The sequence below is a fragment of the Streptomyces sp. XH2 genome (assembly GCF_049725035.1).
GTDB classification, from domain to species: Bacteria; Actinomycetota; Actinomycetes; order Streptomycetales; family Streptomycetaceae; genus Streptomyces; species Streptomyces roseoverticillatus.
In genome coordinates this window covers 405,784-460,648 of the sequence record NZ_JBMMMZ010000004.1, presented here as the reverse complement: position 1 = coordinate 460,648, position 54,865 = coordinate 405,784, and the positions used below count along the sequence as shown (strand labels likewise).

At 73.9% G+C, this 54,865-nt stretch carries 53 protein-coding genes and 1 pseudogene (2 of these 54 running past the window's edge); 28 read left to right on the top strand and 26 right to left on the bottom strand.

The window, feature by feature from the left end; all coding sequences use genetic code 11:
* From ACOTKD_RS11515 to ACOTKD_RS11505, 3 genes are all read left to right on the top strand, one after another.
* A protein-coding gene (locus ACOTKD_RS11515) for a PadR family transcriptional regulator (RefSeq protein WP_424888788.1) crosses the window boundary here: on the top strand, positions 1–293 show its 3' portion. The gene continues 319 nt to the left of window position 1, outside the view; the window shows 293 of its 612 coding nt (coding positions 320–612); its start codon lies off the left edge, out of view; the stop codon is at positions 291–293.
* A gap of 180 nt (positions 294–473) precedes the next feature.
* Positions 474–1,001 (top strand): Clp protease N-terminal domain-containing protein, encoded by a 528-nt coding sequence (locus ACOTKD_RS11510; protein ID WP_424888787.1) that lies wholly within the window; start codon positions 474–476, stop codon positions 999–1,001.
* An 83-nt stretch (positions 1,002–1,084) separates the two neighbouring features.
* Positions 1,085–2,083 (top strand): EamA family transporter, encoded by a 999-nt coding sequence (locus ACOTKD_RS11505; RefSeq protein ID WP_424888786.1) that lies wholly within the window; start codon positions 1,085–1,087, stop codon positions 2,081–2,083.
* A gap of 18 nt (positions 2,084–2,101) precedes the next feature.
* Here the strand turns inward: ACOTKD_RS11505 and ACOTKD_RS11500 are convergent, their stop codons facing one another.
* Positions 2,102–2,776, bottom strand: coding sequence for a pyridoxamine 5'-phosphate oxidase family protein (locus ACOTKD_RS11500; protein ID WP_424888785.1), 675 nt, complete (start codon positions 2,774–2,776; stop codon positions 2,102–2,104).
* Between the two features lie 35 nt (positions 2,777–2,811).
* Here ACOTKD_RS11500 and ACOTKD_RS11495 point away from each other — a divergent pair, with 35 nt between their 5' ends.
* Positions 2,812–4,143 (top strand): aminotransferase class I/II-fold pyridoxal phosphate-dependent enzyme, encoded by a 1,332-nt coding sequence (locus ACOTKD_RS11495; RefSeq protein WP_424888784.1) that lies wholly within the window; start codon positions 2,812–2,814, stop codon positions 4,141–4,143.
* A 38-nt stretch (positions 4,144–4,181) separates the two neighbouring features.
* On the opposite strand, the gene ACOTKD_RS11490 is transcribed toward ACOTKD_RS11495, so the two are convergent.
* The gene (locus ACOTKD_RS11490; RefSeq protein WP_424888783.1) at positions 4,182–5,174 is read right to left on the bottom strand and encodes a DMT family transporter; all 993 of its coding nucleotides are present in this window, start codon (positions 5,172–5,174) and stop codon (positions 4,182–4,184) included.
* Positions 5,175–5,249: 75 nt separating this feature from the next.
* Here ACOTKD_RS11490 and ACOTKD_RS11485 point away from each other — a divergent pair, with 75 nt between their 5' ends.
* Entirely contained in the window at positions 5,250–6,155 is a 906-nt protein-coding gene (locus tag ACOTKD_RS11485; protein ID WP_424888782.1) for a LysR family transcriptional regulator, read from the top strand.
* Positions 6,156–6,340: 185 nt separating this feature from the next.
* Here ACOTKD_RS11485 and ACOTKD_RS11480 read toward each other — a convergent pair whose 3' ends face one another.
* Complete coding sequence (locus tag ACOTKD_RS11480) at positions 6,341–6,802, bottom strand: pyridoxamine 5'-phosphate oxidase family protein (protein WP_424888781.1); 462 nt, start codon at positions 6,800–6,802, stop codon at positions 6,341–6,343.
* A gap of 167 nt (positions 6,803–6,969) precedes the next feature.
* Here ACOTKD_RS11480 and ACOTKD_RS11475 point away from each other — a divergent pair, with 167 nt between their 5' ends.
* Entirely contained in the window at positions 6,970–7,623 is a 654-nt protein-coding gene (locus ACOTKD_RS11475) for a cysteine hydrolase (RefSeq protein WP_424888780.1), read from the top strand.
* 10 nt (positions 7,624–7,633) lie between these two features.
* Here the strand turns inward: ACOTKD_RS11475 and ACOTKD_RS11470 are convergent, their stop codons facing one another.
* A complete protein-coding gene (locus tag ACOTKD_RS11470) occupies positions 7,634–8,119 on the bottom strand; it encodes a Rieske (2Fe-2S) protein (protein WP_424888779.1) in 486 nt (161 codons plus the stop codon).
* Positions 8,120–8,300: 181 nt separating this feature from the next.
* Between ACOTKD_RS11470 and ACOTKD_RS11465 the strand changes: the two genes are divergently transcribed.
* The 5 genes from ACOTKD_RS11465 to ACOTKD_RS11445 all read left to right on the top strand — a co-directional run bounded on the left by ACOTKD_RS11465 (position 8,301) and on the right by ACOTKD_RS11445 (position 12,073).
* Positions 8,301–9,125, top strand: a complete 825-nt coding sequence (locus ACOTKD_RS11465; RefSeq protein WP_424888778.1) for a HipA family kinase — start codon at positions 8,301–8,303, stop codon at positions 9,123–9,125.
* The gene (locus tag ACOTKD_RS11460) at positions 9,122–9,517 is read left to right on the top strand and encodes a DUF3037 domain-containing protein (RefSeq protein WP_106676505.1); all 396 of its coding nucleotides are present in this window, start codon (positions 9,122–9,124) and stop codon (positions 9,515–9,517) included. Before ACOTKD_RS11465 ends, ACOTKD_RS11460 begins: the two co-directional genes overlap by 4 nt.
* Positions 9,518–9,711: 194 nt before the next feature.
* Complete coding sequence (gene fabG / locus ACOTKD_RS11455; protein ID WP_424888777.1) at positions 9,712–10,473, top strand: 3-oxoacyl-ACP reductase FabG; 762 nt, start codon at positions 9,712–9,714, stop codon at positions 10,471–10,473.
* Between the two features lie 14 nt (positions 10,474–10,487).
* Positions 10,488–11,264 (top strand): SDR family oxidoreductase, encoded by a 777-nt coding sequence (locus ACOTKD_RS11450; protein WP_424888776.1) that lies wholly within the window; start codon positions 10,488–10,490, stop codon positions 11,262–11,264.
* Between the two features lie 110 nt (positions 11,265–11,374).
* Positions 11,375–12,073 (top strand): uracil-DNA glycosylase, encoded by a 699-nt coding sequence (locus ACOTKD_RS11445; RefSeq protein ID WP_424888775.1) that lies wholly within the window; start codon positions 11,375–11,377, stop codon positions 12,071–12,073.
* 90 nt (positions 12,074–12,163) lie between these two features.
* Here the strand turns inward: ACOTKD_RS11445 and ACOTKD_RS11440 are convergent, their stop codons facing one another.
* The 3 genes from ACOTKD_RS11440 to ACOTKD_RS11430 all read right to left on the bottom strand — a co-directional run bounded on the left by ACOTKD_RS11440 (position 12,164) and on the right by ACOTKD_RS11430 (position 14,139).
* Positions 12,164–12,829, bottom strand: a complete 666-nt coding sequence (locus ACOTKD_RS11440) for a hypothetical protein (RefSeq protein WP_424888774.1) — start codon at positions 12,827–12,829, stop codon at positions 12,164–12,166.
* A 105-nt stretch (positions 12,830–12,934) separates the two neighbouring features.
* Positions 12,935–13,444, bottom strand: a complete 510-nt coding sequence (locus tag ACOTKD_RS11435) for a DinB family protein (RefSeq protein WP_424888773.1) — start codon at positions 13,442–13,444, stop codon at positions 12,935–12,937.
* 5 nt (positions 13,445–13,449) lie between these two features.
* Positions 13,450–14,139, bottom strand: a complete 690-nt coding sequence (locus ACOTKD_RS11430) for a TetR/AcrR family transcriptional regulator (RefSeq protein WP_424888772.1) — start codon at positions 14,137–14,139, stop codon at positions 13,450–13,452.
* A 100-nt stretch (positions 14,140–14,239) separates the two neighbouring features.
* Here ACOTKD_RS11430 and ACOTKD_RS11425 point away from each other — a divergent pair, with 100 nt between their 5' ends.
* Positions 14,240–15,451 carry an FAD-dependent monooxygenase gene (locus ACOTKD_RS11425; protein ID WP_424888771.1) on the top strand — a complete coding sequence of 404 codons (1,212 nt, stop codon included), beginning with the start codon at positions 14,240–14,242 and terminating at the stop codon, positions 15,449–15,451.
* Entirely contained in the window at positions 15,448–16,353 is a 906-nt protein-coding gene (locus ACOTKD_RS11420; RefSeq protein WP_424888770.1) for a Gfo/Idh/MocA family protein, read from the top strand. Before ACOTKD_RS11425 ends, ACOTKD_RS11420 begins: the two co-directional genes overlap by 4 nt.
* Here ACOTKD_RS11420 and lnt read toward each other — a convergent pair.
* On the bottom strand, positions 16,325–17,893 hold the full coding sequence (lnt, locus tag ACOTKD_RS11415; RefSeq protein WP_424888769.1) for an apolipoprotein N-acyltransferase: 1,569 nt from the start codon (positions 17,891–17,893) through the stop codon (positions 16,325–16,327). The genes ACOTKD_RS11420 and lnt overlap by 29 nt on opposite strands.
* A gap of 248 nt (positions 17,894–18,141) precedes the next feature.
* On the opposite strand from lnt, the pseudogene ACOTKD_RS11410 reads away from it, so the two are divergent.
* Positions 18,142–19,041: pseudogene (locus ACOTKD_RS11410) on the top strand (terpene synthase family protein); the annotation flags it as partial.
* A gap of 260 nt (positions 19,042–19,301) precedes the next feature.
* Here the strand turns inward: ACOTKD_RS11410 and ACOTKD_RS11405 are convergent.
* From ACOTKD_RS11405 to ACOTKD_RS11385, 5 genes are read right to left on the bottom strand one after another with little or no spacing between them, the layout of a single operon-like run.
* A complete protein-coding gene (locus tag ACOTKD_RS11405; RefSeq protein WP_424888768.1) occupies positions 19,302–20,753 on the bottom strand; it encodes a cytochrome P450 in 1,452 nt (483 codons plus the stop codon).
* The gene (locus ACOTKD_RS11400) at positions 20,750–21,388 is read right to left on the bottom strand and encodes a GTP-binding protein (protein ID WP_424888767.1); all 639 of its coding nucleotides are present in this window, start codon (positions 21,386–21,388) and stop codon (positions 20,750–20,752) included. Before ACOTKD_RS11400 ends, ACOTKD_RS11405 begins: the two co-directional genes overlap by 4 nt.
* On the bottom strand, positions 21,369–21,734 hold the full coding sequence (locus ACOTKD_RS11395) for a DUF742 domain-containing protein (protein ID WP_030364421.1): 366 nt from the start codon (positions 21,732–21,734) through the stop codon (positions 21,369–21,371). Before ACOTKD_RS11395 ends, ACOTKD_RS11400 begins: the two co-directional genes overlap by 20 nt.
* Positions 21,731–22,117, bottom strand: a complete 387-nt coding sequence (locus ACOTKD_RS11390) for a roadblock/LC7 domain-containing protein (protein ID WP_206329087.1) — start codon at positions 22,115–22,117, stop codon at positions 21,731–21,733. Before ACOTKD_RS11390 ends, ACOTKD_RS11395 begins: the two co-directional genes overlap by 4 nt.
* A gap of 25 nt (positions 22,118–22,142) precedes the next feature.
* Positions 22,143–23,654 (bottom strand): ATP-binding protein, encoded by a 1,512-nt coding sequence (locus tag ACOTKD_RS11385; protein WP_424888766.1) that lies wholly within the window; start codon positions 23,652–23,654, stop codon positions 22,143–22,145.
* A 447-nt stretch (positions 23,655–24,101) separates the two neighbouring features.
* Between ACOTKD_RS11385 and ACOTKD_RS11380 the strand changes: the two genes are divergently transcribed.
* A complete protein-coding gene (locus ACOTKD_RS11380; RefSeq protein WP_424888765.1) occupies positions 24,102–26,816 on the top strand; it encodes an ATP-binding protein in 2,715 nt (904 codons plus the stop codon).
* 46 nt (positions 26,817–26,862) lie between these two features.
* Here ACOTKD_RS11380 and ACOTKD_RS11375 read toward each other — a convergent pair whose 3' ends face one another.
* Positions 26,863–27,864, bottom strand: coding sequence for a Ku protein (locus tag ACOTKD_RS11375; protein ID WP_424888764.1), 1,002 nt, complete (start codon positions 27,862–27,864; stop codon positions 26,863–26,865).
* 41 nt (positions 27,865–27,905) lie between these two features.
* On the opposite strand from ACOTKD_RS11375, the gene ligD (ACOTKD_RS11370) reads away from it, so the two are divergent.
* Complete coding sequence (gene ligD / locus ACOTKD_RS11370; RefSeq protein WP_424888763.1) at positions 27,906–28,811, top strand: non-homologous end-joining DNA ligase; 906 nt, start codon at positions 27,906–27,908, stop codon at positions 28,809–28,811.
* A 23-nt stretch (positions 28,812–28,834) separates the two neighbouring features.
* Here the strand turns inward: ligD (ACOTKD_RS11370) and ligD (ACOTKD_RS11365) are convergent, their stop codons facing one another.
* Complete coding sequence (gene ligD / locus ACOTKD_RS11365) at positions 28,835–29,809, bottom strand: non-homologous end-joining DNA ligase (protein ID WP_424888762.1); 975 nt, start codon at positions 29,807–29,809, stop codon at positions 28,835–28,837.
* A 10-nt stretch (positions 29,810–29,819) separates the two neighbouring features.
* Complete coding sequence (locus ACOTKD_RS11360) at positions 29,820–30,836, bottom strand: PHP domain-containing protein (RefSeq protein ID WP_424888810.1); 1,017 nt, start codon at positions 30,834–30,836, stop codon at positions 29,820–29,822.
* Positions 30,837–30,978: 142 nt separating this feature from the next.
* Between ACOTKD_RS11360 and ACOTKD_RS11355 the strand changes: the two genes are divergently transcribed.
* Complete coding sequence (locus tag ACOTKD_RS11355; protein WP_424888761.1) at positions 30,979–32,448, top strand: FAD-dependent oxidoreductase; 1,470 nt, start codon at positions 30,979–30,981, stop codon at positions 32,446–32,448.
* 85 nt (positions 32,449–32,533) lie between these two features.
* Here ACOTKD_RS11355 and ACOTKD_RS11350 read toward each other — a convergent pair whose 3' ends face one another.
* Positions 32,534–33,970, bottom strand: coding sequence for a lipase maturation factor family protein (locus tag ACOTKD_RS11350; protein ID WP_424888760.1), 1,437 nt, complete (start codon positions 33,968–33,970; stop codon positions 32,534–32,536).
* A gap of 70 nt (positions 33,971–34,040) precedes the next feature.
* On the opposite strand from ACOTKD_RS11350, the gene ACOTKD_RS11345 reads away from it, so the two are divergent.
* The 5 genes from ACOTKD_RS11345 (at position 34,041) to ACOTKD_RS11325 (ending at position 42,840) form a co-directional block, all read left to right on the top strand.
* Positions 34,041–36,143 (top strand): SpoIIE family protein phosphatase, encoded by a 2,103-nt coding sequence (locus ACOTKD_RS11345; RefSeq protein ID WP_424888759.1) that lies wholly within the window; start codon positions 34,041–34,043, stop codon positions 36,141–36,143.
* Positions 36,144–36,296: 153 nt separating this feature from the next.
* Positions 36,297–38,186, top strand: coding sequence for a methylmalonyl-CoA mutase small subunit (mutA, locus tag ACOTKD_RS11340; RefSeq protein WP_424888758.1), 1,890 nt, complete (start codon positions 36,297–36,299; stop codon positions 38,184–38,186).
* On the top strand, positions 38,186–40,396 hold the full coding sequence (scpA, locus tag ACOTKD_RS11335) for a methylmalonyl-CoA mutase (protein ID WP_424888757.1): 2,211 nt from the start codon (positions 38,186–38,188) through the stop codon (positions 40,394–40,396). Before mutA ends, scpA begins: the two co-directional genes overlap by 1 nt.
* Positions 40,397–40,412: 16 nt before the next feature.
* The gene (gene meaB / locus ACOTKD_RS11330; protein ID WP_424888756.1) at positions 40,413–41,420 is read left to right on the top strand and encodes a methylmalonyl Co-A mutase-associated GTPase MeaB; all 1,008 of its coding nucleotides are present in this window, start codon (positions 40,413–40,415) and stop codon (positions 41,418–41,420) included.
* Between the two features lie 121 nt (positions 41,421–41,541).
* Positions 41,542–42,840, top strand: coding sequence for a CAP domain-containing protein (locus tag ACOTKD_RS11325; RefSeq protein WP_424888755.1), 1,299 nt, complete (start codon positions 41,542–41,544; stop codon positions 42,838–42,840).
* Positions 42,841–42,872: 32 nt separating this feature from the next.
* Here the strand turns inward: ACOTKD_RS11325 and ACOTKD_RS11320 are convergent, their stop codons facing one another.
* The 7 genes from ACOTKD_RS11320 to ACOTKD_RS11290 form a co-directional block, all read right to left on the bottom strand.
* Positions 42,873–43,916, bottom strand: a complete 1,044-nt coding sequence (locus ACOTKD_RS11320) for an enoyl-CoA hydratase/isomerase family protein (RefSeq protein ID WP_424888754.1) — start codon at positions 43,914–43,916, stop codon at positions 42,873–42,875.
* A 122-nt stretch (positions 43,917–44,038) separates the two neighbouring features.
* Complete coding sequence (locus ACOTKD_RS11315) at positions 44,039–44,461, bottom strand: type II toxin-antitoxin system VapC family toxin (RefSeq protein ID WP_302868528.1); 423 nt, start codon at positions 44,459–44,461, stop codon at positions 44,039–44,041.
* A gap of 296 nt (positions 44,462–44,757) precedes the next feature.
* On the bottom strand, positions 44,758–45,312 hold the full coding sequence (locus tag ACOTKD_RS11310) for a hypothetical protein (RefSeq protein WP_424888753.1): 555 nt from the start codon (positions 45,310–45,312) through the stop codon (positions 44,758–44,760).
* Between the two features lie 49 nt (positions 45,313–45,361).
* Positions 45,362–45,958 (bottom strand): hypothetical protein, encoded by a 597-nt coding sequence (locus tag ACOTKD_RS11305; protein ID WP_424888752.1) that lies wholly within the window; start codon positions 45,956–45,958, stop codon positions 45,362–45,364.
* 195 nt (positions 45,959–46,153) lie between these two features.
* On the bottom strand, positions 46,154–47,035 hold the full coding sequence (locus tag ACOTKD_RS11300; protein ID WP_424888751.1) for an undecaprenyl-diphosphate phosphatase: 882 nt from the start codon (positions 47,033–47,035) through the stop codon (positions 46,154–46,156).
* Between the two features lie 134 nt (positions 47,036–47,169).
* The gene (locus ACOTKD_RS11295) at positions 47,170–47,490 is read right to left on the bottom strand and encodes a nuclear transport factor 2 family protein (RefSeq protein ID WP_424888750.1); all 321 of its coding nucleotides are present in this window, start codon (positions 47,488–47,490) and stop codon (positions 47,170–47,172) included.
* A gap of 94 nt (positions 47,491–47,584) precedes the next feature.
* Positions 47,585–48,295, bottom strand: coding sequence for a TVP38/TMEM64 family protein (locus tag ACOTKD_RS11290; RefSeq protein ID WP_424888749.1), 711 nt, complete (start codon positions 48,293–48,295; stop codon positions 47,585–47,587).
* A gap of 180 nt (positions 48,296–48,475) precedes the next feature.
* Between ACOTKD_RS11290 and ACOTKD_RS11285 the strand changes: the two genes are divergently transcribed.
* Entirely contained in the window at positions 48,476–49,660 is a 1,185-nt protein-coding gene (locus tag ACOTKD_RS11285; protein WP_424888748.1) for a GTP-binding protein, read from the top strand.
* 14 nt (positions 49,661–49,674) lie between these two features.
* On the top strand, positions 49,675–50,529 hold the full coding sequence (locus tag ACOTKD_RS11280; RefSeq protein WP_424888747.1) for a spermidine synthase: 855 nt from the start codon (positions 49,675–49,677) through the stop codon (positions 50,527–50,529).
* A 35-nt stretch (positions 50,530–50,564) separates the two neighbouring features.
* Here the strand turns inward: ACOTKD_RS11280 and ACOTKD_RS11275 are convergent, their stop codons facing one another.
* The gene (locus tag ACOTKD_RS11275; protein WP_424888746.1) at positions 50,565–51,626 is read right to left on the bottom strand and encodes a hypothetical protein; all 1,062 of its coding nucleotides are present in this window, start codon (positions 51,624–51,626) and stop codon (positions 50,565–50,567) included.
* A gap of 82 nt (positions 51,627–51,708) precedes the next feature.
* On the opposite strand from ACOTKD_RS11275, the gene ACOTKD_RS11270 reads away from it, so the two are divergent.
* Both ACOTKD_RS11270 and ACOTKD_RS11265 read left to right on the top strand, forming a co-directional pair.
* Positions 51,709–52,164, top strand: a complete 456-nt coding sequence (locus ACOTKD_RS11270) for a DUF4442 domain-containing protein (protein ID WP_424888745.1) — start codon at positions 51,709–51,711, stop codon at positions 52,162–52,164.
* A gap of 116 nt (positions 52,165–52,280) precedes the next feature.
* A complete protein-coding gene (locus ACOTKD_RS11265) occupies positions 52,281–52,943 on the top strand; it encodes a DedA family protein (RefSeq protein ID WP_424888744.1) in 663 nt (220 codons plus the stop codon).
* A gap of 77 nt (positions 52,944–53,020) precedes the next feature.
* Here ACOTKD_RS11265 and ACOTKD_RS11260 read toward each other — a convergent pair whose 3' ends face one another.
* The gene (locus tag ACOTKD_RS11260) at positions 53,021–53,251 is read right to left on the bottom strand and encodes a response regulator transcription factor (RefSeq protein ID WP_235482637.1); all 231 of its coding nucleotides are present in this window, start codon (positions 53,249–53,251) and stop codon (positions 53,021–53,023) included.
* A 283-nt stretch (positions 53,252–53,534) separates the two neighbouring features.
* Between ACOTKD_RS11260 and ACOTKD_RS11255 the strand changes: the two genes are divergently transcribed.
* Both ACOTKD_RS11255 and ACOTKD_RS11250 read left to right on the top strand, forming a co-directional pair.
* Positions 53,535–54,824, top strand: coding sequence for an MFS transporter (locus ACOTKD_RS11255; protein WP_424888743.1), 1,290 nt, complete (start codon positions 53,535–53,537; stop codon positions 54,822–54,824).
* A protein-coding gene (locus tag ACOTKD_RS11250) for a type I polyketide synthase (RefSeq protein ID WP_424888742.1) crosses the window boundary here: on the top strand, positions 54,821–54,865 show its start. The gene runs 3,273 nt beyond the window's last position; only the first 45 of its 3,318 coding nucleotides appear in the window; the start codon lies at positions 54,821–54,823; its stop codon lies off the right edge, out of view. The genes ACOTKD_RS11255 and ACOTKD_RS11250 overlap by 4 nt, the downstream gene beginning before the upstream one ends.

The following is a 54,865-nucleotide window of genomic DNA, read 5'->3' as shown; positions in this document are numbered from 1 at the left end:
TGCTGGAGGACGAGGGCCTGATCGAGAGCGCGAGCGAGGGCGGCAAGAAGCTGTTCAGCCTCACGGAGGCGGGCCGCTCCGAGGCCGAGGCCGGCCCCGAAGCCCCCTGGGAGGACGCCGGCCGCGGCGTCGACTGGGAAGCGATGCAGGAGATGCGGCAGGCCGGCTTCGGGCTGCTGGAGGCCTTCGGGCAGGTGTGGAAGTCCGGCACCCCCGAGCAGCGGCAGAAGGCCCTCGGCGTCATCAACGAATCGCGCAAGAAGCTCTACCTCATCCTCGCCGACGAGGGCTGAGCCGATTGTGCGGCCGCGCAGGGGTGTTCCGGGGCTCTGCCCGGGAACACCCCTGAGAACGACGACGTGCCCGTCCTCCTCAAGGAGGAGGAATCCGCGGTGCGTACCCAACCGCCGTGGGATGCGCGAATGCTTCCCTGCGGGGATGACCCGGCGGTTCGTGACTGATGGGGTGGGAGGGTGCAAAGCCGCGTAGGAGACAAGGGAGCGACGGACGTCGTCCGGGAAGGCCTGTTCAGCCCCGAGCTGGCGGCCGCGGTCACGGGTGCCCGCAGGCGTGCCGTGCGGGACGGTGACCGGCAGGTCGACACCGCCCACCTGCTCCACACCCTGATGGAGGCGGACCCCGCGGTGTGCCGCGCCGTGGACGGGCGGGGCGAGGGCCGGTCCGTACGGCTCCTCGGCTATCTCGTCCAGCGCGCCATCGGCTACGGGCTGCGCTGGCGCGGCACCGTCGAGGACTCCGGCTCGCTGCCCGTCCTCCTCGACTGCCGGGCGCCCCGCTGGTCGCCCGCCGCGGCCGCCGCCATGGAGGGCGCGTTCGCCCGGGCCCGCGCGCGGGGCCGCGACCACGCGGAAGGGGTGGACCTCCTGGCGGCGCTCGCCCTGGACCCCCGGTGCCGCGCGGCCGAGGTCATGCGCCGGGCGGGCGTGGACACGGCGGTGCTCGCGGCCGGTCTCGACCTGATGGGCCATGAGGTGCCGTGACGTCAGAGTCGCGGCGACCGGCGATCGGTACGTCATGACCATCAAGGGGTGACGGTCATGTCATCGGCTGGCATGATGAGCCGATGCACGCCTCTCAAGGGAAAAGCGTCGGCCTGGGCCTCGCCCTGGTCTCCGCGCTCGCGTTCGGTGGTTCCGGTGTCGCGGCCAAGCCGCTGATCCAGGCGGGTCTCGATCCGCTGCACGTGGTCTGGCTGCGGGCGGCCGGCGCCGCCCTGGTGCTGCTGCCGGTCGCCTGGCGGCACCGCGCCCTCGTCACCCGCCGCCCCGCGCTCCTCGCCGGATTCGGCCTGCTGGCCGTCGCCGGCGTCCAGGCCTGTTACTTCGCCGCGATATCCCGGATCCCGGTCGGTGTGGCGCTGCTCGTCGAATACCTCGGGCCGGCGCTCCTGCTGGGCTGGGTGCGTTTCGTCCAGCGCCGGCCGGTCAGCCGCGCCGCGGCCGTGGGCGTGGTGCTCGCCGTCGCCGGCCTCGCCTGCGTGGTGGAGGTGTGGTCGGGCATGAGCTTCGACGCGGTGGGCCTGCTGCTGGCCCTCGGCGCCGCCTGCTGCCAGGTGGGCTACTTCGTGCTGTCCGACCACGGGAGCGACGGCGAGGAGCCCGCCGACCCCTTCGGCGTGATCGCCTACGGCCTCCTCATCGGCGCCCTCGTCCTCACCGCCGTCGCCCGCCCCTGGGGCATGGACTGGTCCGTGCTCGCGGGGAGCGCCGGGATGAACGGCACGGACGTGCCGGCCGCGCTGCTCCTCGGCTGGGTCGTGCTCGTGGCCACCGTGGCCGCGTACCTCACCGGCGTGCTCGCCGTGCGCAGGCTCTCGCCGCAGGTCGCGGGCGTGGTCGCCTGCCTGGAGGCGGTGATCGCGACCGTGCTGGCCTGGGTGCTGCTCGGCGAGCACCTCTCGGCGCCCCAGACCCTCGGCGGCGCCCTGGTGCTGGCGGGCGCCTTCATCGCCCAGTCCGCCACGCCCAAGAAGGCTGCCGCGGCGCCGGTGGCCCAGGGCGGCGGCGCGGCGGCCGGGGCCCGGGGGGACCTGTCCGCGGAGTCGAGCCCGGCCCGGCCCTGACCGCCCGGCGCCGGCCGCTCAGAGAGCGGTGACGTAGGCCGGCAGCGGAGTGCCCGGAGCGAGGTCCTTGTCGGGTATGGGTGTGCCGTACGCGGGGGCCACGGGCACGACGCCGCTCCAGTGGGGGAGGGCGAGGTCCTCGGGCTCGTCGTTCACACCGCCGGTGCGCACTTTGGCAGACACCTCGGCGAGGTCGAGGCGGAGCACGGCCGTCGCGGCGAGCTCCTTGGGGGAGGCGGGGCGGCAGTCCGCCGCCCGGCCCGGCGTGGCCTGCTCGACCAGGGCGTCGAGGGCCGCGCGCTTCTCGGCCTCCTCGGTCACCTGGAACGCGGAGCCGTGCACCACGACCGAGCGGTAGTTGAGGGAGTGGTGGAAGGCGGAGCGCGCGAGGACGAGGCCGTCGACGTGGGTGACGGTGAGGCAGACGGGCATGCCCGCGTCTCCCGCGCGGCCCGCGGTGCGCAGCGGGCGCGAGCCCGTCGAACCGTGCACGTAGAGCCGGTCGCCGACGCGCCCGTAGAGCGTGGGCAGCACGACCGGGGCGCCGTCGCGCACGAAGCCGAGGTGGCAGACGTAGCCCGCGTCGAGGATCGCGTGCACGACTTCGCGGTCGTACGAGGCGCGCTCGCGGGCGCGCGTCGGCGTGGTCCGCTCGGTCTGCTCGTACGGGGCGGGCGGCGCGGCAGCGGTCATTGCGAACTCCATTGCACTAGTGCATAATCTTCTTTGTGCTAGGAGAGTATCGGATCGAGGGTCGTCGCGCAGCAGAGATCTCCGCGAGCGTGGAGCGCGCCGTGGGTGCCGGCAAGCTGTCCCCGGGCGAGCTGCTGCCGCCCATGCGGGAGCTGGCGGTCGAGCTCGGCGTCAATCCCAATACGGTCGCGGCCGCGTATCGCACGCTGCGCGAGCGCGGGGTGATCGAGACGTCCGGCCGCCGGGGGAGCCGCGTGCGTCACCGCCCGGCCAGCACCGCCCGCGAGCGGATCTACGTCGAGGTCCCCGAGGGCGTCCGGGACGTCTCCGCGGGCAATCCCGACCCCGCCCTGCTGCCCCCGCTCGGCGAGGCACTCGCCGCCGCCGCGGCCCGTGCCGCGCAAGCCCCCACGCTCTACGGAGCGCCCGCTGTCGACACCGAGCTGGAGCGCTTCGCCCGGGCCGCCTTCACCGCGGACGGGGTGCCCGGCGGGCCGCTCGCCGTCACCTCCGGCGCGCTCGACGCCATCGAGCGCGTCCTCGCCGTGCACCTGCGGCCGGGCGACTCCGTCGCCGTCGAGGACCCGGGCTGGGGCAGCGTCCTCGACCTCGTCCCGGCCCTCGGGCTGCGGCCCGTCCCCGTGCCCGTCGACGACGACGGCCCGCTGCCCGAGGCGGCGGACCGTGTGCTGCGGGAGGGCGCCCGGGCCATGATCGTCACCGCGCGGGCGCAGAACCCCACGGGGGCGGTGGTGGGCGCGGCCCGGGCGCGCGAGCTGCGCGCCGTGCTCTCCGGCCACCCGGGGGCGCTGCTCGTCGAGGACGACCACGGCCATGGAATCGTCGACCTCCCCCTGCACACCCTCACGGGCTGCACCGGCCACTGGGCGATCGTCCGCTCCGTGGCCAAGGCGTACGGGCCCGACCTGCGGCTCGCGGTGCTCGCGGGCGACGCCGTCACCGTGGACCGGGTGCGGGGCCGGCAGCGCCTCGGCCCCGGCTGGGTCAGTCACATCCTGCAGGACGCCGTCGTCCGGCTGTGGCGCAGCGGCGCGGTGGACGCGGCGGAGGTGGCCGCCGCGTACGGGCGGCGCCGCGACCCGCTCGTCCGGGCCCTGCGTGCGCGGGGGATCGAGGCGCACGGGCGCAGCGGGATGAACGTCTGGCTGCCCGTGCCCGACGAGACGGCGGCGGTGGCGCGGCTGCTGCACGCGGGCTGGGCGGTCGCGCCGGGAGCCCGGTTCCGGCTCTCGTCGCCTCCCGCGGTGCGGCTGACCGTCTCGGGCCTGGCCGTGGACGAAACGGAAGAGGTCGCGGACGCCCTGGCGGCCGCGACCCGTCCCTCGGCGGCGGGGCGCTACGACTGACGACCCCTCACCGGCATGCCCCCGCGGGGGAGGCGCTGCTACTTCCGTCCGGTCCTGCGCCCCGCCTTGCTCTGGGTCAGGAAGGCTCCGGCCAGCACGATGAGCGCGCCGACGGGGGTGTTCCAGCTGAGCTCCTCCCCCAGGAGGGCCACGCCGGCGACGGTCGCCACGACCGGTATGAGGTAGGTGGTCATGGACGCCATCGTGGGCCCGACCTCGGCGACCAGTCCGTACTGCACGAGGAAGGCCAGGCCCGTGCCCAGCGCCCCGAGGGCGAAGACGGCCAGCAGCGGCACGGCGGGGAGGGAGGCCGGCACCGGCGCGAACAGCGGGGCGACCACCGCCAGCTGGGCCGTGCCCAGCAGCAGCTGCGCGCCGGACTTGGACAGATTGGAGTCGCCCGAGTCGGTCAGCGTCCGCCGGACGTAGATCCAGCCGATCGCGTAGCTGGCGGAGGCGACGAGGGCCATCACCGTGCCCGCCGCGTCCTGGCCGGAGAAGCCCTGCCAGGCCCCGAGCACGGTCAGCACGCCGGCGAAGCCGATCGCCAGACCCGCGAAACGGCGCCGCGTCGGCCGGTCCTCGGAGAGGGCCACGAGCGAGAGGACCATGCCCCACAGCGGGGTCGTGGCATTGCAGATCCCGGCGAGCGTGGAGGGGATGCGCAGCTCGGCGTAGGCGAAGAGGGTGAACGGCAGGGCGTTGAGCAGGAAGGCGGCGACGGCCAGGTGGCCCCAGGTGCGGGCGGCGCGCGGCAGGCGCTCCCGCTTGACGGCCAGCGTCGCGACGAGCACCGCCGCGCCGAAGAACATGCGGCCGAAGGCGACGTACAGCGGCGGGAAGCCGTCCGTGCCGAGCTTGATGAAGAGGAAGCTGCAGCCCCAGATGAGCGCGAGCGCACCGAAGCGGATCCTCCAGTCCACGGTGGGGCGGCCCCGCTGCGGCTGGCGGTGCGAAGCACCGGAGCTGGGGAGCGGGCGGACCGGGAGGCCCGGCGGGACGGAGGAGCTGGAGGTTGCCGTGGTGCGCATGGTCGTAAGAATGACCGCACCGTACGCCTTAGTACAAGTAAATTTAAGTGGGGTTTATCGCGTAGAGTTGCTTATATGTTGAACTTGGAGCGCCTGCGCACCCTCAACGCCGTCGCCCGCCACGGCTCCGTCAGCGCCGCGGCGGACGGGCTGCACGTGACGACGTCCGCCGTCTCCCAGCAGCTCGCCAAGCTGGAACGGGAGACCGGGCAGCAGCTCCTGGCCAAACAGGGGCGCGGAGTGCGGCTCACGGACGCCGGCCGGCTGCTCGCCGACCACGCCGCGCGGATCCTCTCGCAGGTCGAGCTGGCCCAGGCCGACCTGGAGGCACAGCGCGGGGAAGCCGTCGGCGAGCTGCTCCTCGGCGCCTTCCCCACGGCCGCCCGCGGCCTCTTCCCGGCCGCCCTCGCCGGGCTGCGCCGGGCCCACCCCCAGCTGCGGGCCCGGCTGGAGGAGATGGAGCCGGAGGAGGCCGTACCCCGGGTGGTCCGCGGCGACATCGACGTCGCCGTCGTCCTCGACTGGGACAACAAGCCACTGCCCATGCCGGACGGCCTGGCCAAGGCCCCGATCCTCGACGACATCGCCGACGTGGCCATGCCGGTGGACCACCCGCTGGCCGGCCGCGAGGAGATCGACCTGGAGGAGTTCGCCGACGACGACTGGGTCTCCTGGCCCCGGGGCGAGTTCTGCCACGAATGGCTGATGCTCACCCTGCGCGGCAAGGGCATCGAGCCCCGCATCTCCCACATGGCCGAGGAGCACCACACCCAGCTCGCCCTGATCGCCGCCGGGCTCGGCGTCGCCGTCGCGCCGCGGCTGGGCCGCGGGCCCGTGCCGGAAGGGGTGCGCGTCGTGCCCGTACGGCACACCGTGCGCCGCCACGTCTACGCGATCTGGCGCGCCGACGCGGACCGGCGCCCCTCCATCCGCGCCGCGGTCGAGGCGCTGCGCCTCGCCGGCGAGAAAGTGGCCGGCTGACTCGGCCCCGGCTCGCGGCGGGCGGCACACCGCGGCCGTCCCTCACCGGGCCGGCCGCGGCCGGCCCGGCCTGCGGCGCGGTGGGCAGGCGGCCTTGCCCGGCTCGGCAGCTCCGGCCTGCTGCATCAAGGCCGCCTCTCGCCGTCGCGGCGGAGGGGCCGGCGGGGCGCTCCGCCGGAATCGGCCTATCGCTTGCGGAAGTCCCAGGACACGACCTGGTCCGGCGTCAGCCGGAGCCAGGCGTGCCGGCCGTCGTGCGGCATCGAGGGCAGGCCGCCGAAGTACTTGGCGGTGAAGAGCGCCTCCGGCGCGGCGAGCTCCGGGCAGGGCTCGCCCGTGCGCGGGGCCTCGCCGGCGAAGGCGGCCGTGCCGGACAGCTCCGCGCCCCGCAGCTCCCCGTACTCCCGCCCGTCGTCCACCAGCACCGCGACCCGGGCGTCGCGCCGCAGCTCCGCCCACCGGCGGCTGCGCACGAGCGAGTACAGCCACAGCGCCGATCCGTCCCAGACGAACCACAGCGCGCTGAGGTGGGGCCGCCCGTCGCGCCCCACGGTGGCGACCCGGCAGGTGCGCTGCCCGGCGAGGAACGTGTCCAGCTCCGGCCGCGTCATCATGATCCGGCGGCCCCGCCGCTGGCCGGTGACCATGTCCGTGCCCTCCCCGCATCCCGATAACTGACTGTGTGTCAGAAAGTGTGGGCCCCTTCCCCCGCCGACGCAATGCCCGCTACCCTCACGCGGCCCGGACCGCCGAAGCCCGGGGGGCCGCCAAGGCCCGCACCCGCCGGACACCGGCCCCAGGAGGGAGGACCGCCATGGCGCCGCCCGCCCCGGCCGGCCCGCCCGCCGAACGGCTCGACCCCGCGACGACCGTGCTGCTCACCGTCGAGTGCCAGCACGGTGTCGTCGGCCCCGACAGCGCCCTGCCCGAGCTGGCCGCCGCCGCACGCTCCTCCGGCGCGCTCGTCACCGTCGCCCGCCTCGTCGCGGGCGCCCACGACGCCGGCGTCCAGGTCGTCCACGCCATCGCCGAGCGCCGCCCCGACGGCCGCGGCGCCAGCCGCAACGCCCGGCTCTTCCGCGCCGCCGAACGGCTGCCCGTGCAGCAACTGGCGGGCACCCGCGCGGTGCGCGTCGCCGACCCGATCCCGGTCGGCGACGGCGACCTCGTCGTCCGGCGGCTGCACGGACTCTCGCCCCTGGCGGGCACCGGCCTGGACCCCCTGCTGCGCAACCTCGGCTGCCGCACCCTCGTCGTCACCGGCGTCTCGGCCAACGTGGCCGTCCCCAACACCGTCTTCGACGCCGTCAACCTCGGCTACACGGCCGTCGTCCCCGCCGACGCCATCGCGGGCGTGCCCGCGGAGTACACCGCGGCCATGGTCCGCCACACCCTGGCGCTCGTCGCCACCGTCACCACGGCCGAGGCCGTCCTGCGCGGCTGGCGGAGCGCGCCCCGGCGCGGCTGACGCCCCGGGTTCACCCCAGATGCAAGGACCCGCCGTGGACCGAGACCTGCTGCCCGGGGAGCGGTCGCTGCGCGGGGCCGCCCTGCACGCTCCCGTCCGCGATGCCGAACCTGCTGCCGTGGCAGGGACAGTTGATGGTGCCGCCGGAGACGTCCTTGACGAGGCAGCCCTGGTGGGTGCAGACCGCGGAGAAGGCCTTGAACTCGCCCTTCGCCGGCTGGGTCACCACGACCTTCCGGTCGGGGAATACCTTGCCGCCGCCCTCCGGGATGTCCGCGGCCTTCGCGAGCTCCCCGTCCTTGCCCCCGTCCTCGCCTCCGGCCTTGCCGCCGTCCTTCGCCCCGCCGCTCCCGCCGTCGTCCCCTCCGCCGCACGCGGCGAGCAGGGTGACGAGGCCGGCGGCCCCGGCGGCCGCGACGACGCCGCGGCGGGTCGAGCCGCGCGGGGTCCGGGAGGCGGGGGAAGCGGTGGACGCGGCTCGTGACACGTGGTTCATGTGCGCTCCTCTGGTCGTACGGGTTCGGATCCGGTCGTGACGGTCCAGGGAGTCGTACGGGGCGGGGACCGCCCGCGTTCAAAGCAACGGCCGTCCGCGTCCAAGGAAACGGCCACCCGTGTGCAAAGCCACGGCCACCCGCGTTCGAAGGCGCGCGGAAGTCCCGCAGTAGCCTGGGGCAATGCTCCCCGAAGTCACAGCCGTCCGATACGTCACGCCCTTGCGTGAGGGCGGCTCGCTCCCCGGCATCGTCGAAGCCGACGACCTGGGCACGTACGTCATGAAGTTCACCGGTGCCGGCCAGGGCCGCAAGACGCTGGTCGCCGAGGTCATCTGCGGTCAGCTGGGCCGCGCGCTCGGCCTGCGCGTGCCGGACCTGGCCCGCATCCAGCTCGACCCGGTCATCGGCCGCGGCGAGCCGGACCAGGAGGTGCAGGGGCTGCTGAAGGCCAGCGGCGGGCTCAATCTCGCCATGGACTTCCTGCCCGGCGCCCTCGGCTTCGACCCGCTCGCCTTCGAGGTCTCCGCGGCCGAGGCCGGCCGCGTGGTCTGGTTCGACGCGCTCATCAACAACGTCGACCGCTCCTGGCGCAACCCGAACCTGCTCGTGTGGCACGGCGAGCTGTGGCTCATCGACCACGGCGCGACCATGATCTGGCACCACAACTGGCCGGGCGCCGCCGCGGCCGCGGGCAAGCCCTACGACGCGTCCGACCACGTCCTCGCGACCTTCGGCCCCGACCTCGCCGCGGCCGCGGCCGAGCTCGCGCCGCGCGTCACCGAGGACCTGCTCACCGAGGTCGCCGCCGACGTGCCCGACGAGTGGCTCGCGGACGAGCCGGGCTTCGACGGCCCCGACGCGGTGCGCCGCCGCTACGTCGAGGTGCTGCTGGAGCGGGCGGGGAGCATCGGCGGCCGGATCACGGTCGGCGAACGCAGCAAGGACAAGCCCTCGCAGGCGCCGGAGTGGGTGCGTGTCAGGCTCGACGGAAGGGCCGGGAAGTGACCGGGCGCCACAACGGACGCGATGTTTTCGAGTACGCACTGCTGCGGGTCGTCCCCCGCGTCGAGCGCGGTGAGCAGATCAACGCCGGGGTCGTCGTCTACTGCCAGGCGAAGGGGTACGTGGCCGCCCGCGTCCACCTCGACGAGGCGCGGCTGCTGGCCCTCGACCCGACCGCGGACGTGGCGGGCGTGCGGGCCGCGCTGTGCGCCGTCGAAGGCGTGTGCCTCGGCGGGGAGCGGGCCGGTCAGGCCGCCGGCGACGATCCCGGCCGCCGCTTCCGCTGGCTGATCGCCCCCCGCAGCACGGTCGTCCAGCCCGGCCCGGTGCACGCCGGTCTGACGGCCGATCCGGAGGCGGAGCCGGAGCGGCTGCTGGACCTGCTGGTGCGCTGAGCGGCCGCCCCGGCCGGACCGTCCGGCCGGGGGTGCCGGCCTGCGGCGCCGGTGGCGCACGTGGCGCGCGGGAAGGCGTTGACAGCGGGTGGCGGGGCTTCTAGCGTCTGATCCGCTGAAGCTACTAAGCGGTTGCTCACCTGTCCGGCCGGCGGCCGGGCGGGCGGGCCGCCTTCGAGGTGAGGAGATCCCGTATGCCTGAGCCCGAGCAGCGCGTGGCCGTCGTCACGGGCGCGGCCCGCGGCATCGGCGCCGCGACCGCCGTGCGCCTGGCGCAGGAGGGCTGCGCGGTCGCCGTCCTCGACCTCGACGAGGCGGCCTGCGCGGGCACCGTCGAGCGGATCACGGCGGCGGGCGGCAGGGCTCTCGCCGTCGGCTGCGACGTCACCGACGCCGCGCAGGTGGACGCCGCCGTCACCCGGATCGCCGCCGGGCTGGGCGCGCCGCTCATCCTCGTCAACAACGCGGGCGTGACCCGTGACAACCTGCTGTTCAAGATGGACGAGAGCGACTGGGACACCGTCATGAACGTGCACCTGCGGGGCGCGTTCCTGATGTCGCGCGCCTGCCAGAAGCACATGGTGGACGCGGGCTTCGGCCGCATCGTCAACCTCTCCAGCAGCTCCGCCCTCGGCAACCGCGGCCAGGCCAACTACGCCGCGGCCAAGGCCGGCGTGCAGGGCTTCACGAAGTCCCTCGCCAAGGAGCTCGGCAAGTTCGGCATCACGGCCAACTCCGTCGCCCCCGGGTTCATCGCCACCGACATGACGGCCGCCACCGCGGAGCGCCTCGGCATGGGCTTCGAGGACTTCAAGGCGGCCGCGGCGACCCAGATCCCGGTGCAGCGGGTGGGCGAGCCCGAGGACATCGCCAACGCCGTCGCCTTCTTCGCCGGCGAGCAGGCGGGCTTCGTCTCGGGCCAGGTCCTGTACGTGGCCGGCGGACCGCTCAACTGACAGGAAGCACGGAGATGACCGCAGCACAGCAACAGCAGGAGCAGCAGGCGGGCACCGGCAGGGTCGCCCTCGTCACCGGCGCCAGCCGCGGCATCGGCTACGGCATCGCGCAGGCGCTCGTCGCCCGCGGCGACCGCGTCGTGATCACCGGCCGCAACGAGGACACCCTCAAGGACGCCGTCGAGTCGCTCGGCGCCGGCCGGGCGATCGGCATCGCGGGCAAGGCCCACGACGAGGCCCACCAGGCCTCCGCCGTCGAGCACGCCATGGAGGAGTTCGGGCGCATCGACTACCTGGTCAACAACGCCGGGACGAACCCCGTCTTCGGCCCCATGGCCGAGCTCGACCTGGGCGTCGCCCGCAAGGTCTTCGAGACCAACGTGATCTCCGCCCTCGGCTTCGCCCAGCAGACGTGGCGGGCCTGGCAGAAGGACAACGGCGGGGCGATCGTGAACATCGCGTCGGTCGCCGGGATCTCCGCCTCCCCGTTCGTCGGGGCGTACGGCATGAGCAAGGCGGCGATGGTCAACCTCACGCTGCAGCTCGCGCACGAGTTCGCCCCGGGGGTGCGCGTCAACTCCATCGCGCCGGCCGTCGTCAAGACCAAGTTCGCCGCCGCCCTCTACGAGGGACGCGAGGAGGAGGTCGTGGCGTCGTACCCGCTCGGCCGCCTCGGGGTCCCCGAGGACATCGGGGGAGCGGCCGCTTTCCTGCTCTCGGACGCCGCCGCGTGGATCACCGGGCAGACCCTCGTCGTGGACGGCGGGATCTTCCTCAACGCGGGGTTCTGAGCGGTCCCGCACCCGTGGGGCCGGGGCCGGGCGGCCCTCGGATCGGCCGTTGTCAGTGGTCACCGGTAAGTTCTCGGGCGAGAACGGAACGAACCCCGGAGGTTGTTGACGTGACCGTCACCGACGTGCTGCCCCAGTCCTGGCACGGTGTCCTCGCCGAGGAGCTGGACAAGCCCTACTTCAAGGAGCTCACCGACTTCGTGGAGGAGGAGCGCACGAAGGCACCGGTGTACCCGCCGCGCGGGGAGGTCTTCGCGGCCCTGGAGGCGACGCCGTACGAGCGGGTGAAGGTCCTCATCCTCGGCCAGGACCCGTACCACGGCGCGGGCCAGGGCCACGGCCTGTGCTTCTCGGTCCGGCCCGGCGTGAAGACCCCGCCCTCCCTGCGCAACATCTACAAGGAGATGCGCGAGGAGCTCGGCTACGACGTCCCGGACAACGGCTACCTCCAGCCGTGGGCCGAGCAGGGCGTCCTGCTGCTCAACGCCGTGCTGACGGTCCGCGGCGGGGAGCCCAACTCCCACAAGGGCAAGGGCTGGGAGAAGTTCACCGACGCGGTCATCCGCGCCGTGGCGTCCCGGCCCGACCCGGCCGTCTTCGTGCTCTGGGGCAACTACGCGCAGAAGAAACTGCCGCTGATCGACGAGTCCCGGCACGTGGTCGTCAAGGGCGCCCACCCCTCGCCGCTGTCGGCGAAGAAGTTCTTCGGCAGCCGCCCGTTCACGCAGATCAACGAGGCCGTCGCCGCCCAGGGCCACGAGCCGATCGACTGGCGGATCCCGGACCTGGCGGCCGTGCCGGCCGTCTGACCGGGCCCCGGCGGGCCGGGGCGCGTGGGCGGCGGCACCGAGCCCCCGGTCCCGGTCCGTCCCCGGGCCCGCCGCCCCGTGGCGGGCCCGTCAGTGCCCGTACACCGAGTCGCAGATCCGTGAGGCGTCGCCGCCCTGCTGCCAGCGACCGTGCTGCCGGCCCATGGCGCAGACGTTGTTGTTGCCGGCCCGGGGGGCGGGCGCCGGCGCGGGTGGCGGCGCTTGTGCGGGCGGCGGCGCTTCCTGGCGGGATGCGGATGCGGGCGGGGAATCGGCGGTGTGCTGCTCCGGCGGCGGGGCGGGCACTTCGCTCTGCGGGAAGGACGGGCTGAGGTCCGGGGATGCGGGCCGGTCCGGTGAGGCCCAGGAGCGGCCCGCCCTCCGGGGCGGGTGCGAGAGCCGAGGGAAGCCGGAGGAGCGCGACGGTTCCGCTTCGTCGTCGGAAGGCCCCGGGGCGTCGCCGGAGCCGTAGGGATCCGCCGGGTCCCGGCGCTCGCGGAAGCCGGTGCCGCCGGAAGGGGCGATCGCACTCCCGGGCCCCGAGGCGCCCCCGGCCGTGGCGGCTCTCGGGTCCTGCACGGGCCCCGGCGGGGCGGCCGAGCCGTCCGGGCCGATGGTGATCAGATCCTCGCGGGCGGGGCCCGGTGCGAGATCGCCCGGCCGGGAGTGGCCCGGTGGGCGGCGCGGGGAGTGGGAGGCGGGCGGCTGGGAGACGGACACACAACCGGCGGCCGCTGCCATCGCCACCGCCGCCATGACCGTTACTGCAGGCAGTCGATGCACTCGCTCAACTCTGCTGTGCGGCCGTCAGCGTTGGGAACTCCCCGCACGGGTGATGTGCGATCAGGCGTGCGGCGCCGCTCAGGCCCCCGTCGCGCCGTCGATCCGCTCCCGGATGAGGTCGGCGTGGCCGTTGTGGCGCGCGTACTCCTCGATCATGTGGAGGTAGATCCACCGGAGGTCGACCTCCTTCTTGCGATGCGCGGCGAAGCCGAGGTCGTCCAGCGAGCGGCCGCGCGCCGCGTCCCGGGCGGCGGCGATCTCCGCCTGCCAGGTGGCGTACGCCTCCTCCCAGCTGTCCGCCGCGGTGACGTTGATGTCCCTGTCCAGGTCCTCGTCGCTGTAGTAGATCGGCCCGGCGTCCTCGCGGGCGAGGCAGCGGCGGAACCAGCTGCGCTCGACCTCGGCCATGTGCCGGACGAGGCCCATGAGGCTCAGCGTCGACGGGGGCACCGAGGCTTCCCGCAGCTGCTCCTCGTCCAGACCCGCGACCTTCTGGGCCAGTGTGGCGCGGTGGAAGTCGAGCCAGCCCTCCAGGGCTGTGCGCTCGTCGGAGATGGTGGAGGGCATGCGGCGTTCAATGGTGGTCATGGCGGTCATCCTTCCGTCCGGCCGCCGTCCCGGCCACGGGTTTTCCCGCCCCCGGAGCTCCCCGCGAGCATGCCGCGCAGCAGCTCGCCGACGCTCTCCCGCAGCTCTTCCCTGGCGGGCGCGCGGTCGTGGTACGGCCCCGCGGTGCAGGTGAACAGCACGCCGTCGGACCACGCTCCGAGCGACAGCGCGTGCCGTTGCGGCTCGGCGGACCCGGCCGCCGCCATCAGCTCCGCCATCAGATCGCGGAAGCCCTGCCCCGCGGCGTCGTAGATCGCCCGCAGCTCCGGCCGCCGCGAGGCCTCCAGGGCCAGCTCGAAGCGCGCGACGGTGTGCTCCCGCCGGCGGACCACGAGCCCGTGCAGCACGGTCGCGATCGCGTCCGCCAGCGCGTCGAGCCCCTCCGCCGGGCCGGGGAACTCCGCCGGGGTGACGACCTCCGCATCGCGCCGGGCGAGCTGCCGCACCGCCAGTTCCAGCAGGGCGAGGCGGGTGCGGGCGTGGTTGGAGGTCGAGCCGGGCGGCAGCCCCGCCGCCTCGTCCACCGCCCGGTGCGTGAGCCCGCGCATGCCGCGTTCGGCGATCAGGGCGAGGGCCGTGTCGGCGATGAGCGCGGTGCGGGGCGGCAGGGCCGGTGCGGAGGTCTTCTCCGGGGAGGGCTTCTCAAGGGGCGGGGAAGGCTTCTCAAGGGGCATGATCCTCAACCTACCGCCTGCACTACAGAAGTAGTGCGCGATCACTACGGCCGTAGTAGCCTGGAATGACTACACCCGTAGTGACCGGGAGGGAAACCGCATGTCAGCACCCCGCGCCGTCGTCATCGGCGGCGGAATCGGCGGCCTCACCGCCGCTGCCGCCCTGCACCACCAGGGCTGGACCGTCACCGTCCTCGACCGCGCCGCCGCACTCGAACCCGTCGGCGCCGGCATCGCCCTCGCCGCCAACGCCCTGCGCGCCCTCGACACCTTCGGCGCCGGCGACGCCGTCCGCGCCCTGTCCGGCTGGCAGGCCGACGGCGGGCTGCGCCTGCCCGGCGGCCGCTGGCTCTCCCGTACGAGCAACGAGGCGGCGGCCCGGCGCTTCGGCGGCCCGGTCATCGTCGCCCACCGCGCCGACCTCGTCGCCGTCCTCACCTCCTGCCTCCCCGAGGGCACCGTCCGCACCGGCAGCCCCGCCGTCCTCGCCGACCCCGGCGGGCCGGGCCGCCCCGCCCGCGTGACCACCCCCGGCGGAGAGCTCGAAGCCGACCTCGTCGTGGCGGCCGACGGCATCCACTCGGCCACCCGCGCCCTCCTCTTCCCCGAACACCCCGGACCCGTCTACGCCGGGTTCACCGTCTGGCGCGTCGTCGTGCCCCGGCCCGCCGAGCCCTTCCCCGCCCACGAGACCTGGGGGCGCGGCATGATCTGGGGCACGGTCCCGCTGCACGACGGCCGCGTCTACGCCTACGCCCAGGCCAACGCCCCCGCCGGGGACCGGTCGCCCGACGGCGAACTCAACGAGCTGCGCCGCCGCTACGGCGGCTGGCACCACCCCGTCCCCGCGATCCTCGCCGCCGCCGACCCCGCCGCCGTCCTGCGCAACGACGTCCACCACGCCACCACCCCGCTGCCCGCCCACCACCGCGGACGGGTCGTCCTGCTCGGCGACGCCGCCCACCCCATGACCCCCAACCTCGGCCAGGGCGGCTGCCAGGCCATCGAGGACGGCGCCGTCCTCGGCCTCCTCCTCGCCGGAGGGGCGGGCGACCTCGACCGCGCCCTGCCCGCCTACACCGCCCAGCGCCTCCCGCGGACCACGGAAGTCGTGCGCCGCTCCGCCCGGATCGGACGGCTCGTCTCCCTGTCCGCCCCTCCGGCCGTTGCCCTGCGCACCGCCGCCCTCGGCGCGGCCAACCTCTTCGGCCCCCGCGTCGTCCTCCGCAGCCACGACGGCATTGCGGACTGGCGCCCTCCCGTACACCCGTATGCTTCCCAAACGAAGGCACGTACCAGGGAGGCGCTGTGAAGGTCGGCTGCATCGGGCTCGGGGACATCGCACAGAAGGCGTACCTTCCGGTACTCGCCGCACAGCCCGGACTCGAACTCCACCTCCACACCCGCACCGCCGCCACCGTCCGGCGCGTCGCCGGCATCCACCGCATCCCGGACGCGCAGTGCCACACCGAGCTGGACTCCCTGCTCGCGGCCGGCCTCGACGCGGCCTTCGTCCACGCGGCGACCGCGGCCCATCCCGAGCTCGTCACCCGTCTCCTCGAAGCGGACGTCCCGGTCTACGTCGACAAGCCCCTGGCCTACGACCTCGCCGAGAGCGAGCGGCTCGTCGGGCTCGCCCGGGACCGGGGAGTGAGCCTGGCCGTCGGCTTCAACCGCCGCTTCGCGCCCTCCTACACCCAGTGCCTCGACCACCCGCGCGACCTGATCCTGATGCAGAAGAACCGCATCGGGCTCCCCGAGGACCCGCGCACGCTGGTGCTCGACGACTTCATCCACGTCGTCGACACCCTCCGCTTCCTCGTCCCCGGGGCGATCGGCCACGTGGACGTCCGCGCCCGGGTGCGCGACGGCCTCCTGCACCACGTCGTGCTCCAGCTCTCCGGCGACGGCTTCACGGCCATCGGCACCATGAACCGGATGAGCGGCTCCGCCGAGGAGGTCCTGGAGGTCTCCGGGCAGGACACCAAGCGGCAGGTGGTCAACCTCGCCGAGGTCATCGACCACAAGGGGCAGCCCAGCGTCCGCCGCCGCGGCGACTGGGTGCCCGTCTCCCGCCAGCGCGGCATCGAGCAGGCCGTCCTCGCCTTCCTCGACGCCGTACGGGCGGGCAAGCACCTCGACGCCGAGGACGCGCTGCGCACCCACGAGCTGTGCGAACGCGTCGTCAGGGACGCCCTGGACCAGGCTTCCTGACCCGCCGCCGGACGGCCGCGAAGCCCCCGGCGGCGCACGTGCCGGCCACGACCGCCACGGAGACCAGGACGATCCAGTCCCCGTACCGCACGTAGGGGCTGGTGCCGCCGGCCAGCGGCACGTCACGGACGACGGCCGTGCTGCGGCCGGTGCCGAGCGGCGGGCCGGCCGCCCGGCCCCGCGGGTCCGCCACCGTGCCCACCCCCGTCAGCGTCGAGTGCACCACCGGCCGCCAGGTCTCGGCGGCCCGCAGCGCGGCCAGCGAGGCGTGCTGCCACGGGGCCCAGCTGTTCTGGAACGTCGAGGTGGAGGACTGCGCGACGATCACCTGGGCGCCGTCGCGCGCCAGCTGCCGGCTCATGTCGGGGAAGGCCGACTCGAAGCACACCAGCGGGCCGAGCCGCAGGCCCTCCGGCGCGGAGGGAGTCGCCGGCAGCCGCATCACCACCTGGCGGTCCCCGCGCATGCGGTCCTCACCGGCCGCCTTGCCCACGGAGGTGGCCCAGCCCAGCAGCGAGCGCGCCGGCACGTACTCCCCGAACGGCACGAGCCGCATCTTGTCGTAGCGGTCCCCGGTCGGCCCGCCGGGGCCGACGAGCACGGAGCTCTTGAAGATGCCGGGCCGGTCCGAGCGGCGCGCGTCCACGTTGACCAGCAGGTCCGCGCCCACCGCGCGGGACAGCGCCGTGAGCCGGTCCCGGAGCTCCGGGTGCTCCGTGAGGTCGCCGCCGACGCCGCTCTCGCCCCACACGACGAGGTCCACCCGCTGCCCGGCCAGCCCCCGGGTGAGCGCCTCCTCGCGCTCGAACCGGCGCTGGACGCTGCCCGCCCCGTCGACGACTCCCGGCTGTACGAGGGCGATCCGGACCGTGCCCGCGGGGCGCGGTGAAGGCGCCCGCATCCACACCCCGGCGACGACCGCTGCACACGCCACCAGACCGACTAGTCCGGTGATACGCGCGCGAGAGGCCCAAATGACCGTGGAAATCGCGGTGTTGAGGGCCACGAGGAGGAAACTAACCAGCCAGATCCCGCCCACAGAAGCGATCTTCAGGGCGGGTTCCACCTGCCACTGGCTCGCCCCGAACAGCCCCCACGGACCGCCCAGATACTCCCATGAACGAGCAAGTTCGACCATCAACCAGCCGGAGGGGACGGCGAGGAGGGCAACGGCGGCCCGCGCGGGCCCCGGTGAACCCCCCAGCAGCCGCTGGACCAGCACGCCCCACGGCGCCCACAGCAGCCCCAGCAGTGCGGCCAGCACCAGGATGAAGACGTGCAGGCTCGGCAGCAGCCAGTGGTGGACGGCGAGCAGGAATCCGCCACCGCCGAGCCAGCCGTCGAGCGCCGCGCGCCGCGCGTCCGGCGCCGTACGGATCAGGGCCAGCCAGGGCACGAGGGCCGCATAGGCCAGCCACCACAGCGAAGGCGTGGGAAACGTGAGCGCGGGCAGCGCGCCCGCCGCCACTGCCGCGGCCGCCCGTGGCCAGGGCCGGGTCAGCAACCGGGCGTACGGACCGTCCGTCGGTCGCGTCGTCATGGCGTGCCTCCCTGGGCCCGAACGGTCACCGCCGCCGTAGATCATCGATCATTCGTCCGCGCAACGTATGAGTGGGATCCGGCCAACCCTTATGTTTTCGAACGCCGGAGGATCATGGGGAAAAAACTCCGACATCGAGGTGCAATATTCCACCGTGGCCACTCATCGGAAAAGCTCCTTTGGCCGGGTCCAGTCAGAAACGATCCGAAGTGAGCCTTGCATCCCGCGCTGGAAAGGTGTGACCGGGTATGCGCCGCGGGTTATCCCCGGTCCACCCTGGGCAGGTACCGCGCAAAAGCGGACAGGAACGCTGCGAGCCGGCCTGGGGAGGCGCCGTGACGGGCGTGCGAGATCGCATATCAGTACAGCCCTTGGAGATCGTGCCCTTCTACTGTCCGATACCGCCGGCGGTGCACCCGAGCGTCCGGGAGATCGACCGCGCCTCGGTCGACTGGATGCTCCAGCAGCGGCTCGACACCTCCGCCCACCAGCGGCAGCGCCTCGCACGGTGCGACTTCGGCGGCCTCACGGCCCGGACCATGCCCTACGGCCAGCCCGGACCGCTCACCGCCGTGGCCAAGCTCCACGCCGTGCTGTTCTCCCTGGACGACGCCCTGTGCGACGAGTCGACCGCCACCGCCCACGGCCTGGCGCACGCGACCTCCCGCATCATGCGCGTCCTGGAAGCACCGCTGCCCGAGTGGCCGGATGACTCGCCCCACGCCGCGGCGCTGCGCACCGTGCGCCTGGAGCTGGCCGCGCACGCGACACCGGCCCAGCTGCGCCGCTGGACCGAGGGCATGCGCACCTACCTGACCGGCCTGGTGTGGGAGGCCGCCTGCCGTCGTGACCGGGCCCTGCCGTCCGTGAACGACTACGCCGCCATGTGGATGCGCGCCATCGGCATGGCGCCCTCCACCGCCCTGATGGACATCGCCGGAGGCTACGAACTCGACGACCGCGACCTGGACCGGCCCGAGGTCCGGGCCCTCACCGAGATGACCTGGACGCTCGTCGCCTGGGACAACGACTTCTACTCACGGAACAAGGAGATCCAGCGTGCCGGAGACAACCTCAACCTGATCGACGTCCTCGCCCAGGAGCGGGGCTGGGAGCCCGCCCGCGCCCAGGAAGAGGCCATGGCGATGCGCGACCGCGTCATGACGCTCTTCCTGCGCTTGCGCGAGCAGATCTGGCCCCGGGCCGGGGTGGAACTGCGCTGCTACCTCGTGGCGCTGGGCCACTTCGTCCGCGGGCACCTGGACTGGGCCTCGGGCTGCGCCCGCTACCGGGACCCCTACGGGAACGCCGACGTGGACTGGTGGAAACCGGCCCCGTCGGACGACAGCCCGGACCCGCTGCCGGTCCCCGCCATCGCCTGGTGGTGGGATCAGCTCGACACCGGCCGCTACCGGCGCCACAGCAGCCGCCGCAGCGACCCCCACCAGGAGCGCCGCGAACCGGACGGCGCCGCACCGCCGGCAGCACGGACCGGCGGCGCCGGGATGGCCGGCTGCTCGGCCCGCTCCGGCTGAGCCGGGGCGGGCGGCTCCGGCACGGGCGCCACCGTCTCCTGCGGAGGCAGCGGCGCCCGTGCCGTGAACCGGACCGGAAGCCCGGTCAGGTGACGGGACATCAGCGTGGAGCGGTACGCCAGCTCCGTCTCCTTCACCGCGAGGGTGAGGTCGGGCAGCCGCAGCAGCAGGGCGTCGATGCCCTCGCCCGCGATCGCCCGGCCGACGTCCTGGCCCGGGCACTCGTGCTGACCGCCGCTGAACGCCAGGTGCGAGCGGTTGCCGTGGACGGGGACGTCGGGATCGGGGCGGATCACCGTGTCCATGTTGGCGGCGGCCAGCCCCAGGATCAGGGCGTCCCCCTCCTTGATCTGCTGACCCGCCAGCTCCGTGTCCTGCGTCGCCCAGCGGCCCAGGATCGTGATGAACGGCGGCTCGTCCCACAGGACCTGCTCGACCGCGTCCGGCAGCGTCATGTGCCCGCCGGCGAGCGAGGCCTGGAAACGGTGGTCGGTGAGCACCATCTTCAGGGTGTTCGCGATCAGGTTCGCCGTGGTCTCGAAGGCCGCGATCAGCACCAGCCGCAGATGCTGCTGCACCTCGTCGTCCGACAGCCCGGCGGGGTGCTCCAGCAGCCAGCTGGTGAAGTCGGCGCCCGGCTCGACGCGCTTGCGCGCCACCAGCTTGCGCAGCGTCTCCTGGACGAACTCGTTGCTCGCGATCGCCGTCTCGGTGCCCTTGATCATGTCCCGGGCGGCGTTGACCAGCTGGGGGCTGTACGCCTCCGGCATGCCCAGCAGCTGCGTCATCGCCATCATCGGCAGCTGCTCCGCGAACTCGTGCACCAGATCGGCCCGGCCCGAGGCGCAGAAGCGGTCGACGAGCTGGTTCGAGAACTGCGTGACGTGGCGGCGGATGCCGCGCTTGTCGAAGCGGGCGATGCTGTCGTTGACGGCACCGCGCCAGCGCTCGTGCTGCCGCCCGTCGGCGAAGACGCAGATCGGCTGCCAGGTGGTGATCGGCGCCAGCGGGTGGGTCGGGGCCACGCGGCCCTCGCGCGCCTCGATCCACCGCCGGGAGTCGCGGGAGAAGCGCGAGGGGGTGCGCGCCACGTCGAGGTTCTCGCGGTAGCCGAGGACGAGCCAGGCCGGGACGTCGTCGTGCAGCAGGACGGGCGCCACCTGGCCGTGCTTCTGGCGCAGCCGCTCGTACAGCCCCATCGGGTCGGCCTCGGCCTCCGGGCCGAAGAGCCGGGTGATGCCCCCGGGGCCGGTTGCGTGCGCCGGGCACTGCGGGGGAGGCCCGGCCGGGGAGGTGGTGCGGGGACGTTCGGAAGGGAGGGTCACTGGTGCTCCGTGGAGGCGGTCGTGAGCGTGTAGAGGTAGCGCATGAGCGTGAGCAGGGTGTCGCGGCAGGACGCGCGGTCGCGGGCGTCGCAGTCGACCATGGGCACCGAGGCGTCGAGGTCCATGGCCGCGCGGAGCTGTTCCATCGGGTACCTGGGGGCCTGGGGGAAGCGGTTGACGCCGACGACGAACGGCACTCCCTTCTCCTCCAGGCGCCCGATGACGTCGTAGCTGACGTCCATGCGGCGGGTGTCGAGGAGGACGACCGCACCGAGGGCACCCTCGAACAGGCCGTTCCACAGGAACCAGAAGCGCTCCTGGCCGGGGGTGCCGAACAGGTACAGCACCAGCTGCTCGTTGATGCTGATCCGGCCGAAGTCCATGGCCACGGTCGTCTCGGTCTTGTGCTCGATCCCGGCGACGTCGTCCACGCCGACGCCGGCCTGGGTCATCGTCTCCTCGGTGGTCAGCGGCCGGATCTCGCTGACGGAGCCCACCAGGGTCGTCTTGCCGACCCCGAACCCGCCGACGATGACCACCTTGACGGCCGCGGTGGCCGAGGCCGGCAGCACGTCCTCGCTGCGCGGCCCCGCATAGGTCTCCAACCCCGGGGGGTCAGAGCTTCTGTAGTCCATTCATCACCGCCTCCAGAAGTTGTACGTCGGGAAGTGCCGCCGCCGGGACCGGCGGGCGGGCCTCCACGTGCCGACCCGCCACCAGCTCCGTGAGCAGCAGGGTCAGCGTGCTGACCGGGAGCTCCAGATAGGCCGATATCTCGGCGACGGAGAGCGGGTAGGCACACATCCTGACGATGGCGGCGTGCTCGGGCTGCAGCCCGGGGTCGGCCTCCGACCGGGACACGATCAGCGTCACCAGGTCGAGCTCCGTCTTCCGCTCCGCGCGGGCCTGGCCTCCGGTGAGGATGTACAGCCGGTCGGGGCTGCCGGGCGCCGTCGGGGAGCCGGGTCCCTCCGTGCTCATGTCACCGACCCGCCGACCCGCGGCGGGCTGGTGAGGTGCGAACCGATGCGGGCCACCAGATCCCGCATCCGCATGCCCATCAGCTCGGCGTCCACATCGTCGTCGGCGAGCACGGCCAGGAAGGCGCCGGCCCCGGCGGCCATCAGATAGAAGAACCCGCCGTCCACCTCGATCACGACCAGGCGCATCTGCCCGTCCCCGTGCGGGAATTCGCCGGCGATCGCCGTCGAGAGGCTCTGCAGTCCGGCACAGGCGGCGGCCAGGCGGTCGGCCGCGTCCGGGTCGGTGCCGTGCTGAGCCATGCGCAGGCCGTCCGAGGACAGCACGATCACGTGGCGGGTCTGCGGAACGCTGGTTGCCAGGTCCTTGAGCATCCAGTCCATGTTGAGCCGCGGCTGCGTCACTTGGCTACTCTTCCTTGTCCGACGGGATATCACTGTTCGCCCGGCCGGGATCCGGCTCCAGGGATTCCCCGTTGATGCCGCGGTTGAAGGCGGCCAGCCACATCCCCGGCTGCTTGGGGGCCTCTTCCGGAGCGGCCGGCGCGGCGGGCGGGGCCGGCCGCTCCCGCCGTTCGGCCGCACCCCGGCCGAACGGGAGCGGCGCGGGCCCGCGGCGGCGCCGCCGCTGCGGCAGGCCGCTGTCGCCGAGCGGTGGCGGGATGGGGTGCTCCATCATCGGCGGGGCGGTCTGCGGAGCGGGCGGGGGGATCTTCTGGCCCGGGCGGCGCTTGGACTTGATGGGCGGGAGCTTGGCCGCGCGGGCGATGTCGCCGCCGGGGTGCTTGCTGGCGGTGATCAGGTCCATGGGGATGACGAGCACGGCCCGGACCCCGCCGTAGGCGGAGGGCCGCAGCGACACCAGGAGGTTGTACGTACGGGCGAGCCGGCTGACCACCGCGAGGCCGAGCCGCGGCGCCTCGCCCAGGTCGTCGAGGTCGAGGTCGCCCTCGCGGGAGAGGACGCGGTCGGTGCGGCGGCGCGCCTCGTCGGTCAGGCCGACGCCGGCGTCCTCGATCTCGACCGCGATGCCGGACTGGATGTCCACGGCGGTCAGGTGCACCCGGGTCTGCGGGGGGGAGTAGCGGGTGGCGTTGTCCAGCAGCTCGGCCAGGGCGTGGATGACCGGCTCGACGGCGGGCCCGACCACGGCGACGTCGGCCACCGAGTGGAGGTCGACGCGGCGGTACTCCAGGATCCGCGACATGGCGCCGCGCAGCACGTTGTAGAGCGGGATCTCGTTCTTCCACTGGCGGCCGGGGCGGGAGCCGCCCAGGACGGCGATGCTGTCGGCGAGGCGGCCGGTCAGGGCGTTGCCGTGGTCGAGGTGGAGGAGGTCGCCGAAGACGTCCGGGTCGTTGCCGTGCTTGTGCTCCATCTCCCGGATGTCGTAGGCCTGTTGGTGCACGATGGCCTGCATGCGGCGGGCGATGTTGACGAAGGCGCGCTGCGCGGAGTCGCGCAGCCCCTCCTCCGCCTGGACGGCCTCGATGACGGACTTCAGCACGGACCGGTGGGCGGTCGCGTAGCCGGGTTCGAGGTCGTGGACGGGAAGGGTGTGGCGGAGCACGACCTCGGTGGGGGCGCCGCGCTGCAGCAGGTGGATGGCCCGGGGCAGCAGCTCCTTGGCCAGCCGCCGGGTCTCCGCCTCGTGCTGGTCGAGCTGGTACCGCAGGCCGGCCTCCTGCTCGGTGCAGCGCCGGCGCAGGGCCGCGATGACCCGCCCCCGCCGGGCGGCCTCGGAGCTGGCCAGCGCCACCGCGACCGTGGCGGACGCCCCGCACCAGGCCACGGGCACGCGGGCGGCGGGGGCGGCGGCGAGGATCGCCGTTCCCGTGCACACGGCCAGGACCAGGGGGGAGATCAGCCATATCAGAGCGGAGACGGGCCGCCGTTGAACGGACGAGCCGGTACCAACCATCGGGATCCTCGGAACTCTTAAGAAGGCGTAACTGCTTCGGGGCCCGGCGCGGGGCGTTCCCCGGATGTCTGCCGCGGGGAACGGCGCGGGCGCAGCACTTGTGCGCACCGTGAAGTAGTCGCCACAACCCGCTGCGCGACATGGAGCGTAGCCGGTCGCGCGGGGCTCCGGCGCGAAGTTGTCATATTCGCAGATCGGCCTGACGCGGGAATTCGAAAGGCTTCATAATGGCCTCGCGCTTCGAATTCCGAATGGGTTTACGAAGCGTGTGAATGCATGTTCGGCGCAAGTGGGGCGTGTCTCCCGTGTTGCTCCTGTGCCCCGCGAGGGCGCCGGAGGCGGCCGGGGCGAGGTCACGCTCCCGGGTGGTCCGTCTGCCGAACCCTGCCCCTGGCCTCACGGACGGGGCTAGGCTCGCCCCACCACATCTTCCGGGGAGACAACGCCATGTCAGGGCATCAGCGTGAACAGAACGCATCCGCCGCCCTGTTCGAGCGGAAGCTCGAGCTGCAAGCCGCTGATGAAGCGCTGCAAAGGCTGTGCGGGAACGAGTCCGAAGGGCGGCCCCGGCTCGGCGGCCTGCTGCTCTACAGGGGCGAAGCGGGCCTGGGGAAAACGGCGTTGCTCGCCGAGACCCGCAGGAAGGCCATGGTGGAGGGCGGGTGTACCGTCCTCTTCGCACGCGGCAGCGAGTCCACGCAGGCCGTCCCCTTCCACGTCATCCGCCAGCTGTTCCAGCCCGTGCTGGCGCCGCTCTCCGAGGACGACCGCAGGAAGCTGCTCACCGGCTGGTACGAGATCGCCGGCCCCGCGCTCGGCATCGTGCCGCCGATCGGCCCGCAGGACCCGCAGGGCGTCCGCGACGGCATCGACTGGCTCGTGAGCCAACTCGCCTCCCGCCAGGAGCCCCTGGTGGTGATGATCGACGACGCGCACTGGGCCGACGCCGAGTCCCTCACCTGGCTCGGGTACTTCGCCACGCGCCTGAGCGAGGCGCCCCTGCTCGCGGTCATCTCCTACCGTCCCGAGGAACTGTCGGACGCCGCACCGGTCTTCCGCGACCTGGTCGACACGCGCGGCAACCGCCCCGTGGAGCTGCGCGCCCTGACGCCGGAAGCGGTCAACCGGATGGTGCGCGACGCCTTCCCGGAGCAGGCCGACGCCCCCTTCTGCCGCGAGGTCTGGGCCGTCACCGGCGGAAACCCCTACGAGACCATCGAGTTGATCGCCAAGGCGAAGGACCGGGGCCTCAAGCCGCTGGAGGAGTCGGCCCCGCTCCTGCGCGACCTCGGCGCCGCCTCCCGCGGCCCCGGACTGGTGGCCCGCCTGGAGCGGCTCGGCACCGCCGTCACCCGCTTCGCCTGGGCGGCGGCCGTCCTCGGCACCGAGATCCAGCCGTCCCTGGCGGCCAACCTCGCGGGCATGGGCCCGGCCCAGGCCGCCGAGTGCGCGGACAAGCTGCGGCACGCCCGTATCCTCGCCGGCGCCATCGACCTCGAGTTCGTCCACCCGCTGATCGCGACCGCCATCTACGCCTCGATCCCGCCCGCCACCCGCACCGCCATGCACGGGCAGGCGGCCTGGTCCGTCACCGAGGCCGGCCTGGGCGCCGCGGCGGCCTCGCGCCACCTGCTGGAGGTCCACCCCGACCACGACTCCGAGCTGGTGGAGCAGCTGCGCATCGCCGCCCGCGAGCACCTGGCGGTCGGTGCGCCGGACGCGGCCCGCCGCTGTCTGGAGCGCGCCCTGCAGGAGCCGCCGCCCGAGGAGGAGCGGGCCGGGGTGCTCTACGAGCTGGGCTGCTCCGCGCTGCTCACCTCGCCGCCGACCACGGTCAACCACCTCAAGGCGGCGCTCTCCCTGCCGCACCTCACCGAGGAGCTGCGGGTCGACGCCACCTACCGGCTCTCCCAGGCCTACGCCCACAACAGCCAGCTGCGCGAGGCCGCCGCGGTCGTCAAGGAGCAGGCCGAGCGCACCCCGCCCGGCCCCGGGCGGATGCGCCTGCAGGCCGCGCACTACCTGTGGCAGGGCATCCAGGTGGAGGAGCAGGACTCCCTGGGCCGCTCGCGCCGCATCGCGGAGCTCGCCGAGCGCCTCTCCGGCCGGGACAACAACGAGCGGACCCTGCTCGCGCTGCGCGGCTTCGACGGCATGATCCGCGGCGAGGACGCCGTGCGGGTGGTCGAGAACGTCGACCGCGCCCTCGTGGACGGCCGGCTCGCGGAGGGCATGGGCTGGACCAACACCGAGTGGGGCTTCGAGGTCCCCAGCATGATCGGCATCACCTTCGCCTACACCGACCGGCTCGACCAGGCGGAAGAGCTCTTCAACGAAGCCGTGACGGCCTTCGAGATCTCCGGCTGGAGCGGTGCGCACCGTGCTTTCGCGCACGACTTCCTCGGCCTGGTCTTCCGCCGCCGCGGCGAGCTGGACGAGGCCGAGGCGATGCTGCGCGAGGGGCTGCGGCTGGGCAAGCGCCTCGGCCCCGGGCTGCCGATCCACTGGGACGGCGCGTGCCTGCTGATCGACACCCTGCTGGCCCGCGGCCGGGTCGACGAGGCCCAGGCCTTCGCCGAGGAGAATGGTTTCCGGCCGCCGTACACCCCCGCCATCGTGCTGCCCGACGCCGCGTCCCTGGCCGGGCGGCTGCTGCTCGCCCAGGGCCGCAAGAAGGAGGCGATCGCGGAGCTGGAGGCCGCCGGGCGCAAGATGGAGGAGCGCGGCCGGCACAACACCATCTGGGCCCTGTGGGCGCTCGACCTCGCCGTCGCCGTGGTCGACGAGGATCCGGAGCGGGCTCGTACGCTCGCCGACAAGGCGGTACGGCACGCGGCCGTGTTCGGCACGGACACCGCCATCGGTGACGCCCTGCGCCGGGCGGCCCTCGTCGCCGAGCCGCACGAGGCCCTGGTGAAGCTGGAGAAGGCCGTGGTGCACCTGCGCCGCTCGCCGTGCAAGTACGAGCTGGCGGAGGGCCTGGTCGCCCACGGCGAGGCGCTGCTGCGGGCGGGGAAGCCGGCCGAGGGGGCCGAACGGCTGCGTGAAGGACTGGAAACGGCCAGGCAGTGTGCGGCGGACGGACTGGTGGAGACCGCCCGGGCGGCGCTCGCCTCGGCGGTCTGCGAGGGCGTCGCTCCGGCGGGTGACGCCGTGCGGTGAGCGTGGACGGGTTCACGCCGGCCGGCGCGAACCCGCCGGGCCGCGTTCAGGAGGCGGCGCGGCGGCCGCTCTTCTTGGTCGCCGCCGTCTTCTTGGCGGTTTTGGCGGCGGTGCTCTTGGCGGTGGTCTTCCTGCCCGTGGAGGCGGTGGAGGCTGCCGCCGTCTTCTTGCCGGCCGTGCGCTTCTGCGGTGCTGCGGACTTCTTCGCGGTGCTGCGGGCCGATGTCCCCGGCGCGGCCGCCTTCTTGGTGCCTCTTCCCGGTCGTTCCGCCTTTTCTCCGGGCTTGCGCGCCGCGCTGTCGATGGAGGCCTGGAGGGCGGCCATCAGGTCGATGACGTTGTCCGGTGCGGGTGCCGTCTCCTTCTTGGGGACGGGGCGGTCGGACAGATGGGCGTTGATCAGCTCGCCGAGGGCGATCTCGTACTCGTCCTCCTGCTCCTCCAGGTCGAACTCCTCGGAGAGGGTGTCCATCAGGCTCGTGGCCATCTTCAGCTCCTGCGGCCGCACCGTGACCGAGGAGGGCGGGGCCAGGTCGCCCGCGTCGCGGATCTCGTCCGGCCAGTACATGGTGTGCAGGGTGAGCAGGTCGCCGTGGACGCGCAGCAGGGCCAGGGACTCCCGGGTGCGCAGTGCGATCTTGGTGACGGCGACGCGCTCGGTCTGCTTGAGGGTCTCGCGGAGCAGGACGTAGGGCTTGTTGGCCGCCGCGCTCTCGGGCGCCAGGTAGTAGCCGCTGGAGAGCTGCAGGGGGTCGATCCGGTCGGAGTCGACGAAGGCGAGCACGTCGATGAGCTTCTTGCTGGGCAGCGGCAGGCCGGCCAGCTCGTCCTGGGTGACGACGGCGGTGTGCCCCTCGTCGTCCTGGTAGCCCTTGGCGATGTGCTCGTAGTCGACCTGCTCGCCGCAGGCCTCGCAGACGCGCTTGAGGTGGATCCGGCCGCCGTCCTTGTCGTGGACCTGATGCAGTCTGAGGCCGTGTTCCTGGACGGCGGCGTAGAGCCGCACCGGTACGGACACCAGTCCGAAGCCAATCGCACCTTTCCACATGGTCCGCATAGTTTTATCCCTCCACGGGGAATTCCTACCTTATGTCCGTCTCCTCCGAGCGGCAGGCGGTGGAGATCGAGGGCCACCGGCTGGCCCTGACCCACCTCGACCGGGTGCTGTTCCCCGCTTCCGGTCACACCAAGGCGCAGGTGCTGCAGTACTACGCGCGGATCGCCCCGGTGATGGTGGCGCACACGGCCGACCGGCCCGCCTCGTTCGTCCGCGCCCCGGAGGGCCCCGGCGGGCAGAGCTGGATCGCGAAGAACCCGCCCGGCGGGGTGCCCGGATGGGTGCGTCTGGTGCCCGTGGAGCACCGCGAGGGCGTCACCGAGCAGGTCGTGATCGACACCACGGCCGCCCTGGTCGCGCTGGCCAACCTCGGCGCGTACGAGGTGCACGTCCCGCAGTGGACGGCGACCGCGGGCCCCGACGGCCACGACCGGCTCGTCCTGGACCTGGACCCCGGGCCCGGCACCGATCTGGTCGTCTGCTGCCGGGTCGCCCAGCGGCTGCGCCAGCTCCTCGACGACGACGGCCTCACCGCCCACGCCGTCGTCTCCGGCTCCAAGGGCCTGCACCTGTACGCACCGGTGCACGCGGCGGCCGGGCGGGCGGCGGGCGGCTACGCCAAGGAGCTGGCGGCCCGCATGATGGGCGAGCACCCGGGACTGGTCGTGGTGTCGATGGCGCGCATCGAGCGCCGGGGGAAGGTGCTCATCGACTGGTCGCAGAACGCGAGCGCCAAGACCACCGCCGCCCCGTACACGGTACGGCTGCGGGAGGGCGCCCCCGGCGTCGCCGCCCCCGTCACCTGGGACGAGGTCGCCGCGTGCCGGGACCCGGACGATCTCTCCTTCACCCCCGAGGAGGTGCTGGACCGGGCGGAGGAGTACGGGGACCTGCTGGCCCCGCTCACGGGCGACGCCACCCGCGCGCACCTCCCGTGACGCCCCGCCCCCGCCCCCCCGTCTCAGCCGAGCCGGGTCAGGTCGGGCCGCAGCCGGTGCCACACGGGATGGCGGAGGCGGCCCGCGGACGTCCAGCCGGAGAAGACGACCTCGGCGACGAGCCGGGGCTCCACCCAGTGCGCCCCCGGCACGTCGACGGGCCCCGAGAACGGAGGGTCCGCACGCGGGATCACCGACAGGTAGCGGGCGAGGTCCCGGCGTTCGCGCTCCGACAGCCCCGACCCCACGGACCCCGCGTACCGCAGCCCGCCCGGCTCCTCCACGCCCGCGAGCACGGCGCCCGGCAGCCCGGACAGCGCGCCGCGGCCCTCCGCCCAGCCCCCGATGACCACGTCGATCGTGACGACGTGCTTGGTCTTGCGCCATTCGGAGGACCGGATGCCGGGGGTGTAGAGGGAGGTGAGCCGCTTCGCCACGACGCCCTCGAACCCGGCGTCGAGCGTGGCGTCCCAGGCCTGCTGCGCGTGGCCCGCCACGTACGCGGGCACCGACCAGGCCGGGCCCGCGAGATCCAGCCCCTCCAGGACGGCCCGCCGCTCGGCGTAGGGCAGGTCCAGCAGGGACCGGCCGCCGAGGTGCATGACGTCGAAGAGCATGAGGCGGACGGGGTACTCCGCCGCGAGGCGGGCCGCGCGGCGCGCGTCGGTGACGCCCATGCGGCGCTGCAGCAGACCGAAGTCCGGCCGCCCCTCGCCGTCGAGGACGACGATCTCGCCGTCGAGGACCGCGGGCCGGCCGCGCAGGTGTCCGCCCAGGGCCCGCAGTTCGGGGTAGGTGACGCCGGCGTCGTTGCCGGCCCGGGTGACCGGCCGTACGGTGCCGTCGCCCCCGACGCCCACGACCAGGCGGATGCCGTCCCACTTGACCTCGAACGCCCAGGCCGCGTCCTCGCCCGCGGCTGGCAGCGGCCCGGGGGTCGCCAGCATCGGCCGGATCGCGGGCGGCGCGGCCGGGGCGCTCTCGGCGGTCGGGGTCATCGTCCGCCCCCTACCCCTTGCCCCGCGCCCAGTCCAGCAGCTCGGCGGCCGTCCACGTCGTGATGATCCGCTCGGCCGGCACCCCGCACTCCTCGGCCCGGGCGCAGCCGTGGATCTGCCAGTCGAGCTGGCCCGGGGCGTGCGCGTCGCTGTCGACGGAGAACAGCACGCCCGCGTCGAGGGCCTCGCGGATCAGCCGGCGCGGCGGGTCCAGCCGCTCCGGCCGGCAGTTGATCTCCACGGCGGTGCCGAAGCGGGCGCACGCGGCGAAGACCATCGCCGCGTCGAACGCCGACTCCGGCCTTCCCCGCCCGGCCAGGAGCCGTCCGGTGCAGTGCCCGAGCACGTCCACGAGGGGGTTGGCGACGGCCCCGACCAGCCGGCGGGTCATGGCGTCCGCGTCCATGCGCAGCTTCGAGTGGACCGACGCGACGACGACGTCGAGCTCGCCGAGCAGCCCCGGCTCCTGGTCGAGGGAGCCGTCGTCGAGGATGTCGCACTCGATGCCGCGCAGCAGCCGGAAGCCGTCGCCGAGGCGTTCGTCGACCTCGGCGACGACGCCGAGCTGGGCGCGCAGCCGCTCGGCCGTCAGGCCGCGGGCGATCGTCAGCCTGGGGGAGTGGTCGGTGAGCACCGCCCACTCGTGGCCGAGGCCCTGCGCGGCGCGGGCCATGGCCTCGACGGGGCTGCCGCCGTCGGACCAGTCGGAGTGCATGTGGCAGTCGCCGCGCAGGGCGGCGCGCAGCGCCTCGCCGCCCTCGGCCAGCGGCTCCTGCGCCTCCTCCGTCAGCTTGGCCAGGTATCCGGGCACGCGCCCGGCCAGGGCCTCGGCCACGACGGCCGCGGTCTTGGGACCGATGCCCTTCTCGGCGGTCAGCGTGCCGGCGGCCGCGCGCCTGCGCAGCTCCTCCTCCGGCAGGCCGGCGATCACGTCGGAGGCGGTACGGAACGCCTTCACGCGGTACGTGGGCGCGTCCGCGCGCTCCAGCAGGAAAGCGATCCGGTCCAGCGCCCGCACCGGGTCGATCGCACCGCCGCCGTCCATCGCGCCACCGCCTCCTCGCCTCTCGTCCTACGGTGCGCGCTCCGCGGGAAGCGCGCATGCCGCGGGGCGCACCCGCGGGTGAACCCGTGAGTAGGTGCGGGGCGGGCTGGGGAGGGTCCGAGTCATGAGAGCCCCTTCCTCCGCCGTTCCCGCACCCCACGAGGCCTCCTCCGCCGGCTCCTTTGGTGCCTCCCGCAGACCGGGCCGCGTCGTGGTCCTCGGTGCGGGCATGGCCGGCCTGCTGGCCGCGGCCGCGGCGGCCCGCCACGTCGGCGAGGTCGTGATCGTGGAGCGGGACCGGCTGCCGGACGGGCCGGCGCCGCGCAAGGGCCTGCCGCAGGCGCGCCACGCGCATCTGATGATGTCGGGCGGCGCCCGGGCCGTGGAGTCCCTGCTGCCGGGCACCATCGAGGGGTGGGTGGGCGCGGGCGCCCGCCGGGTCCCGCTGGGGACCGGGCTGGTCGCGTTCGGCCCGCAGGGCTGGTATCCGCGCTGGCCCAGCACGCAGTTCCTGATGGCCTGCACCCGCGACCTGCTGGATCTCGTCGTCCGCGAGAAGGTCCTGGCCCTGCCCGGGGTCGTGCTCCGCCAGGAGACCGACGCGCTCGCCCTCCTCGGCGACGCGCAGCGGGTCACCGGCGTGAAGGTCCGCACCGCCGGCGGCCACTCCGCCGAGGCGCTGGAGGCGGACCTGGTGATCGACGCCTCCGGGCGCGGCTCCCAGGCCGCGCGGCGCCTCAACGAGCTCGGGCTGCACCCCGCCCACGAGGAGACCGTCGACACCGGCATGGTCTACGTGACCCGGATCTTCCGGGCGCCGCCGGGCAGCGAGCGCTTCCCCGTCGTCAGCGTGCAGGCCGACCCGCACGGCGCCGTGCCGGGTCAGGGCGCGACGATGCTGCCCGTCGAGGGCGGCCGCTGGCTGCTCACGGCCTGCGGCACGCGCGGCGGCGAACCGTCCCGGGAGGCCGGGGAGTTCGAGCCGTTCGTCCGCAGCCTGCGCCACCCGCTGATCGCCGACCTGATCGCGGGCCTGGAGCCGCTGACCGACGTCCACCTCACCCGCAGCACCGTCAACCGCCGCCGCTACTTCGAGCGCCTGCCCGCCTGGCCGGACGGCTTCGCCGTGGTGGGGGACGCCGTCGCCACCTTCAACCCCGTCTACGGCCAGGGCATGTCCGTGGCCGCCCACAGCGCGACCGCGATCCGCGGCCTCCTGGCCGGGCACGGCGTGGCCGCGCCCGGTCTGGCCCGGCGCATCCAGCGCGCGGTCGGCCGCTCCGCGAGCAGCCCCTGGGACCTCGCCACCGGCGAGGACATCAACTACCCCGGCGCGATCGGCGAGCGCCCCCCGGCCGCGGCCCGGCTGCTGCGGGGGTACGTCCAGCGCCTGATGCGCACCGCCGTGGTCAACCCGGTCGTCCTGCGCTCGCTCTACGACGTGATGACGCTGTCCGCGCCGATGACGGCCCTGGTCAGCCCGTCCGTGGTGTTGGGGGTGCTGCGGGGCCCGGGGGCCGGCGTCCGTACGGAGCCCTCGATCACGGCAGCGGAGCTGGCGGTGTGCGGGCTGGGCCCGCGGGGCGGTTCCTGACACGTGGGGGGCGCGCCGGCCGCGCATTCCGCCGGCCCCTCGCCGCGGTGGCCGATCGCCGTTGCGGCGGGCTTTTCCTTCGTCGTCACGCCTCCCGGGAGCGGAGCGCCACCGCCGGCAGGAACTCCCCCCGCAGCGTCCGGTGCCACCAGGCGCCCGTCTCGCGCCGTTCCTGCCACGTGGTGAAGCGGTAGAGGTAGAGCCGCGCCCGGACGTGGGTCGGCGGTGCGGCGGGGAAGGGGTTGTGCCGCAGCAGGCGCAGCGTGGCCGGGTCGCCCGTGAGCAGCCGTTCCACGAACGGGCCGAACCACGGTTCCGCGTACGCCGGGGAGATCCCGGCGAACCACATCATCCAGTCGAGCCGCAGGTGGTACGGGGCGTACTGGCGGGACAGCCGGCGCGGATCGCCGGGCTTGCCCTTGAAGCCGTACTCCTTCCACACGGTGTCCGGCCCGATGCGCTCCTCGTCGGTGCCCTCGACCACCACCTCGTAGCGCCTGCGGTTGATGCTGCCGAAGGCGCCGTACGTGTTGACCAGGTGGAACGCGTTGAAGGACATGTTCATCCGCTGCTGCCGCGAGAGCATGTTGCGCACCGGCCACCAGCTCAGCACGGCCACGAGCGCGGTCACGGCGATGACGAGGCCCTCGTACCAGCCCGGCGGAGCGGATGCCGGGGCGTGCCGGGCGAGGCCCAGGACGTCCGCCATGCCGTCGCCGTCGACCGCGGCGAAGGCCATGACGATGGTGAGCCAGTTGAGCCAGGCGAAGTTTCCGGAGGCCACGAGCCACAGCTGGGTGCAGATGATCACCGCGGCGGCCAGGCTCGCGAAGGGCTGCGGGGTGAACAGCGCGAGCGGCACGACGAGCTGGGCGACGTGGTTGGCGCCCGTCTCGACCCGGTGCAGCGGCCGGGGCAGGCGGTGGAAGAACCAGCTCAGCGGGCCCGGCATCGGCTGGGTCTCGTGGTGGTAGTACAGGCAGGTCAGGTCGCGCCAGCAGGGGTCGCCGCGCATCTTGATCAGCCCCGCGCCGAACTCGACGCGGAAGACCAGCCAGCGCATCAGCCACAGCACGAGGACCGGCGGGTCCGTGTCCGCGTTGCCCAGGAAGACCGCGAGGAACCCGGCCTCCAGCAGCAGCGACTCCCAGCCGAAGCCGTACCAGGTCTGGCCCACGTTGACGATCGACAGGTACATCGCCCAGAGGGCGGCCCACATCGCCATCGCAGCCCACAGCGGCACCGCGTCCGCCGCCCCCGCCGCCACCGCGGCGGCCAGCGCGGCGCCCGTCCACGCCCAGGCCGCGAAGAACCGGTCCGAGTAGTGCAGCTGGAAGACCCCCGGGGCGCGGGCGAAGGGCACGTGGCGCACGAAGCGCGGTACGGGCAGCATGCCGCGCTCGCCGATCAGCGCACGGAACTGGAGGGCCGCCGCCAGGAAGGCCACCAGGTAGAGCCCGGCGAGCCCGCGCTGCACCACCAGCCGGCTCAGCCAGTACCCCGGGACCGTGAACCACTCCATGGCGTATCCGTACCACCCCGGAGCGCACAGTCACATCGAAGAAACGGGCAAAAGGTGTCAGAGTAGCTCTATGGTTGATCGGGGAGCGACGCCTGCCACCGCGCCGGCAGGTTCCGTGCCGGACGACTGGCCCGCTCGCCCGGAGGTCATGCTCGCCCTCAACCGCATGGGCGGCTTCGACTGGGACCTCGACACCGGCGTGCTCCACATGGACGCCTCCGCCCTGGAGCTCTTCGACCTGACCCCCGAGGAGTTCAACGGCCGCCTCTCGGGCCTGGCCGGCAAGGTGCTCCGCTCCGACGCCGCCGACCTCGACGCCCAGGTCACCCGCGCCCTGAAGGAGGGCCGCGAGACCTACAGCGCCTACTACCGCATCCGCACCCCCGACGGCACCCTGCGCTGGACGTACACCCAGGGCCGGATCCGGCGCGACGGGGAGGGCCACCCGCACCGCATCATCGGCATCGTCCGCGACGCCGCCGAGGAGCTCGGCCACTCCATCGGCAGACGCGACGAGAACCGCCTCACGCACACCACGATCGTGGAGACCCTCACCGCCGCCCTCGCCCACGCCCGCACCGTCCAGGACGTCATCGACTTCTTCCGCGACGACCGGGCCGTCCAGCACCTCGGCTCCGACCTGCTCGTCCTCGGCATCGTCGAGGCCGGCCGCATCCACATGGTCGCCGAGGGCCCCGGCGAGCACTACATCCCCGGCACCCGCTGGACCCGCATCGACGACAACTTCCCCATGAGCGACGTCATCCGCACGCTGGCCCCGCGCTTCATCGAGTCCCGCGAGGAGTTCGCCGGCTCCTACCCGTGGCTGTGGGAGCGCATCAAGAACGTCGGCATCTCGTCGGCCGCCTACCTCCCGCTCATCGCCCAGGCCCGCCCCGTCGGCGCCATCGGGCTGCTCTACCGGGAGACCCGCGGCTTCACCCAGCAGGAGCGCAACCTCCTGATCGCCCTCTCCAGCAGCCTCTCGCAGGCCATCGCCCGCGCCATGCTCTACGACCAGGAGCACGACCTCGCCGAGGGCCTCCAGCAGTCCATGCTGCCGCGCCGCATCCCCGAGATCCCCGGCGCGCAGATCGCCGTCCGCTACCGCTCGGCCCGCATGGGCCGCGACATCGGCGGCGACTGGTACGACGTGATCCCGCTGCCCGGCGGGCGGGTCGGCGCCGTCATCGGCGACGTCCAGGGGCACGACACCCAGGCCGCCGCCGTCATGGGCCAGCTGCGCATCGTTCTGCGGGCGTACGCCACCGAGGGCCACGCCCCGGCCACCGTCATGGCCCGCGCCTCCTCCTTCCTCCACGAGCTCGACACCGACCGCTTCGCCACCTGCGCCTACGCCGAGGCCGACCTGTCCACCGGCGTCGTCCAGCTGGTCCGCGCCGGCCACGTCGACCCGCTGCTGCGGCACACCGACGGCACGTGCCGGCGCCTGCCCGTCTCCGGCGGCCTGCCGCTCGGCCTCTCCACCGAGTTCGGGCGCCCCGACTACCCCGTGACCACCGTCGAACTCGACCCGGGCGAGACGCTCCTGATGTTCACCGACGGCCTCGTCGAACAGCCCGGCTCCGACCTCGACGAGGGCATGCAGCGCCTCTCCGCGATCGTCCGCGCCGGCCCCTACGCGCTCCACGAGCTCGCCGACCGGCTGTGCGAGGTGATCGGGGAGCGCGTCGGCGAGGACGACATGGCCGTGCTGCTGCTGCGCCGCGAGGGCGCGGCCACCCGGGGCGGGGGCCGGCTGCAGCAGCACATCGCCCCGGCCGACCCGGAGGCGCTCTCCGCGGCCCGCCACATGATCCGCGCGGCCGTACGGGCCTGGGGCGCGCGCGAACGGTCCGACGAGATCGAGCTGGTCGCCGACGAACTGGTGACCAACGCCCTGATCCACACCGACAGCACGGCCGTCGTCACCATCCGCATCCTCACCGGGCCCGAACGGCGCGTGCGCGTCGACGTCGAGGACAGGTCCAGCACGCTGCCCCGGCGCCGCGAACCGGGCGAGTCGGGCGTCTCGGGCCGCGGCCTGCTGCTCGTCGACCGGCTCGCCGACGTCTGGGGGGTCGAGTCGCGCGGGACGGGCAAGAGCGTGTGGTGCGAGTTCGTGGTGCCCGGGCGGCACGAGGTGTACGACGAGGCGGAGGACGCCATCTGACGGGACGTCCTCCGCTCGTGCCGGCGAGGGCCCCGGCGGAACGCGCGGCCACGGAGCCGGCGCGCCCACGGCGAAGGCGTCCACGCCGAAGAGGCCAAGGTCACAGCGGTTGCCACTGCTGCAGGGCGCCCCGGCTCCCCTAGCCTTCCCCCCATGACGGTCCTGCCTGACGAAGGCTTCCCCCTGGCCGCCGAGTTCCCGGACCCCACCCGCGAGCAGTGGCAGCGCCTGGTGGAGGGCGTACTGCGCAAAGCGGGCGCGGCTGACGCGTCCGGTCCGGCTGCTGAGGCGGCGCTCGCCACCGAACTCCAGGACGGGCTCGCAACCGGCCCGCTCTACACCGCCGACGACGCCCCCGGCGCGCCGGGATACCCGGGCTTCCCCCCGTTCGTCCGCGGCGGACGGCCCGAGGGGACGGCCGTGACCGGCTGGGACGTGCGCCAGCGCCACGCCCACCCGGACCCGCGGCACGCCAACGAGGCCGTGCTCGCCGACCTGGAGAACGGCGTCACCTCCCTCTGGCTGACCACCGGCCCCGCCGGCATCCCCGTCGACGGCATCGCCGCCGCCCTCGACGGCGTCTACCTCGACCTCGCCCCCGTCGTCCTCGACGCGGGCGCGGACTTCGAGCCGGCCGCCCGGGAGCTGCTGCGCCTGTACGACGAGCGCGGCCTCGCCCCGCGCGCCGCCCTCGGCAACCTCGGCGCCGACCCGCTCGGCACCCTGGCCCGCACCGGCGGCGACACCGCCCCCGACGGGCCCCTGGCCGCCGCGGCCGCCCTCGCCGCCCTGTGCGCCGACGGCCGCCCGGGCCTGCGCGCCCTGACCGTCGACGCCCTGCCCTACCACGAGGCCGGCGGGTCCGCGGCCGAGGAGCTCGGCTGCTCGCTCGCCACCGGCGTCGCCTACCTCCGCACGCTCACCGCCGCCGGGCTGACGGTGGATCAGGCCTGCGCGCAGCTGGAGTTCCGCTACGCGGCCACCGCCGACCAGTTCCTCACCATCGCCAAACTGCGCGCCGCCCGCAGGCTCTGGGCCCGCGTCGCCGAGGTCAGCGGCGCCGGCGCCGCGAGCGCCGCACAGCGCCAGCACGCGGTCACCTCCACGGTGATGATGACCCGCCGGGACCCGTGGGTGAACATGCTGCGCACCACCGTCGCCTGCCTCGGCGCGGGCGTCGGCGGCGCCGACGCCGTCACCGTCCTGCCCTTCGACGAGGCCGCCGGCCTGCCCGACGCCTTCGCCCGCCGCATCGCCCGCAACACCTCGTCGGTGCTGCTGGAGGAGTCCCACCTGGCCCGGGTCATCGACCCCGCCGGCGGCTCCTGGTACGTGGAGGCGCTCACCGACGAGCTCGCGCACGCCGCCTGGGCCTGGTTCCAGGAGCTGGAGCGCGCCGGCGGCCAGGCCGCGGCGCTCCGCTCCGGCCTGGTGGCCGAGCGGCTCGCCGCCACCTGGGCCCGCCGCTCCGCCGACCTGGCCACCCGCCGCGAACCCGTCACCGGCGTCAGCGAGTTCCCGAACCTCGGCGAGCAGCCGCTGCGGCGCGAGCCCGCACCCGCGGCCCCCGGCGGCGGCCTGCCCCGGGTCCGGCGCGACGAGGCCTACGAGGCCCTGCGCGCCCGCTCCGACGCCCACCTCGCCGGGGCCGGCGCCCGCCCGCGCGTCTTCCTCGCCGCGCTCGGCCCCGCGGCCGCCCACACCGGCCGGGCCACCTTCGCCGCCAACCTCTTCCAGGCCGGCGGCATCGAGCCCGTGCACGACCCCGTCACGGTCGACGCGGCCTCCGTCGCCGAGGCGTTCGCGCGCAGCGGCGCCGGCGTGGCCTGCCTCTGCTCCAGTGACAAGCTCTACGCCGAGCAGGCCGAAGCCGTCGCCGCCGCCCTCAAGTCGGCGGGCGCGCACCGGGTGTTCCTCGCCGGCAAGCCCGGCGGCGAGCAGCGGGAGGCGTACCTGAAGGCCGGGGTCGACGCGTTCGTCTTCGCCGGCGGCGACGCCGTCGCCGTCCTCTCCTCCGTCCTCGACAGCATGGGAGTCGCGTGATGCCGATCCCCGACTTCTCCGGCATCGGCCTGGGCCCGGCGCACGACGGCCCCGCCGACCCGGGCCAGTGGCGCGCGGCCCTGAAGGAGGCCACGGGCAAGAGCGCCGAGGACCTCGTCTGGGAGACCCCCGAGGGCATCGGCGTCAAGCCCCTCTACACGGCCGACGACCTGCACGGGCTCGACTTCCTCGGCACGTACCCCGGCATCGCGCCCTACCTGCGCGGCCCGTACCCGACGATGTACGTCAACCAGCCCTGGACGATCCGGCAGTACGCGGGCTTCTCCACCGCCGAGGAGTCCAACGCCTTCTACCGCCGCAACCTGGCGGCCGGTCAGAAGGGCCTGTCCGTCGCCTTCGACCTGCCGACCCACCGCGGCTACGACAGCGACCACCCGCGCGTCACCGGCGACGTCGGCATGGCGGGCGTCGCCATCGACTCCATCTACGACATGCGCCAGCTCTTCGACGGCATCCCGCTGGATCGGATGAGCGTGTCGATGACGATGAACGGCGCCGTGCTGCCCGTCCTCGCCCTCTACATCGTCGCCGCCGAGGAACAGGGCGTACCGCCCGAGAAGCTGGCCGGGACCATCCAGAACGACATCCTCAAGGAGTTCATGGTCCGCAACACCTACATCTATCCGCCCCGGCCCTCGATGCGGATCATCTCCGACATCTTCGCGTACACCTCGCAGAAGATGCCGCGCTACAACTCCATCTCCATCTCCGGCTACCACATCCAGGAGGCCGGAGCCACGGCCGACCTGGAGCTCGCCTACACCCTCGCCGACGGCGTGGAGTACCTCAAGGCGGGCATCGGGGCCGGTCTGGACGTCGACGCGTTCGCGCCCCGGCTCTCCTTCTTCTGGGCGATCGGCATGAACTTCTTCATGGAGATCGCCAAGCTGCGCGCCGCCCGCCTGCTGTGGGCCCGGCTCGTCAAGCGCTTCGAGCCGCAGAACGCCAAGTCGCTGTCGCTGCGCACCCACTCGCAGACCTCGGGCTGGTCGCTGACCGCGCAGGACGTCTTCAACAACGTGGCCCGCACCTGCGTCGAGGCCATGGCCGCGACCCAGGGGCACACCCAGTCCCTGCACACCAACGCCCTGGACGAGGCCCTGGCCCTGCCCACCGACTTCTCCGCCCGCATCGCCCGCAACACCCAGCTGCTGCTGCAGCAGGAGTCCGGGACCTGCCGGGTCATCGACCCGTGGGGCGGCAGCGCCTACGTCGAGCGGCTCACCCACGACCTCGCGCGCCGCGCCTGGCAGCACATCGAGGAGGTCGAGGCCGCCGGCGGCATGGCCCAGGCCATCGACGCGGGCATCCCCAAGCTGCGCGTCGAGGAGGCCGCGGCCCGCACCCAGGCCCGCATCGACTCCGGGCGGCAGCCGGTCATCGGCGTCAACAAGTACCGGCCTGAAAATGGTGCCGGCGACGAGCAGATCGAGGTGCTCAAGGTCGACAACTCCTCCGTGCGCGCCCAGCAGATCGAGAAGCTGCGCCGGCTGCGGGAGGAGCGCGACGAGAGCGCCTGCCAGGACGCCCTGCACGCGCTCACCCGGGCCGCCGACGCCGGCAGCGGCCCGGGCCTCGAAGGCAACCTCCTGGCCCTCGCCGTGAACGCCGCACGCGCCAAGGCGACCGTCGGTGAGATCTCCGACGCACTGGAGAAGGTCTACGGACGGCACGCCGGGCAGATCCGTACGATCTCCGGTGTGTACCGCGAAGAGGCAGGACCGTCGTCCGGCGTGGAGCGCACCCGCACCCTGGTCGAGGCGTTCGAGCGGGAGGACGGCCGCCGCCCGCGCATCCTCGTCGCCAAGATGGGCCAGGACGGCCACGACCGCGGCCAGAAGGTCATCGCCACCGCCTTCGCCGACCTCGGCTTCGACGTCGACGTCGGCCCGCTGTTCCAGACGCCCGAGGAGGTCGCCCGGCAGGCCGTCGAGGCCGACGTGCACATCGTCGGCGTCTCCTCGCTCGCGGCCGGTCACCTCACGCTCGTCCCGGCGCTGCGCGAGCAACTGGCCGAGCAGGGCCGCGAGGACATCATGATCGTCGTCGGGGGCGTCATCCCGCCGCAGGACGTTCCCACGCTGCTGGAGATGGGCGCCGCCGCGGTCTTCCCGCCCGGCACGGTCATCCCCGACGCCGCCCACGACCTGCTGAAGACCCTCGCCGGGGTCCTCGGCCACGAACTGTGAGCAGGGGCTCCTGACCATGGCGCGGACGATCGACATCGACGCCTACGTGAAGGGCGTGCTCGACGGCAAGCGGGCGGTCGTCGCCCGCGCCATCACGCTCGTCGAGTCCACCCGGGCCGACCACCGGGCCCTCGCCCAGCGGATGCTGACCGAGCTGCTCCCGCACGCGGGGGCGGCCCGGCGGATCGGCATCACCGGAGTGCCCGGCGTCGGCAAGTCCACCTTCATCGACGCCTTCGGCACGATGCTGACCGGTCTCGGCCACCGGGTCGCCGTCCTCGCCGTCGACCCGTCCTCCAGCCGGACCGGCGGCAGCATCCTGGGCGACAAGACCCGCATGGAGCGGCTCGCCGTCGATCCCGCCGCCTTCGTCCGGCCCTCGCCCACGGCCGGCACGCTCGGCGGCGTGGCCCGCGCCACCCGCGAGACCATCGTGGTCATGGAGGCCGCCGGCTACGACGTCGTGCTGGTGGAGACCGTCGGCGTCGGCCAGTCCGAGACCGCCGTCGCCGACATGGTCGACAGCTTCCTCATGCTCACCCTCGCCCGCACCGGCGACCAGCTCCAGGGCATCAAGAAGGGCGTCCTCGAACTCGCCGACCTCGTCGCCGTCAACAAGGCCGACGGCCCGCACGAGCGCGACGCCAAGGCCGCGGCGCGCGAACTCGCGGGGGCGCTGCGGCTGCTGCAGCCGCCGGACGCGGCCTGGAGCCCGCCCGTGCTGACCTGCAGCGCCCGCGAGGGCACGGGCCTGGACGCGGTCTGGGAGCGGCTGGAGCAGCACCGGCGCGTCATGGAGACCACAGGCGCGCTGGCCGCGCGGCGGCGCGAGCAGCAGGTCGACTGGGTCTGGACGATGGTCCGCGAACAGCTCATGGACGAACTGCGGGACCACCCGGCCGTGCGGGCGGCCGGTCCGGGCATCGAACAGCGGGTGCGGGAGGGCACGCTGCCGGCGGGGCTGGCGGCGGAACGGCTGCTGGAGGCGTTCCGCACACAACCCGCCGCCCCGCGAAATCAATGAGCCCGCCCGGCGTTTGAAGGCAAGGGGGCGAGGCGAAGCCCCGGCCCGGGAACCTCCCGGACGTACGGCACGTTTTCCACCGCACCGGCCGAAACGCGGCCGGTGTCCGGAGGAGCCGCGCATGAACGACCTGGTCGCCGGAGGCAACGCGCCGTTGCCCGACGGCGCACTCTCCCTCCGCGTGCCCGGCCCCTTCGACCTGTCGGTCATCGTCACCGGTGAGAACGGAAAGGTCGCCGGTGACGGCGACTTCGTCTTCTACAACCAGCCGGCCGCCCCCGGCGCCCGGCTCACCGGCGACACCGTCACCGTCGACCCGCGCGGCCTGCGGCACGGCGCCGCGCGCGTCACGGTCGTGGTCAGCCCGGCGGACCCCGGCACGCGGCTCGGGGCCCTGCCCGTACCGGTCCTGACCGTCGCCGGAAGCGGCGGCGGGGTCCTGGCCCGGTTCGAGCCGCCGCGCCCCGGACCGGAGACCGTGCTGCTGCTCGCCGAGCTCTACCGGCGCGGCACCGGCTGGAAGATACGGGCTCTGGGCCAGGGGTACGCGGAGGGACTCGCGGGCGTGGCCAGGGACTTCGGCGTGGACGTGGCCGACGAGGGCGACGAGGCGGGCGGGCCCGCAGCGGCACCTGCGGCCGGCGCCGGTACCGACGCCTTCACCGCGCTCGTGAACGCCGAGCGGGCCAAGTCCGGGCTGCCGGCCGTGACCGCCGACCACCGGCTCGCCGCCGCGGCCCGCGCGCACGCCGCCGGCATGGCCGCGCAGGGCCGGCTCGCCGCCGAGGGCCCGGACGGGACCTCGCTCCACCACCGGGTCGCCGCGGCCGGCTACCGCTGCCTGACCGTGGCCGAGCACCTCGTGTCCGGGCCGCGCACCCCCGCCGAGTTCGCGGCGTACTGCCTCGCGGACCCCGGGCGTGCCCGGCCGTTCCGCGACCCGGCCGTCGTCCACACCGGCGCGGCCCACGTCAGCGGCCCCGGCGGGGACGTCTACTGGACGGCGCTGTGGGCCTCGCCCATGACGCCCGGGGGCCTGGCCCGGCTGACCGCCGAGGTCGCCGCGCTCACCAACGCCGAGCGTGCCGCGGCCGGGCTGCGCCCGCTGGCCGCCGACCACCGGCTGGCCGCGGCCGCGCAGGCGCACAGCGACGACATGGTCGCCCGCGACTTCTACGCCCACACCTCGCCCGAAGGGACCGAGCCCTGGGACCGGGCACGGGCCGCGGGGGCCCCGCACCCGGGGATCGGCGAGAACATCGCCTGCGGGCAGCGCAGCGCGGCGGAGGTCGTCCAGGGCTGGATGGACAGCCCGGGGCACCGCGCCAACATCCTCAAACCGGACTTCGCGTACATCGGCGTCGGCTACGCCACCGGCAGCCGCGCGGGCACGTACTGGACGCAACTGTTCGGTACGTAGAGGTGCGTAGAGGTGCGCAGCGGCCGGGGCGGCTAGAGCCCGAGCCCGCCCCCGGACGCCTGCGCGAAGTGCCGCGCCACGTCCGCGTCCGCCACGTCCTCCAGCTTCGCCGGCCGCCACCGCGGCCTGCGGTCCTTGTCGACGACCTGCGCGCGGATGCCCTCCAGCAGGTCGGGGTCGGCCAGCGACGCGCACATCACGCGGTACTCCTGCTCCAGCACCTCGGCCAGCCCGGGCAGCAGGCGCGCCCGGCGCAGCGCGCCGAGCGTGACCTTGAGCGCCGTGGGCGACTTGCCGAGGATCGCCTCCGCCGCCTCCTTGGCCTCGGCCACGCCGCTGTCCGTCAGCCGGCCGAGGATCTCCTCGACGGTTCCGGCGGCGTAGCAGCGGTCGATCCAGGCCCGGTGCGCGGCGAGCCCGGAGGCGGGGGCCGGGGCGGCGAAGGCCCGTACGGCCTCGGCCGCCTCCGCCTCCGCCAGCGCCGCCGTGAACTCCGCGAGCCGCGCGGCCGGCACGAAGTGGTCGGCGAACCCGGCGTGCACGGCGTCGCCCGGGCCCATGCGGGCGGTGGTCAGCGCCAGGTGCGTGCCCAGCTCGCCGGGGGCCCGGGAGAGGAGGAAGGTGCCGCCGACGTCGGGGGCGAAGCCGATGCCCGTCTCGGGCATGGCCACCGAGGAGCGCTCGGTGACGACCCGTATGCCGCCGTGCGCCGACAGGCCGACCCCGCCGCCCATCACCAGGCCGTCCATGAGCGCGACGTAGGGCTTGGGGTAGGCGGCGATACGGGCGTTGAGGCGGTACTCGTCGCGCCAGAACTCCCTGGCGGCCGCGCCGCCCCCGGCCCGGACGTCGTCGTGCACGGCGCGCACGTCGCCGCCCGCGCACAGGCCGCGCTCACCCGCGCCGTCGAGCACCACGGTGGTCACCGCGGCGTCGTGCTCCCACGCGTCCAGGGCGCCGGCGATGCGGCGGACCATGGCGTGGGTCAGGGCGTTGAGCGCCCGGGGCCGGTTGAGCGTGATGCGGCCCGTGCGCCCCTCGCGGCGCAGGAGGACGGCGTCGTCGGCGGTGGTCATCGTGCGCCTTTCACTGAACGGCGGATTCACGGAAGCGGTTGCGGAGCGGGCGGGTGGCGCGCGCTGCGCGGCGGGTGGCCGGCCCGGCGTCGGCCCGGCTTCCTGTCAGGCCGGGCTTTCTGTCAGGCGCGGCCGGAGGCTGCGGTGGTGCCGGCGGCGTCGGTGATGCCGCGGATCGGGCAGCGCGGCCCGGTGGCGCGCAGCAGCCGGAGGTCGGCCGTCACGAGGGTCGCCCCCAGCTCTTCGGCGACGGCGACGTAGGCCGCGTCGTCCGGCGTGAGGTTGTCCTTGAGCTGCCACATCCGTCCCAGCAGCGGTTCCACGGGGACCTTGCGCAGCGTCAGGCCCGGCAGCCGCCCGGCGACGTCGGCGACCCGCTCCGCGGTCACCTGGCCCGCCAGGTACATGCCGCGCAGCGACTGCATCACCTCCACCAGGATGTGCTCCGGGGCGGCCCAGTCGGCGTCCGCCGCGAGTGCGGCGCGGGCGCTCTCGCCCCGCGCTCCGTCGTCGGCGAGTGCCAGGACGAGGGCGGAGGCGTCCACGACGATCAAAGTGACTCCCAGCGGGTGTGCCGTCCGGCGGGCCTTGTGAACGCGCCGGTTGCGACGCGTTCCCCTTCCGCCGGACTCGCGCCGTGGTGGTGCTTCGCCGTTGCGGCGGGCCCGCTTGCCCGGACGGGGTCCGGGAAACCGGGAGCATCCCCGGGAATCGAGCCGCCGCAACGGCGCGCGACCACGAAGGTGGCAGTCCGGCGGTGCCGGACGCGCCGCACCCACCACCCTAGCCGCACACGCGCCGAGTGGATCAATGGATTTCCCGGCCCCGCGCAGCGGCCGCGTCAACCCGCCGAACCGGTCCAGTGGGCCGTTTCGCGTTCCTGGCCGAAGCCGGGACGTACGGCGACGTCCAGCCGGCCGAGGCCGCCGGGCGGGACGTCGAAGGCGACCGTCGCCTTGCCCGAGCCGTTCGGCTCCAGGCTTCCGGTGAACGGCGTACCGACGCCGCTCGCGCTGTCGAAGATCTGCTGGGCCCGGTCGGCCTTGGCGCCGGACTCCAGGGTGACGAGGACGCCCGACGTGTCGAGGGGATTCCTGCCGCCGTTGGCGAGGGCGACCGTCAACTTGACGGCCTGGTTGCCCGCTTCGTGACCGAGGGCGGTGCCGCTCGGCGTGAACTTCACCGGTTGCGTCACGGTCACCCTGAGGCCGTCGCGGTAGGCGTACGTGTCGCCGAAGGAGGCCGTGCGGGACTGCGGGGAGGCCGACGGGCCGCCCGAGAGCGTGATCGTGGCGCCCGCCTTGCCGGAGGAGCCCCCGCAGGCCGCGCCCGCCGTCGCCACGGCGGCCGCGGCCGCGAAGGCCACGGCCGCCCGCAGCGGCGCTCTCGTGCCCATGTGCACAGCCTGCGCCGAGCCGCGGCGGTGCGCATCCGGAGCGCCGGTGTCAGCTCCCCAGGGCCTTCTTGACCTTGGTCACCTGCGGCCCGGAGTCCTGGGCCGGGATCTGCCAGCGGAAGGTCTTGCCCTCGCCGTCCGTGTAGGTGAGGGTGCCGCCGCGCTGCGCGCCGGCGATGTCGAAGGTGCGCGCCCGCAGCTGGGTGGCGCCGGCCCGGATCGGGCCGCCCGCGTCGAAGCCCGGGACGAAGACGTTCGGCTCGGCGCTGACGGCCTGGCCGTCGGCGGCTATCCACTGCCAGCCGCCCTTCTCGGTCGGCGTGGTCTCCGCGGCGGCCACGTCCGTCATGGGGCGCTCCTGCACGGTGACCACGGCGTACAGGCCGTGCGAGGGCTTGTCGGTCGCGGTCTTGGCCGCGTAGACGACGCTCACCGGCGTGATGTCGAGCTTGCCGCCGCCACCCGCGCCGACGGTCTCCGTGCCCTTGCCCATCGCCAGGGGCTCCGCGGACGGGCCGGCGGGGGCGGCTGAGGGCGACGAGCCGTCCGACTTCACGGTCTCGGCCTTCGATTCGTCGCTGCAGGCGGTGAGTGACAGGGCGGCGGCGAGACTGAAGGCGGCGACGGTGACGGCAGTGGTGCGCATGCATCCCCCGGAGGTTCGGGTTACGTGAGTGCTGAAACGACCCCGGAACCGTACCCTCGGTAACAAGCCCTCGAACGCCTGTCTGCCCCAATCGTGACCAGCCCGCTACCTTCCCGGTATTGCCGTGGGCCACCTCATCCCACTAAGGCCCCCCGAAACGGTACGAGACGGACTTGCGCGGCCCGCGCCCGCTTGTCAGCCCACGTCCTCGCCCGCGTGCGGGCTCAGCACGCCCGCCGCCACCAGCGCGAACAGCAGCAGCCCGAGCAGGATGCGGTAGACGACGAACGGCATGAAGCTCTTGCTGGAGATGAAGCGCATGAACCAGGCGATGACGGCGTAACCCACCACGAAGGCGATGGCCGTGGCGAAGAGCGTCGGCCCCCACGCCGTGTGTCCCCCCGGCGCCTCTCCCGCGTCCTTCAGCTCGAAGACCCCCGAGGCGAGCACGGCCGGGACGGCGAGCAGGAAGGAGTAGCGGGCCGCGCTTTCCCGCGTGTAGCCGATGAGCAGGCCGCCGCTGATCGTCGCGCCCGACCGCGACACGCCGGGCACGAGCGCCATGGCCTGGCAGAGCCCGAAGACGAGCCCGTCCCGTACCGTCAGGTCCCGCAGCTCCTTGCGCCGTTTCGCGGCGCGGTGCCGCCCGCCGCGCTCGTCGCGCGCCGCCAGCCGGTCCGCGCACCCGAGCACGACGCCCATCACGACCAGCGTCGTGGCGATCAGCCGCAGATCGCGGAACGGCCCCTCGATCGCGTCCTTCAGCAGCAGGCCCAGCACCCCGATGGGGACCGACCCCACGATGACCAGCCACCCCGTCCGGGCGTCGGCGTCGTGCCGCGCCCTCCGGTCGTGCAGCGACCGGAACCAGGCGGCGGCGATCCGCGCGATGTCCTTGCGGAAGTAGATGAGGACGGCGGCCTCGGTGCCGATCTGGGTGACCGCGGTGAACGCCGCTCCCGGATCCGGCCAGTCCGCGAACGCGGCGGTCAGCCGGAGGTGGGCGCTGGAGGAGACCGGGAGGAACTCGGTCAGCCCCTGGACGAGCCCGAGGACGAACGATTCGAACCAAGACATGTGGGCCTGTGCCATCCAAGTCGTCGCGGCCGCGCCGGCACTGCGGCACCGGCCGCCCGATCATGCACAGGGGGAAAGGCGTACGGACATCGCCCGGGTGAACGACTCCTGAATGCGGGGCAGCGGACGGCGGGTCAGGCCTGCCCCGTCTCGAACCGGGTCACCTTCCCGCCGTCCACGGTGAAGTACCACTTGGTGCGCATCTCGCCCCACGTGTCGTTGCGGTAGCGGGCGACGAGGGACAGGCCGTCCTCGCTCTCGGACTCGACGTCCATGTGGCCGTTGGACGTGAAGACCTCGCGGTCGGCCCACTGGGTGAGGTTGCGGTCGGTGCCGTCGTCGGACATCGTGGCGCCCGGCGCGAGGGATTCGTGGAAGGCGGTGCGGTCGCCCGCGTTGAGGGCGCTCACCAGCGTCCGTACGGCGGGGTCGGAGAGTTGCTCGACGGGGATCACGGGACGGCTCCTTTCGGCGGTGTGTCCAGGACAGGACAGCACCCCGGCGGAACCCGCGCGCGCCGGTCCGCCCGGATGGCGGACGAACCGCCCGCTACGGCCGGGACAGCCGCCGCGCCGCCGGACCCTTCTTGCGCCACGCCACGACCACCGCCGCCAGCCCGGTCACCGCGATGAACGCCGTCGCCCCGAGGAACGCGGGCGACGTCGGCGCCGTGGCGTGGCTGCCGGCGATCACGTAGGCCGCGGTGGCGGGCGCGCTCCCCAGCGCGGTCGCCAGCAGGAACGGCGCCCACCGCATCCGCGACACGGCTGCGCAGTAGTTCGCGGCGGCGAAGGGAACGCCCGGGAAGAGCCGGACGGCCATCATCGAGCGGAAGGCGTGCCGGCTCAGCTGCCGGTCCGCCGCCAGCAGCCACCGCCCGCGCAGCAGCGGCCGCAGCGCGTCCTGCCCCAGCATCCTGCCCAGCCCGAACGACGCGGCCGAGCCCAGCACCGTGCCCACCACGGCCGCAGCCGTCCCCGCGGGGGCGCCGAACAGCGCGCCGGCCGCGATGTTGAGGATCGGACGCGGCACGAACGCCGCCGTGCACAGCCCGTACGCCGCGGAGAACAGTACGACGGCGGCGCCGCCCGACAGCTGCGGCCAGCCTTCGGCGAGCAGCCGCTCCGGGTGCAGGGAGAGCACCGTGGCCGCGGCGGCGGCCAGCAGCACCACGAGCAGGCCCAGGCGGAACCACGCGGTCGGCCGGGCGCGCGGACGGTGCTCGGCGGGGCCGGGGGAGGGCGCAGCGGGATCGGACATCGCTGGAGCCTAACCGACAGGGATATAAAGCGGTCGTCATCCCGGAAAGACCGGGCGGGAGCGGAACACTCCTTCCTCATACGTTCACTCGAATGCCGTCCATGCGTCCTCTCCGCGTGGTGGCCCGGAGTCCGCGAAAACCGTTCGACGCCCCGCACCCCGTGCGCGAGCATCGACCGCATGCACCGGCCACTATCAGGCCTTCCGCGCCGCAAACCGCACCTCAACATCGCAGTCCTCGGCCACTCCCGCCACGGCAAGACCACCCTCACCGCCGCCGTCACCAAGGTCCTCGGCGACCGGGGCCGGGCCGTCTTCGTCCCGCCCGCCCGCCTCGACCGCGCCCCGGAAGAGGCCGCACGGAGCGGCACCGTCGCCTGCGCGCACGTCGCCTACGAGACCGACACCCGCCACTACGCCCACACCGACCCGCCCGGCCGGCCCCGCTTCACCGGCAACCTGCTCGCCGGCACGGCACGGATCGACGGCGCCGTCCTCGCCGTCTCCGCCGCCGACGGGCCCGCCGCACAGACCGCCGGGCACCTGCTGCTCGCCCGCAGCACGGGCGTGCGCCACGTCGTCGTCGCGCTCACCAAAGCCGACGCGAGCGACCCGGAGCGCACCGACCTGGTCGAGCGGGACGCCCGCGCCCTGCTCACCGCCCACGGCTACGACGGCGAGCACACCGCGGTCGTCCGCGTCTCCGGCCTGCGCGCCCTCGACGGCGACCCGCGCTGGACGGCCGCGATCGAGGCCCTCCTCGACGCCGTCGACACCTACGTACCGACGCCCCTGCGCTACGCGGACGCGCCGTTCCTGCTTTCTGCGGACAAGGTCTTCACCCTGCCCCGGCGCGGCACCGCCGTCACCGGCGTCGTCGAGCGCGGCACCGTCCTGCTCCACGACCACGTCGAACTCCTGGGCCCGGAGGGCCCCCGCGACATCGTCATCACCGGCCTGGAGAGCTTCGGCCGGCCGCTCGGCGCCGCGCAGGCGGGCGACCGCGTCGCCCTGCTGCTCCGCGGGCTCCACCGCCACGAGGCGCGCCGCGGCGACACCCTCGCCGCGCCCGGCAGCGTCGTGCCCCGCCGCCGCTTCGCCGCGGACATCCGCCTGCTGGGCGCGGACGAGGGCGGCCGGCACACCCCCGTGTTCTCCGGCTACCGCCCGCAGTTCCACGTCCGCACGGCCGGCGTCCCCGGCACCGTGCACCTCGGCGGGCCCGGCGTCGCGCTCCCCGGCGAGACCGTCACGGCGGCCGTCGCCCTCGACCGGGACGTGCCGCTCGAATCCGGCCTGGCCTTCGTCGTCCGCGAGGGAGGCCGCACCGTCGGCACCGGCACGGTCTCCTCACCGCACCCCTGACCGACAATGGGGGCGTGAACGAAGCAGGAGAACCGATACCCGTCACGCGGGACGTGGACTGGGGCACCGCCAAGCTGCTGCCCGACGTGGACCGGCCGCGGGCCTGGCTGCTCACCGTGGAGGGCTCTCCGCAGTCGTACGTCGACCTGGACGACCCCACCCACCTCGAGTTCGAGTACGCCCAGCGGGTCGCCCACGTCCTCGACGCCGCCGCCGAGCCGAACCGCCCGCTCGACGTGCTGCACCTCGGCGGCGGGGCGCTCACCCTGCCCCGCTACGTCGCCGCGACCCGCCCGGGCTCCCGGCAGCGCGTCGTCGAGGCGGACCGCGGGCTGCTCGCGCTGGTCGCCGAGCACCTGCCGCTGCGGCACGGCTCCGGCATCGAGGTGATCGCCGGTGACGCGCGCAGCGAGCTGGAGGCGTCGCCCGCCGCCTCCGCCGACGTGATCGTCGCGGACGTCTTCGGCGGCTCCCGGGTCCCGGCCCACCTCACGTCGCTGGAGTACGCGCGGGCCGCCGCCCGGGTGCTGCGGCCCGCCGGCCGTTACGCCGCGAACCTCGCCGACGGCGCGCCCTTCGCCTTCCTCCGCTCGCAGGTGGCCACCTTCGCGGAGGTCTTCGCGCACGTGTGCCTGATCGCGGAGCCGCAGATGCTGCGCGGGCGGCGTTTCGGCAACGCGATCCTCGTCGCCTCGCATGCCGAACTCCCGGTCGCGGCGCTGGCCCGGCGCGCGGCCGCGGACGCCTTCCCGGCCCGGGTCGAGCACGGCCCGGCCCTGGAGCGGTTCGCCGCCGGGGCCGGGCCGGTGCACGACGCGGAGGCCGTGGGCTCGCCGGAGCCGCCGGGCGGGGCGTTCAGCGTGGGCTGACGCCGGCCGTCCGGGCGGGTGGCGGGTTGAGGGGGTCAGGAGCTCTTGAGGGGTCGCAGGGAGCTCATGATCTTCTTGATGACGTCGTCGGGCACCTCGTCCTCGGTGCCCGTGGCGCTGTAGAGGCACCACGTGGCCAGGTCGCCGTTGACGTCCTTGTACGTCACCGCCACGGACTTGGCGCTGGTGGCGCACTGGTGCTTCTTCGCGACGCCGGTGACCGTCGCCGAGGAGGAGGTGCCGGTGATGCCGTGGTCGCTTTTGAACTCCTTGCCCTTGGAGTAGTTGAACTTCCCGGTCTTCTTCTGGTCGAAGCCCCAGAAGAGCCAGTTCAGCGCCTCGTTCTCGGCGGCGTCGGCCTCGCTCTTGGCGCCCTGGGCGCCCTTGGTGCCGGCGGCGACGGGGGTGGCGTCCTTCTCGCAGCGGTCCTCGTTGAGGAGGGCCACGCCGGTCATGTTGATGCCCTTGCCGTTGGGCGGGAAGCCGTGGTCGTCCTCGTCGTGGAAGCCGAAGCTCGTCCCCGGGGAGGCGACCTTCCACTCCTGCGGCACGTCGTAGGCGACGTGCCGCTTGCTGTTGGTGACGACCTTCCACCCGTCGATCACGGGCTTGACCTCGACGCTCGCCCGCGGATTGTCCGCCGGGTCCTCGCTCGCGCCCTGGGAGGGGGCCGCCGAGGAAGCGGAGGGTGCCGCGGTCGGCGCCTTCGTCGGGTCGTTGTGCGCCACGTTCTCCTTGCCGTCGTCCTTCAGGACGACGACACCGGTGATCACGGCGGCGGCCACCACGGCGACCGCAGCGGTGATCGCGATGATCGTGGTCCGCTTGCGGTTGTCGCGCGGCGGCCCGGGCGCACCGGCCGGGGCCGGCGTGTGCCACTGCTGACCGCCGGCCGGCCCACCGGGCTGCGGCGGGCCGGGGGGCTGCTGCTGGTACGGATTCGGCTGCTGGAGGGTCGGCGGCTGCTGGTACGGGTTGGGCGGCGGGTATCCCGGCTGCGCGCCGGACGGCGGCCCTGACGGGGGCACCGGCGTCTTGTAGGGATTCGAGTCCTGCGGGTTCTGCTCGCCCCCGGGCGGCTGCTGTCCTGGCCACATGGCCGATAACCATAGAGGCAGATGGTGATCCCGGTGAGGCCGCCCCTTCCCCGCCCTTACTACTGACTGGTAACTTGCGGGTATGTCTGAGACCACCCAGCCCTCGATCGGCGACATGCTCCTGGCCACCGTGCCCATGGCCAAGACGCTCAACCTCGTCTTCGAGGAGGCGGGGGCGGGGCGCGCCGTCGTCCGCCTGCCCGACCAGCCCGACTACCACAACCACGTCGGGGGCCCGCACGCCGGCGCGATGTTCACCCTCGCCGAGTCCGCGAGCGGCGCGATCGTCCTGGCCGCCTTCGGCGACCAGCTCTCGCGCGCGGTGCCGCTGGCCGTCAGCGCCGAGATCGGCTACAAGAAGCTCGCCATGGGCCCCGTCACCGCCACCGCCGAGCTCGGCCGCCCGGCCGCCGACGTCGTCGCCGAGCTGGACGCGGGCGGCCGGCCGGAGTTCCCCGTGCACGTGGCGATCACCCGTGAGGACGGCGCGGTGACCGGCGAAATGACGGTCGTCTGGACCCTTCGGCCGAACAAGTAGCCGGTCCGCCGCAACCCGCGGGGCCCTGAGGGAGTCCTCTCCTCCAGTAGGCTTCCCGGCGTGCGCCCCCGCGGCGCACGCCGGGAAGAGATCGTCAAACCGGGGAGGAACCGGCGTTGCACATCCAGGAGTGGCTCGAAACGGTACCGGCGATCGCCGTCTACCTCTTGGTGGGCGGGGTCATCGGGCTGGAGAGCCTGGGTATTCCGCTTCCCGGTGAGATCGTCCTCGTCAGTGCCACGCTGATGGCCGCCACCCAGGACCACATCAACCCCTGGGTGCTGGGCGCGTGCGCCGTCGCGGGTGCGATCATCGGTGACTCCATCGGATACCTGATCGGCCGCAAGGGCGGCCGGCCGCTGCTGGAGTGGCTCGGCCGCAAGTTCCCCAAGCACTTCGGGCCGCACCACGTCGCCACGGCCGAGCGGTCCTTCGAGAAGTGGGGCATGTGGGCCGTCTTCGTCGGCCGGTTCATCGCCCTGCTGCGGATCTTCGCCGGACCGCTCGCGGGCGTGCTGAAGATGCCGTACTGGAAGTTCCTGATCGCCAACGTGCTCGGCGGCGTCGTCTGGGCCGGCGGCACCGTCGCGGTGATCTACTACGTCGGCAAGGTCGCCGAGGAGTGGCTGAAGAAGTTCTCCATGTACGGCCTGATCGCCGCCGTGCTCTTCGGCATCGGCTCGCTGGTCGTCATGCGGATCAAGGCCAAGAAGGCCGAGGCCGCCCGCGCCGCCGAACCGGCCGAGGCCCGGCCCGAGCCGGTCGGCACCGCCGACTGACCGCAGCCGCCGGCTGACCGCAGCGCCTCGTCAGCAGCCCCCGGAACCGCACCGCGGATCCGGGGGCCGTTTTGCGTTCAGCCGCTGCGGCTCGCGTCCTGGTTGATGCTGAGGCGGACCAGGTCCGCGAGGGTGGGCGCCGGGCGTTTGGCGCGGATGCGGCGCAGGTAGGTGCCGACGGTGTGGACGCTGATGCCGAGCCGCCTGGCCGTCTGGTGGTAGGTGAGCCCCGCGCCGATGTGGGCCAGCACCTGCCGCTCGCGGGGCGACAGGCGCGGCGGTCCCGTCTGGACGCTGCGGCCGGGCATCTCGTCTCCATGTGGCTGGCGGAGCCGCTCGGCATGGGTGACCTGCGGCCGGCCGCGGATGAAGTTCCTCCACCCGCGCGACGCTTTAGAGGGATCTAACCACGAACTCTGCTAAATGCAAGTAAAACAGAGTGACTGCCCGGTCAATGCCCCCTTAATCAAAGGCCGGTCGGCTGTCAAGTCCCCAACTTCCGTGGCTCCAGCCCCGCTTCGAACCGGGCGAATGTGAAAGAAGCCGCCGACCGCGGCGCCACAGCCCAGAGCGACCGGAGGGGGACCGCGCGTGGGGCACTTCCGCCTGCTCGTCGTCGGCAACGGCATCTCGGCGTACGGCAGCTACCTGAACATGGTGGCGCTGAACGTCTTCATCTACCACGTCACCGGCAGCGCGCTCACCGCCGGCCTCTTCATGGCCGTACGCCTCGTGACCAGCGTGCTCGCGGGCTTCGTGGCCGGGCGCCTGGTCTCCACCCGCGACCGCAAGCGCCTGATGGCCGGCGCCGACCTCACGCAGGCGATCGCCCTGCTCGCGCTGCTGCTCGCCCCGGACGGCGCCCGCGTCGGCCTGCTCTTCGCCCTGGCGGTGATCACCGGCTCCTGCTCGACGCTCTCCCAGGTCGCGCTGCGCACCAGCGTGCCGGAGATCGTCGGGGCCGAGCACCGGGCCCGCGCCAACGGCCTGCTCGTCACCGGCCGCTCGCTCGCCATGATCGCGGGCTTCGCGTCCTCGGGCCTGGTCGTGGCACAGCTCGGCTACGCCACGGCGTTCGCCCTGGACGCCGTCACCTTCGTGATCTCCGCGGGCGTCCTCTTCATGCTGCCCGTACGGACCCGGGCGGCCGCCGAGGACGCTTCGGAAGGCGCCGCGGGCGCGGAGCAGGAGGAGGCCGGCGCCGCGGGCGGCTTCGCCCGGATGCTGCTGCGCACGGCGCCCCTGCTCGCGGTGATGATCGCGGTGCGGGCGGTGGACGGGCTGGGCTCCTCGTCCCACAACGTGGCGCTGCCCATCTACTCGGACGGCCTGGACCCCGCCCACCCGGCCACGTTCATCAGCCAGTTCTGGGCCACCTGGGCCATCGGCAACATCGTCGCGCAGCAGCTGTTCGGCCGGGTCACCAAGAAGACCGGCCGCACCCCGGGGGAGCGGGCGTTCGCGCTCGGCGCGTGCCTGATGTCGGCGGCGTTCATCGTCGTCTTCGCGGGCCTGCCCACCGTGCCCACCCTCATCGCCGCGCTGGTCGCCGGCATGGCCGACGGCTTCACGGAGATCGTCTACGTCTCCCGCCTCCAGGCCGCCCCCGACGCCGAGCGCGGCCGGCTCTTCGGGCTGTCCGCCTCGGCCGAGAACACCGGCTTCGGCCTCGGCATGATCGTCAGCGCGGCCCTGCTGGAGGCGTTCTCACCGCTGCAGGTCGTGGCCGCCTTCCACGGGCTGGCCATCGCCCTGTGCGTCGTCCTGCTCGCCGTGCTCCTCGCCCGCGGCAGGACCCCCACCCGGAGCCAGGACCGGCCCGGCGACCGCGACGACCGGGCCGCCCGGGACGTATCGACGGCGGAAGGCCGCAGCTCATGACACCCACGCCCCACCACGGGCCCCGCACCGACCGGGCCGTC

Bases quoted from the DNA above. Each gene is read 5' to 3' on its own strand.
- ACOTKD_RS11505 (WP_424888786.1), top strand. From the start codon at position 1,085: ATGCACGCCTCTCAAGGGAAAAGCGTCGGCCTGGGCCTCGCCCTGGTC.
- ACOTKD_RS11500 (WP_424888785.1), bottom strand. From the start codon at position 2,776: ATGACCGCTGCCGCGCCGCCCGCCCCGTACGAGCAGACCGAGCGGACC.
- ACOTKD_RS11490 (WP_424888783.1), bottom strand. From the start codon at position 5,174: ATGCGCACCACGGCAACCTCCAGCTCCTCCGTCCCGCCGGGCCTCCCG.
- ACOTKD_RS11485 (WP_424888782.1), top strand. From the start codon at position 5,250: ATGTTGAACTTGGAGCGCCTGCGCACCCTCAACGCCGTCGCCCGCCAC.
- ACOTKD_RS11480 (WP_424888781.1), bottom strand. From the start codon at position 6,802: ATGGTCACCGGCCAGCGGCGGGGCCGCCGGATCATGATGACGCGGCCG.
- ACOTKD_RS11475 (WP_424888780.1), top strand. From the start codon at position 6,970: ATGGCGCCGCCCGCCCCGGCCGGCCCGCCCGCCGAACGGCTCGACCCC.
- ACOTKD_RS11470 (WP_424888779.1), bottom strand. From the start codon at position 8,119: ATGAACCACGTGTCACGAGCCGCGTCCACCGCTTCCCCCGCCTCCCGG.
- ACOTKD_RS11465 (WP_424888778.1), top strand. From the start codon at position 8,301: ATGCTCCCCGAAGTCACAGCCGTCCGATACGTCACGCCCTTGCGTGAG.
- fabG (WP_424888777.1), top strand. From the start codon at position 9,712: ATGCCTGAGCCCGAGCAGCGCGTGGCCGTCGTCACGGGCGCGGCCCGC.
- ACOTKD_RS11450 (WP_424888776.1), top strand. From the start codon at position 10,488: ATGACCGCAGCACAGCAACAGCAGGAGCAGCAGGCGGGCACCGGCAGG.
- ACOTKD_RS11440 (WP_424888774.1), bottom strand. From the start codon at position 12,829: ATGGCGGCGGTGGCGATGGCAGCGGCCGCCGGTTGTGTGTCCGTCTCC.
- ACOTKD_RS11435 (WP_424888773.1), bottom strand. From the start codon at position 13,444: ATGACCACCATTGAACGCCGCATGCCCTCCACCATCTCCGACGAGCGC.
- ACOTKD_RS11430 (WP_424888772.1), bottom strand. From the start codon at position 14,139: ATGCCCCTTGAGAAGCCTTCCCCGCCCCTTGAGAAGCCCTCCCCGGAG.
- ACOTKD_RS11425 (WP_424888771.1), top strand. From the start codon at position 14,240: ATGTCAGCACCCCGCGCCGTCGTCATCGGCGGCGGAATCGGCGGCCTC.
- lnt (WP_424888769.1), bottom strand. From the start codon at position 17,893: ATGACGACGCGACCGACGGACGGTCCGTACGCCCGGTTGCTGACCCGG.
- ACOTKD_RS11400 (WP_424888767.1), bottom strand. From the start codon at position 21,388: ATGGACTACAGAAGCTCTGACCCCCCGGGGTTGGAGACCTATGCGGGG.
- ACOTKD_RS11395 (WP_030364421.1), bottom strand. From the start codon at position 21,734: ATGAGCACGGAGGGACCCGGCTCCCCGACGGCGCCCGGCAGCCCCGAC.
- ACOTKD_RS11390 (WP_206329087.1), bottom strand. From the start codon at position 22,117: ATGGACTGGATGCTCAAGGACCTGGCAACCAGCGTTCCGCAGACCCGC.
- ACOTKD_RS11385 (WP_424888766.1), bottom strand. From the start codon at position 23,654: ATGGTTGGTACCGGCTCGTCCGTTCAACGGCGGCCCGTCTCCGCTCTG.
- ACOTKD_RS11380 (WP_424888765.1), top strand. From the start codon at position 24,102: ATGTCAGGGCATCAGCGTGAACAGAACGCATCCGCCGCCCTGTTCGAG.
- ACOTKD_RS11375 (WP_424888764.1), bottom strand. From the start codon at position 27,864: ATGTGGAAAGGTGCGATTGGCTTCGGACTGGTGTCCGTACCGGTGCGG.
- ligD (WP_424888763.1), top strand. From the start codon at position 27,906: ATGTCCGTCTCCTCCGAGCGGCAGGCGGTGGAGATCGAGGGCCACCGG.
- ligD (WP_424888762.1), bottom strand. From the start codon at position 29,809: ATGACCCCGACCGCCGAGAGCGCCCCGGCCGCGCCGCCCGCGATCCGG.
- ACOTKD_RS11355 (WP_424888761.1), top strand. From the start codon at position 30,979: ATGAGAGCCCCTTCCTCCGCCGTTCCCGCACCCCACGAGGCCTCCTCC.
- ACOTKD_RS11350 (WP_424888760.1), bottom strand. From the start codon at position 33,970: ATGGAGTGGTTCACGGTCCCGGGGTACTGGCTGAGCCGGCTGGTGGTG.
- ACOTKD_RS11345 (WP_424888759.1), top strand. From the start codon at position 34,041: ATGGTTGATCGGGGAGCGACGCCTGCCACCGCGCCGGCAGGTTCCGTG.
- mutA (WP_424888758.1), top strand. From the start codon at position 36,297: ATGACGGTCCTGCCTGACGAAGGCTTCCCCCTGGCCGCCGAGTTCCCG.
- scpA (WP_424888757.1), top strand. From the start codon at position 38,186: ATGCCGATCCCCGACTTCTCCGGCATCGGCCTGGGCCCGGCGCACGAC.
- meaB (WP_424888756.1), top strand. From the start codon at position 40,413: ATGGCGCGGACGATCGACATCGACGCCTACGTGAAGGGCGTGCTCGAC.
- ACOTKD_RS11325 (WP_424888755.1), top strand. From the start codon at position 41,542: ATGAACGACCTGGTCGCCGGAGGCAACGCGCCGTTGCCCGACGGCGCA.
- ACOTKD_RS11320 (WP_424888754.1), bottom strand. From the start codon at position 43,916: ATGACCACCGCCGACGACGCCGTCCTCCTGCGCCGCGAGGGGCGCACG.
- ACOTKD_RS11310 (WP_424888753.1), bottom strand. From the start codon at position 45,312: ATGGGCACGAGAGCGCCGCTGCGGGCGGCCGTGGCCTTCGCGGCCGCG.
- ACOTKD_RS11305 (WP_424888752.1), bottom strand. From the start codon at position 45,958: ATGCGCACCACTGCCGTCACCGTCGCCGCCTTCAGTCTCGCCGCCGCC.
- ACOTKD_RS11300 (WP_424888751.1), bottom strand. From the start codon at position 47,035: ATGTCTTGGTTCGAATCGTTCGTCCTCGGGCTCGTCCAGGGGCTGACC.
- ACOTKD_RS11290 (WP_424888749.1), bottom strand. From the start codon at position 48,295: ATGTCCGATCCCGCTGCGCCCTCCCCCGGCCCCGCCGAGCACCGTCCG.
- ACOTKD_RS11285 (WP_424888748.1), top strand. From the start codon at position 48,476: ATGCACCGGCCACTATCAGGCCTTCCGCGCCGCAAACCGCACCTCAAC.
- ACOTKD_RS11275 (WP_424888746.1), bottom strand. From the start codon at position 51,626: ATGTGGCCAGGACAGCAGCCGCCCGGGGGCGAGCAGAACCCGCAGGAC.
- ACOTKD_RS11270 (WP_424888745.1), top strand. From the start codon at position 51,709: ATGTCTGAGACCACCCAGCCCTCGATCGGCGACATGCTCCTGGCCACC.
- ACOTKD_RS11260 (WP_235482637.1), bottom strand. From the start codon at position 53,251: ATGCCCGGCCGCAGCGTCCAGACGGGACCGCCGCGCCTGTCGCCCCGC.